Origin of the sequence: Cellulomonas aerilata (assembly GCF_007991755.1) — a bacterium.
Lineage (GTDB): Bacteria > Actinomycetota > Actinomycetes > Actinomycetales > Cellulomonadaceae > Pengzhenrongella > Pengzhenrongella aerilata.
The window spans coordinates 228677-271074 of sequence record NZ_BJYY01000002.1; the positions used below are offsets into that span (position 1 = coordinate 228677).

42 protein-coding genes (1 of these 42 cut by a window edge) are annotated in these 42398 nt (G+C 75.7%); 16 read left to right on the top strand and 26 right to left on the bottom strand.

The annotated features are described in order from the left end of the window. Window positions 1–169 carry the 5' portion of a GGDEF domain-containing protein gene (locus tag CAE01nite_RS04225; protein WP_222595811.1) on the bottom strand. It extends 803 nt beyond the left edge of the window, so the window shows 169 of its 972 coding nt (coding positions 1–169); the start codon lies at window positions 167–169; its stop codon lies beyond the left edge, outside the window. A gap of 300 nt (window positions 170–469) precedes the next feature. Between CAE01nite_RS04225 and CAE01nite_RS04230 the strand changes: the two genes are divergently transcribed. Continuing rightward, window positions 470–943, top strand: coding sequence for a hypothetical protein (locus tag CAE01nite_RS04230; protein ID WP_146900408.1), 474 nt, complete (start codon window positions 470–472; stop codon window positions 941–943). Here CAE01nite_RS04230 and CAE01nite_RS04235 read toward each other — a convergent pair. Both CAE01nite_RS04235 and CAE01nite_RS04240 read right to left on the bottom strand, forming a co-directional pair. Next, window positions 891–1646: an ABC transporter permease gene (locus CAE01nite_RS04235; RefSeq protein WP_146900411.1), complete on the bottom strand. Its 756-nt coding sequence runs from the start codon at window positions 1644–1646 to the stop codon at window positions 891–893. The two genes, CAE01nite_RS04230 and CAE01nite_RS04235, sit on opposite strands and share 53 nt — an antisense overlap. Beyond that, a complete protein-coding gene (locus CAE01nite_RS04240; protein WP_146900414.1) occupies window positions 1643–2716 on the bottom strand; it encodes an ATP-binding cassette domain-containing protein in 1074 nt (357 codons plus the stop codon). The genes CAE01nite_RS04235 and CAE01nite_RS04240 overlap by 4 nt, the downstream gene beginning before the upstream one ends. A gap of 161 nt (window positions 2717–2877) precedes the next feature. Here CAE01nite_RS04240 and CAE01nite_RS04245 point away from each other — a divergent pair, with 161 nt between their 5' ends. Continuing rightward, complete coding sequence (locus tag CAE01nite_RS04245) at window positions 2878–4017, top strand: winged helix DNA-binding domain-containing protein (RefSeq protein ID WP_146900416.1); 1140 nt, start codon at window positions 2878–2880, stop codon at window positions 4015–4017. 34 nt (window positions 4018–4051) lie between these two features. On the opposite strand, the gene CAE01nite_RS04250 is transcribed toward CAE01nite_RS04245, so the two are convergent. Continuing rightward, complete coding sequence (locus tag CAE01nite_RS04250) at window positions 4052–5329, bottom strand: aminotransferase class I/II-fold pyridoxal phosphate-dependent enzyme (RefSeq protein ID WP_146900419.1); 1278 nt, start codon at window positions 5327–5329, stop codon at window positions 4052–4054. A gap of 204 nt (window positions 5330–5533) precedes the next feature. Between CAE01nite_RS04250 and CAE01nite_RS04255 the strand changes: the two genes are divergently transcribed. After that, window positions 5534–6928, top strand: a complete 1395-nt coding sequence (locus CAE01nite_RS04255; protein ID WP_146900422.1) for a UTP--glucose-1-phosphate uridylyltransferase — start codon at window positions 5534–5536, stop codon at window positions 6926–6928. 88 nt (window positions 6929–7016) lie between these two features. On the opposite strand, the gene CAE01nite_RS04260 is transcribed toward CAE01nite_RS04255, so the two are convergent. The 4 genes from CAE01nite_RS04260 to CAE01nite_RS04275 all read right to left on the bottom strand — a co-directional run bounded on the left by CAE01nite_RS04260 (window position 7017) and on the right by CAE01nite_RS04275 (window position 10777). Further along, window positions 7017–8066 (bottom strand): glucose 1-dehydrogenase, encoded by a 1050-nt coding sequence (locus tag CAE01nite_RS04260; protein WP_146900425.1) that lies wholly within the window; start codon window positions 8064–8066, stop codon window positions 7017–7019. A 205-nt stretch (window positions 8067–8271) separates the two neighbouring features. Then, on the bottom strand, window positions 8272–8997 hold the full coding sequence (locus CAE01nite_RS04265; RefSeq protein WP_146900428.1) for a calcium-binding protein: 726 nt from the start codon (window positions 8995–8997) through the stop codon (window positions 8272–8274). A 142-nt stretch (window positions 8998–9139) separates the two neighbouring features. Further along, complete coding sequence (locus CAE01nite_RS04270; protein ID WP_146900430.1) at window positions 9140–10141, bottom strand: glycoside hydrolase family 43 protein; 1002 nt, start codon at window positions 10139–10141, stop codon at window positions 9140–9142. 42 nt (window positions 10142–10183) lie between these two features. Continuing rightward, on the bottom strand, window positions 10184–10777 hold the full coding sequence (locus tag CAE01nite_RS04275; protein ID WP_146900433.1) for a MarR family winged helix-turn-helix transcriptional regulator: 594 nt from the start codon (window positions 10775–10777) through the stop codon (window positions 10184–10186). A gap of 91 nt (window positions 10778–10868) precedes the next feature. Here CAE01nite_RS04275 and CAE01nite_RS04280 point away from each other — a divergent pair, with 91 nt between their 5' ends. The 5 genes from CAE01nite_RS04280 (at window position 10869) to CAE01nite_RS04300 (ending at window position 14504) form a co-directional block, all read left to right on the top strand. Then, complete coding sequence (locus CAE01nite_RS04280; protein WP_146900436.1) at window positions 10869–11444, top strand: NADPH-dependent F420 reductase; 576 nt, start codon at window positions 10869–10871, stop codon at window positions 11442–11444. Window position 11445: 1 nt separating this feature from the next. Continuing rightward, entirely contained in the window at window positions 11446–12309 is an 864-nt protein-coding gene (locus CAE01nite_RS04285; RefSeq protein WP_146900438.1) for a VOC family protein, read from the top strand. Window positions 12310–12505: 196 nt separating this feature from the next. After that, a complete protein-coding gene (larE, locus tag CAE01nite_RS04290) occupies window positions 12506–13420 on the top strand; it encodes an ATP-dependent sacrificial sulfur transferase LarE (protein WP_146900441.1) in 915 nt (304 codons plus the stop codon). Beyond that, window positions 13417–14097 (top strand): nickel pincer cofactor biosynthesis protein LarB, encoded by a 681-nt coding sequence (larB, locus tag CAE01nite_RS04295; protein WP_146900444.1) that lies wholly within the window; start codon window positions 13417–13419, stop codon window positions 14095–14097. Before larE ends, larB begins: the two co-directional genes overlap by 4 nt. Before the next feature lie 191 nt (window positions 14098–14288). Further along, a complete protein-coding gene (locus tag CAE01nite_RS04300) occupies window positions 14289–14504 on the top strand; it encodes a hypothetical protein (protein ID WP_146900447.1) in 216 nt (71 codons plus the stop codon). A 92-nt stretch (window positions 14505–14596) separates the two neighbouring features. Here CAE01nite_RS04300 and CAE01nite_RS04305 read toward each other — a convergent pair whose 3' ends face one another. The 3 genes from CAE01nite_RS04305 to CAE01nite_RS04315 all read right to left on the bottom strand — a co-directional run bounded on the left by CAE01nite_RS04305 (window position 14597) and on the right by CAE01nite_RS04315 (window position 17099). After that, window positions 14597–15205 carry a dihydrofolate reductase family protein gene (locus tag CAE01nite_RS04305; RefSeq protein ID WP_146900450.1) on the bottom strand — a complete coding sequence of 203 codons (609 nt, stop codon included), beginning with the start codon at window positions 15203–15205 and terminating at the stop codon, window positions 14597–14599. 83 nt (window positions 15206–15288) lie between these two features. After that, window positions 15289–16416 (bottom strand): Gfo/Idh/MocA family protein, encoded by a 1128-nt coding sequence (locus tag CAE01nite_RS04310; RefSeq protein ID WP_146900453.1) that lies wholly within the window; start codon window positions 16414–16416, stop codon window positions 15289–15291. After that, a complete protein-coding gene (locus CAE01nite_RS04315) occupies window positions 16401–17099 on the bottom strand; it encodes a ThuA domain-containing protein (protein WP_146900456.1) in 699 nt (232 codons plus the stop codon). Before CAE01nite_RS04315 ends, CAE01nite_RS04310 begins: the two co-directional genes overlap by 16 nt. 233 nt (window positions 17100–17332) lie before the next feature. Between CAE01nite_RS04315 and CAE01nite_RS04320 the strand changes: the two genes are divergently transcribed. Further along, entirely contained in the window at window positions 17333–17956 is a 624-nt protein-coding gene (locus tag CAE01nite_RS04320) for a PadR family transcriptional regulator (RefSeq protein ID WP_146900459.1), read from the top strand. A gap of 63 nt (window positions 17957–18019) precedes the next feature. Here the strand turns inward: CAE01nite_RS04320 and CAE01nite_RS04325 are convergent, their stop codons facing one another. Beyond that, window positions 18020–18952 carry an aldo/keto reductase gene (locus tag CAE01nite_RS04325; protein WP_146900462.1) on the bottom strand — a complete coding sequence of 311 codons (933 nt, stop codon included), beginning with the start codon at window positions 18950–18952 and terminating at the stop codon, window positions 18020–18022. Continuing rightward, window positions 18952–19812: an aldo/keto reductase gene (locus CAE01nite_RS04330; RefSeq protein WP_146900464.1), complete on the bottom strand. Its 861-nt coding sequence runs from the start codon at window positions 19810–19812 to the stop codon at window positions 18952–18954. The genes CAE01nite_RS04325 and CAE01nite_RS04330 overlap by 1 nt, the downstream gene beginning before the upstream one ends. An 83-nt stretch (window positions 19813–19895) precedes the next feature. Here CAE01nite_RS04330 and CAE01nite_RS04335 point away from each other — a divergent pair, with 83 nt between their 5' ends. Then, complete coding sequence (locus tag CAE01nite_RS04335; RefSeq protein ID WP_146900467.1) at window positions 19896–20195, top strand: hypothetical protein; 300 nt, start codon at window positions 19896–19898, stop codon at window positions 20193–20195. 33 nt (window positions 20196–20228) lie between these two features. Here CAE01nite_RS04335 and CAE01nite_RS04340 read toward each other — a convergent pair whose 3' ends face one another. Then, window positions 20229–20435: a helix-turn-helix domain-containing protein gene (locus tag CAE01nite_RS04340; protein WP_146900469.1), complete on the bottom strand. Its 207-nt coding sequence runs from the start codon at window positions 20433–20435 to the stop codon at window positions 20229–20231. Next, complete coding sequence (locus CAE01nite_RS04345) at window positions 20435–20932, bottom strand: DUF2975 domain-containing protein (protein WP_146900472.1); 498 nt, start codon at window positions 20930–20932, stop codon at window positions 20435–20437. The genes CAE01nite_RS04340 and CAE01nite_RS04345 overlap by 1 nt, the downstream gene beginning before the upstream one ends. 99 nt (window positions 20933–21031) lie before the next feature. Here CAE01nite_RS04345 and CAE01nite_RS04350 point away from each other — a divergent pair, with 99 nt between their 5' ends. Next, window positions 21032–21214 carry a hypothetical protein gene (locus CAE01nite_RS04350; RefSeq protein WP_146900475.1) on the top strand — a complete coding sequence of 61 codons (183 nt, stop codon included), beginning with the start codon at window positions 21032–21034 and terminating at the stop codon, window positions 21212–21214. A 72-nt stretch (window positions 21215–21286) separates the two neighbouring features. On the opposite strand, the gene CAE01nite_RS04355 is transcribed toward CAE01nite_RS04350, so the two are convergent. From CAE01nite_RS04355 to CAE01nite_RS04375, 5 genes are all read right to left on the bottom strand, one after another. Next, the gene (locus CAE01nite_RS04355; protein WP_146900478.1) at window positions 21287–22699 is read right to left on the bottom strand and encodes an HNH endonuclease signature motif containing protein; all 1413 of its coding nucleotides are present in this window, start codon (window positions 22697–22699) and stop codon (window positions 21287–21289) included. Window positions 22700–23170: 471 nt separating this feature from the next. Continuing rightward, a complete protein-coding gene (locus CAE01nite_RS04360; RefSeq protein WP_146900481.1) occupies window positions 23171–24259 on the bottom strand; it encodes a Gfo/Idh/MocA family protein in 1089 nt (362 codons plus the stop codon). Beyond that, on the bottom strand, window positions 24256–25437 hold the full coding sequence (locus CAE01nite_RS04365; protein ID WP_146900484.1) for a Gfo/Idh/MocA family protein: 1182 nt from the start codon (window positions 25435–25437) through the stop codon (window positions 24256–24258). The genes CAE01nite_RS04360 and CAE01nite_RS04365 overlap by 4 nt, the downstream gene beginning before the upstream one ends. A 194-nt stretch (window positions 25438–25631) precedes the next feature. Further along, entirely contained in the window at window positions 25632–28925 is a 3294-nt protein-coding gene (locus CAE01nite_RS04370) for an ATP-binding protein (protein WP_146900487.1), read from the bottom strand. 130 nt (window positions 28926–29055) lie between these two features. Beyond that, complete coding sequence (locus tag CAE01nite_RS04375) at window positions 29056–30033, bottom strand: CPBP family intramembrane glutamic endopeptidase (RefSeq protein WP_186816411.1); 978 nt, start codon at window positions 30031–30033, stop codon at window positions 29056–29058. Between the two features lie 142 nt (window positions 30034–30175). On the opposite strand from CAE01nite_RS04375, the gene CAE01nite_RS04380 reads away from it, so the two are divergent. Beyond that, window positions 30176–30571: a hypothetical protein gene (locus tag CAE01nite_RS04380; RefSeq protein ID WP_186816412.1), complete on the top strand. Its 396-nt coding sequence runs from the start codon at window positions 30176–30178 to the stop codon at window positions 30569–30571. A 40-nt stretch (window positions 30572–30611) separates the two neighbouring features. Here CAE01nite_RS04380 and CAE01nite_RS04385 read toward each other — a convergent pair whose 3' ends face one another. Both CAE01nite_RS04385 and larC read right to left on the bottom strand, forming a co-directional pair. Further along, window positions 30612–30830 (bottom strand): hypothetical protein, encoded by a 219-nt coding sequence (locus CAE01nite_RS04385; protein WP_146900496.1) that lies wholly within the window; start codon window positions 30828–30830, stop codon window positions 30612–30614. 166 nt (window positions 30831–30996) lie between these two features. Beyond that, window positions 30997–32298, bottom strand: coding sequence for a nickel pincer cofactor biosynthesis protein LarC (gene larC / locus CAE01nite_RS04390; protein WP_246130995.1), 1302 nt, complete (start codon window positions 32296–32298; stop codon window positions 30997–30999). Between the two features lie 71 nt (window positions 32299–32369). Between larC and CAE01nite_RS04395 the strand changes: the two genes are divergently transcribed. Then, window positions 32370–32627 carry a DUF6191 domain-containing protein gene (locus CAE01nite_RS04395; protein ID WP_146900499.1) on the top strand — a complete coding sequence of 86 codons (258 nt, stop codon included), beginning with the start codon at window positions 32370–32372 and terminating at the stop codon, window positions 32625–32627. Between the two features lie 20 nt (window positions 32628–32647). Here CAE01nite_RS04395 and CAE01nite_RS04400 read toward each other — a convergent pair whose 3' ends face one another. The 4 genes from CAE01nite_RS04400 to CAE01nite_RS04415 all read right to left on the bottom strand — a co-directional run bounded on the left by CAE01nite_RS04400 (window position 32648) and on the right by CAE01nite_RS04415 (window position 37202). Further along, window positions 32648–34627 (bottom strand): heparinase II/III domain-containing protein, encoded by a 1980-nt coding sequence (locus CAE01nite_RS04400; RefSeq protein ID WP_146900502.1) that lies wholly within the window; start codon window positions 34625–34627, stop codon window positions 32648–32650. Window positions 34628–34753: 126 nt separating this feature from the next. Continuing rightward, window positions 34754–35470 (bottom strand): MEDS domain-containing protein, encoded by a 717-nt coding sequence (locus CAE01nite_RS04405; RefSeq protein ID WP_186816413.1) that lies wholly within the window; start codon window positions 35468–35470, stop codon window positions 34754–34756. A 168-nt stretch (window positions 35471–35638) separates the two neighbouring features. Next, window positions 35639–35830 carry a hypothetical protein gene (locus CAE01nite_RS04410; protein ID WP_146900508.1) on the bottom strand — a complete coding sequence of 64 codons (192 nt, stop codon included), beginning with the start codon at window positions 35828–35830 and terminating at the stop codon, window positions 35639–35641. A 67-nt stretch (window positions 35831–35897) separates the two neighbouring features. Beyond that, the gene (locus CAE01nite_RS04415; RefSeq protein ID WP_146900511.1) at window positions 35898–37202 is read right to left on the bottom strand and encodes a cation:proton antiporter; all 1305 of its coding nucleotides are present in this window, start codon (window positions 37200–37202) and stop codon (window positions 35898–35900) included. Between the two features lie 510 nt (window positions 37203–37712). On the opposite strand from CAE01nite_RS04415, the gene CAE01nite_RS04420 reads away from it, so the two are divergent. The 3 genes from CAE01nite_RS04420 (at window position 37713) to CAE01nite_RS18705 (ending at window position 42304) form a co-directional block, all read left to right on the top strand. Next, window positions 37713–38810 carry an NADH:flavin oxidoreductase/NADH oxidase gene (locus CAE01nite_RS04420; RefSeq protein WP_246130996.1) on the top strand — a complete coding sequence of 366 codons (1098 nt, stop codon included), beginning with the start codon at window positions 37713–37715 and terminating at the stop codon, window positions 38808–38810. Between the two features lie 163 nt (window positions 38811–38973). Continuing rightward, on the top strand, window positions 38974–39201 hold the full coding sequence (locus CAE01nite_RS04425) for a hypothetical protein (RefSeq protein WP_146900517.1): 228 nt from the start codon (window positions 38974–38976) through the stop codon (window positions 39199–39201). A gap of 118 nt (window positions 39202–39319) precedes the next feature. After that, entirely contained in the window at window positions 39320–42304 is a 2985-nt protein-coding gene (locus CAE01nite_RS18705; RefSeq protein ID WP_146900520.1) for a helix-turn-helix transcriptional regulator, read from the top strand. Window positions 42305–42398 lie beyond the last annotated feature (94 nt).

Consider the following 42398-nt stretch of genomic DNA (forward strand, 5'->3'; position numbering starts at 1 on the left):
CGACGAGGGTGTCGGTCGCCTGGACCACCGCCCACAGCAGGTCCCGCGGGTCGGCCGGGACGGCGGGGTCGGCCGGGATGACGGGAGCGGCGGGGCCGGTCGACGCGCCGGCGTGGGGGTGCGGGTCGGCGCCCGGCGGCTGGCGCCGTCCCCCCGCTGCGTCTGTCACCCGACCGGTCCCGTCCCCTGGGCAGTGCTGTCCTGAAGGCCTCGTGCTGTCTCGACGGACCACATCGACCACGCACGCCCGGCGGTGAACGGTCCACGGCGACACGTGGCAACGGCTGGCCGTTCGGGTGACGCGGGGCCGCACCGTGAGGCCGCCGATGCCGGGGCCTCGGGGCCGTCGCCGTCCGCCGGCGCAAAAGGCGTGGCCGCGCTCGCGGGTGCGCCGTCACGATGGCCGACGGCGTCGTCCCGACGCCCGCCCCGCCTCGCCCCGCCCCGCCCCGCCCCGCAGGAGGTGTCCGTGATCCCCCCGACCTGGCGTCCCTACCGCCGCCCGTCCGACGGCGAGGTCGTCGGCTACCTCGCGCCGCGGGGACCGGCGCTCGTGGTCCCGACCACGCTGGTCGGCACCCCGCTCGGCCCGCCGCAGGGGCCCGAGGACGCGGCCGAGCTGCTCGACGTCCACGGCCTGGCGGCGCTGGCGCGCCGGTGGTGGTGCCGGCTGCCGGACCCGCTGCCGCGCGGGCTGCTCGCGGCGTCGAGCCCGCAGCCGCACTGGGCCTGGCGACCGGTGGTGCTCGTCGAGGTCGACCCCGCCGAGTGCCGGGTGCGTCCGGAGATGGCGATGCCGGACGAGCGGAGCGCGCTGGCGGTGCTCGACGTGCCGGTGGGCGGCGCGCTGCGCACCGAACCACCGGCACCGGACCGACCGCGCCGAGCAGTCAGGCGTTCTCGCGGCGGAACGTCGAGGTGCCCCACCAGACCGCGAGCGTGAACAGCACGAGCGACCACACGACGCCCCACGTCACCCCGGAGGAGGCGAAGTCGCCGGCGAAGGACGCCCGGACGCCGTCGACCACGTGCCGGATCGGCATGAAGTCGCTCGCCCGCTCCAGCCACGCGGGGCCGATCGTCATCGGCAGCAGGATCCCGGAGAGCAGCAGGACCGGCATCATCACCATGTTGATGACGGGCGCCATGACGTCCTCGGACTTGGTCGTCAGGGCCAGCGCGTTGGAGGCCGCCGCGCACGCGCCGCCGAGCAGCAGCGTCAGCGCGACCCCCAGCAGGAGCCCGACGCCGGATGCCTCCATCCCGAGCAGGTAGCCGAGCCCGATGAGGATGCCGGCCTGCACCAGCAGCTGGAGCAGGTCGCGGTAGAGGCGGCCCACCAGCAGGGCGGTGCGGCTGGCCGGGGTCACCCGCTCGGCCTCGATGACGCCCTCGCGCCACTCGCCGATGAGGCTGAACCCGGCGAAGAAGGCTCCGAAGACGCCGAGCTGCACGAGCATGCCGGGGACGAAGAACGTGTACGCGTTCTGCGCCCCGAACTGGTCGATCAGCGGCTCGAGGAGCGGCCCGAACAGGAGCAGGTAGAGCACCGGCTGCAGCATGCCGATGATCACCCACGCGGGGTTGCGCAGGTTCATCCGCAGCTGGCGGCGGAAGACGATGACGCTGTCGCGGAAGAACCTCACCGGAGGGCTCCTTCGGTCGCGGTCGGGGTGCCGGTCGGCGTCCCGGCGGGGACGGGGGGTGCGGGGACGCCGTCGGGGGAGCCCGGCGTGCCCGCCGGGGCCGTCTCGGCGTCACGGAGCGAGCGCCCGGTGAGGCTGAGGAAGACGTCGTCGAGGGTCGGGCGGTGCACCTCGATGGTCCGCAGCTCGATCCCGGCGGTGTCCAGGTGCCGGATGAGGCCCTGGATGGAGCGGCCGGCCTGCGGGACCCGGGCGCGGACGTGGTGGTCGGTGACGTCGACGCCGCTGCGGTCGGTCACCAGGCGGTCCAGCGCCTGGACCGCGTCGGGGATGCGGGAGCGGTCGACGAGCTCGAGGTCGACGAGGTCCCCGGCGACCCGGTCCTTGAGGTGGTCGGCGGTGTCGGAGGCGACGATGCGGCCGTGGTCGATGATGACGATCCGGTCCGACAGCGCGTCGGCCTCGTCGAGGTAGTGCGTGGTGAGCAGGACCGTGACGCCCAGCCGGTCGCGCAGGTCGCGGATGTGGTCCCACAGGTTCGCCCGCGCCTGCGGGTCCAGGCCCGTGGTGGGCTCGTCGAGGAACATCAGCCGCGGCTCGTGGATGAGTCCCATGACGACGTCGAGACGGCGCTTCTGCCCGCCTGACATGCTGCGCGGCATGCGGGTCCACAGACCCGACAGGTCCATCCGCTCGAACAGCTCCTTGCCGCGCTCCTCGACGGCGCGCCGCGGCAGCCCGTAGAGCATGCCGTGGTCGACCACCTCGTCGCCGGCTCGTGCGCCGCTGAACGCCGCCCCGGTCTGGGACACGTACCCGATGCTGCGCCGGACGTCCTCGGACCGCGTCACGACGTCGTACCCGGCCACGGTGGCGCTCCCCGCCGTGGGGCGCAGGAGCGTGGTCAGCATGCGCAGCGTGGTGGTCTTGCCTGCCCCGTTGGGCCCGAGGAAGCCGACCACCTCGCCCTCGGCGACGTCCAGGTCGACGCCGTCGACGGCCCTGACCTCCGTCCTGGTGCGGCCCTGCCTGGAGTGGAAGGTCTGCACGAGACCTCGTGCGTGGATCACGTCGAACCCCTGTCGTTCGTCGGTACGGACCCAGAGCAGACCGGCGGGACCGCCGGAAGTCGTCGCTCGCGACCGCGTCCCGTGGCTGGGTCGTCGCTCCGACCTTGGCCCGCGTCGCCGCAGAGGAGCAACGCCTTTCCGAGGGGCGGCACAATGCGCGCGTGCGCCTCACCGCCGGCGGGCTCAACCGCGCCACCCTCGCCCGCCAGCTGCTGCTGCGCCGGGAGCCGCTGGACGTCGCCGAGGCGGTCCGCCGGGTGGTGGCGATCCAGGCGCAGCACCCGGCGTCCCCGTACGTGGCGCTGTGGAACCGGGTCGAGCCGTTCGACCCCGCCCAGCTCGACCGGGCGTTCGCCGACGCCCTGGTGGTCAAGGCGTCCCTCATGCGGATCACGCTGCACGCGGTGCACGCCGAGGACCACAACATGCTGCACACCGCGATGCAGCCCACCCTGCGCGGCTCCCGCCTCGTGGCGGCGCGGTTCCGCGCGGGTGGCCTGGACCCCGCCGAGGTGGAGGCGCTCGTCCCCGGGGTCGCGCGGTTCGCCCGCGAGCCCCGCACCAACCCCGAGCTGCGCGCCTGGGTGGGCAGGCACGTTAACGGCGACGGCGAGGCGGCGTGGTGGGCGCTGCGGTGCTTCGCGCCGCTGCGGCACGCCCCGACCGGGGGTCCGTGGTCGTTCGGCCCGCGCCCGTCGTACCTGGCGGCGGGCACGCCCCGGGCCCCCGACGCCCCCGGCACGCCGGAGGCCGCCCTGCCCACGCTGGTCCGTCGCTACCTCGAGGGCTTCGGGCCGGCGTCCGCCGCCGACGTCGCCCGCTTCACGCTGCTGCCGCGGACGGGGCTGCGGGCGGCGCTCGCGGCGATGTCCGGCGAGCTGGTGGAGCTCCGGGCACCGGACGGGACGACGCTGTACGACGTCCCCGGCGGTCCGCTGCCCGACGAGGACACGCCCGCGCCGCCGCGGCTGATGGCGATGTGGGACAGCGTGCTGCTCGCGTACGCAGGCTCCGGCCGCGTGGTGCCCGAGCCCTACCGGCGCCTGGTGACGCGGTCCAACGGCGACGTCCTGCCGACCCTGCTCGTGGACGGCCGCGTCGCCGGGGTGTGGCGGCCGGTCGACGGGGGCGTCGAGGCGGCCGCCTTCCACCCCTTGCCCGACGACGCCTGGGCCGGGCTCGCGGCGGAGGCGCGCGCCCTGGTGCCGCTGCTGGCCGCGCGCGAGCCGCGCGCGTACCGGCGCTACGACCGCTGGTGGGCAGACCTGCCGGCGGCCGCGACCCGGGTCCTGACGGGCTGAGCCCGAACCGCGCGAGGGCCGGCCCGGCGGGCGGTCAGGAGCCGGAGGCCGCCAGCCGGCGGACCGCCTCGGTCACCGTCGCCTCGCTCTTGACGAACGTGAAGCGCACGTACGAGCGCAGGGCGTCGGCCGTCGCGCCACCGGGCCGGCAGAACGCCGTCACGGGGATCGCCACCACCCCCGCCAGCTCCGGCAGCCGTCGGCACAGCTCGGTGGCGTCCTCGTGCCCGGCCGGCGCGGCATCGGCGACGACGAAGTACGTGCCCCGCGCCGGGACCGGTCGCAGGCCCGCCTGCACGAGGCCCTCGGCGAGCAGGTCGCGCCGGCGGGTCAGCGACGCCCGCAGGTCCGCCAGGTAGGCACCGGTGCGCCCGTCGCCGTCGACCAGCGCGTGCGCGACGGCGTGCTGGAAGGGGCCGCTCGCGACGTAGGTGAGGAACTGCTTGACGGTCCGCACCGCTGTCACGAGCTCGGCCGGGCCGTGCACCCAGCCGACCTTCCAGCCGGTCATGGACAGGCTCTTGCCCGCCGAGGAGACCGTCAGCGTCCGCTCCGCCATGCCGGGCAGCGTCGCGAGCGGGACGTGCTCCGCGCCGTCGTAGGTGAGGTGCTCGTAGACCTCGTCGGTCACCACGACGGCGTCGCGGGCGGTCGCCGCCGCCGCGATCCAGCCCAGCTCGGTGCGCGTGAGCACCGTGCCGGTCGGGTTGTGCGGGGTGTTGAGCAGCACGAGCCGGGTGCGCTCGGTGAACGCGGCCTCCACGTCGGCGCGGTCCAGCCGGAAGCCGTCCGGGCCGGGGCGCAGCGGGACGGTGCGGTGGACGCCGCCGGCCAGCCCGATGACCGCGGCGTACGCGTCGTAGTACGGCTCGAGGGTGACGACCTCGTCCCCCGGCGTCACGAGCGCGAGCAGGGTCGCCGCGAGCGCCTCGGTGGCGCCGGCGGTGACCAGGATTTCGGTCTCCGGGTCGACCCGCAGGCCGTAGTGCCGGTGCTGGTGGGCGGCCACGGCCCGGCGCAGGGAGATCAGCCCCGGCCCGGGCGGGTACTGGTTGAGGCCTGCCGGTGCGTCCCCCGCGGCCAGGACGGCGTCGGCGGCGAGCCGCCGCAGGTGCTCGGGCCCGTCCTCGTCCGGGAAGCCCTGCCCGAGGTTGAGCGCGCCCGTGCTCAGCGCGAGCGCCGACATCTCCGCGAAGACGGTCGACCGGACGAGCCCGTCGGCGCCCAGCAGCCCGGAGGCGCGCGCGACGCGGCGCCACGGGAGATCCGGCGCAGCAGCGTCCGGAGTGGGGACGTCCCCGGGGTCGGGCATGGGCGGGCCTCCTACGGCGTGCCACCGACGGGCCGGCGTGCCCGGCGTGTGCGGCGGTGCGGGATGGTCGGTGTCGACCCGAGGGTAGGCGTGGAGGTCGCCGTCGCGCTGCCGCCGGCGCGCGGCCGCCGGCTGCCGCCGGCGCGGTCGCGGCACCGCGGACTCCCCGGGTGCTCGTCATCCCCGCCACCTACCATCGGCGCCATGACAACCGAGGGACTGACCCGCGCCCGGACCAAGATGGAGCAGGCCGACGTCCCGCCGGCCGCGATCGCCGCGTTCGAGCGGTTCTACGGCCTGCTGGAGAGCGGGGCGACCGGCGTCGTCGCCGAGGCGGACGTGACGCCCGTGCAGGACCTGCCGGTGCTGGCCGACCTCGACGTCGACGTGGCGGCGGGCCACGCCGCGCTCGCGCAGACGGTCGTGATCAAGCTCAACGGCGGTCTGGGGACGTCGATGGGCCTGGACCAGGCGAAGTCGCTGCTGCGGGTCCGCGGCGAGGACACGTTCCTCGACGTCATCGCCCGCCAGGTGCTCGCCGCCCGTGACGAGTCCGGCGCGCGGCTCCCGCTCGTGCTCATGGACAGCTTCCGCACCCGCACGGACACCCTCGCCGCGCTCGCGGAGTACCCCGACCTGCCGGTCGACGGCGTCCCGCTGGACTTCCTGCAGAACCGCGAGCCCAAGCTGCGGGCCGACGACCTCACCCCGGTCGAGTGGCCGGCCGACCCGGGCCTGGAGTGGTGCCCGCCGGGGCACGGCGACTTCTACCCCGCGCTGTACGGCTCCGGGACCCTGCGGACGCTGCTCGACGCGGGCTTCCGCTACGCGATGGTCTCCAACTCCGACAACCTCGGGGCCACGCCCGACGCCCGCATCGCCGGCTGGTTCGCCGCCACCGGTGCACCCTTCGCGGCCGAGGTCGTGCGCCGCACGCCGGCGGACCGCAAGGGCGGGCAGCTCGTGCGCCGGACGTCCGACGGGCGCACCATCCTGCGCGAGACGGCGCAGACGCTGCCGCAGGACAAGGCCGTGGCGACCGACGGCGCCGTCCACCCGTTCGTCACGACGAACAACCTGTGGCTGGACCTGCAGGCGCTCATGACCGAGATGGAGCGCACCGGCGGCGTCCTGGAGCTGCCGCTGATCCGCAACGAGAAGACGGTCGACCCGACCGACAAGACGTCGACGAAGGTCATCCAGATCGAGTCGGCGATGGGCGCCGCGATCGAGGTGTTCGAGGGAGCCGTCGCCATCGAGGTGGACCGCTCGCGGTTCGTCCCGGTGAAGACCACCAACGACCTGCTGGTCCTGCGCTCGGACGTGTACCGGTCGGCCGAGGGCCACCGCCTCGTCGCCGTCGTCGCCGAGCCCTTCGTCGACCTGGACCCGGCCCACTACGCGACGATCGACGCCTTCGACCAGCGGATCCCGAACCCGCCGCACCTCACCGGGGCGACGGCGCTGCGCGTGCGCGGCGACTGGACCTTCGGCCGGGACGTCGTCGTGCGCGGCGAGGCCGAGCTCGCCGACGCCGGCACGCCGTCGCAGGTGCCCGACGGCGCCGTCGTCGACGCGAGCGGGGTCAGCGCGGGCTGACGCGGGCCGGCGCAGGACCGGACCGGCGCAGGACCGGCCACGGCCGCTGCCCGTGCACCCGCACCGGGCAGCGGCCGTTCCGGTCACCTCACGTGAGGTCGAGGACCACCTTGACGTCGTCGTCGTGGAGGTCGAACGCTTCCGCGGCGCGCTCGAGCGGGACGGTCCGGGTGATGAGGCGGTGCAGCCACTCCAGGTCCGCCGCCGCCAGCCCGTCGGCCGCGGCCCGGTAGTGCTCGAAGTTCGCGTTGACCGACCCGATCACCACGTCGTTCTCCAGCACGATCCCGCGGTTGAGCGCGCCGGCGTCGACCGGCGTGCGCCGCCCGGACGCGGAGACCCCGGTCAGGCAGGTGATGCCGTACGCCGACGTGCCGCCCAGGGTGGGGACCACGACCTGGGCGGCGCCGGTCGCCTCGATGACGATGTCCGGCTTGAGCCGCTCGAGCACGTCCGCGACCGGGTCGCTGTGGTACTCCCCGCCCAGGGCGCGGACGAGGTCCGGCTTGACGCCCTCGGTGGCGAGGTCGAGCACGTGCACCTCGATCCCGCGCTGGACGCCCAGCATCGCGGCGAGCAGGCCGATCGGTCCGGCGCCCGTGATGAGCACCCGCTGCGGGTCGAACCACGATCGGTTGCCGACCTTCTCGATCTGGTCCCAGGCCTTGGCGACCACGCTGGTGGGCTCCATCAGGACGCCGGCCTGCTCCAGCGACGGGTCGAGCCGGATCGCGTAGTCGCTCTCGACCCGCCACAGCCGGCTGCCGTACCCGTGCAGCTCCTTGATGCCGCGCTCGGTGTACCGGCCGTTGCGGCACATGTCGAACTGCCCGCGCGCGCACGCGCCGCACGGCTCGGGGTCCGGACGGCGCACCACACCGGCCACCAGGTCGCCGGGGGAGAACTCGCTGCCCTCCGGCGCCTCCAGCACGCGCCCCAGCGACTCGTGCCCCAGCACCAGGTGGTCCTCTCCGGGTGGTGCGGCCCCGAACTCGCCGTCGGCGATCTCGCGGTCGGTGCCGCACACCCCCAGGGCGAGGCCCTGGACGAGCAGGTCGCCGTACTCCGGGCCCGGGTCGGCGACGTCCCGCACCTCGAGGGACCCCGCGGAGCCGGGTCGGACGGTCAGTGCCTGCATGCGGTCTCCAGGTGGGTGCGGGTCGGCCGGCCGGTGCGTCGGCCACCCCCGCACCCTCGCCCCGGCACGGCTCCCCGGCAACCGCGCGCCGGCCCCGGGCCGAGGCGGGCGCGCCTCGGGCGACGGCGCAGCCCGGGCGCACGGGCGGGGCACCGGCTCGTGGACCGGTGCCCCGCCCGGGTCGTGCGCTGCCGCGGACGTGCCGTCAGCCCTCGTCCTCCGGCGGCGGGGGCACGAACTCGCCCTCCACGCCAACCTCCGTGTCGCAGTCGAGCGCCGCGTCCGTACCCGGGCCGCCCAGGCAGACGTCACGGGTGGCCGGGGCGGGGACGGGGACGTCGCGGGGCGGCTGGCTCCCGGGCGGCAGCTCACCCAGGAGCACGTCGTCCCCGGCGCCGCCGTCGACGACGTCGTCGTCGGACCCCCCGACGAGCTCGTCGTTGCCCGCGTCACCGGCGACGACGTCACGGCCGAACCCGCCGTTGATCCCGTCGGCGCCCGGGCCGCCGTGCCCGACGTCGTTCCCCACCGCCAGGGCGAGGAAGTCGTCACCGGCCTGGCCGAAGACCGTGTCGTCACCCGGTCCGGGCAGGACGGTGTCGCTGCCCGCGCCGGCGAAGACGGTGTCGCGCCCGCCGGCCGCGCCCACGTCGCCGAAGAACGTCGACGTGTCGCCGAGCACGAGGTCGTCCCCGGCGCCGGCGAAGACGACGTCGTCGCCCAGCAGGCCGCAGATGAAGTCCGGCCCGGCGGTGCCGTGCAGGACCTCCGACCGCTCGCTGCCGATGACGACGTTGAACTGCGTCAGGTCGATCTCCGGCGGTACGGCGCAGTCCTCCGGGACGTCGACCGCCGCGGCGGCGCCGACCGGTCCGGCGAGGACCGAGGCCGCCATGAGTGCCAGCACCGTCGCTCCCACTCGTCTCTTCACGAGAGTCCTCCCTGCTCGAAGAGTGCCCCCCCAAGAAACGGTAGGAGGGGCGGCTCCGGCGCCACAAGGGCGACGGGGGACTGCGGCGGCGGGGAGTGGCGACGGGGTCTGCGGGGGCGACCAGCCGGTCCGACCAGCAGGACTAGCCGGGCGTCACGGTGCGGATGCGCCCCTGGTCGTCGTGCTCGAGCTCGGTCACCTTGACCGTGCGCAGGTGCGTCCGGCCGCCGGACCGGGACGCGTCGTGGAAGAACAGCAGCCACCGGCCCCCGAACTCGACGATCGAGTGCTGCGTCGTCCAGCCGGGGACCGGCGTGAGCACCACCCCGGCGTAGGTGAACGGCCCGTAGGGGCTGTCGCCGGTCGCGTAGCAGATCAGGTGGGTGTCGCCGGTGGACCAGGACAGGTGGTACCGACCGGCGTGCCGGTGCACCCAGGCGCCCTCGAAGAAGCGCCGGTCGTGGTCGCCCGCGCGCAGCGGCACGCCGTCCTCGTCCAGGATGACGACCTCGCGGCTCGGCTCCGCGAGGCTGGTCAGGTCCGCGCCGAGCCGGGCCACGCGCGGTCCGAGCGCCGGCTGGTCGGGCGCCGGCTCGTCGTGCGCCTCGCCGAAGACGTCGTCGCGGTACTTCTGCAGCTGGCCGCCCCAGATGCCGCCGAAGTAGAGGTAGTGCGCGCCGTCGTCGTCGGCCAGCACGGCGGGGTCGATGGAGTAGGCGCCCGCGATCGGCTCCGGCTCGGGGGTGAAGGGCCCGACCGGGCTGTCCGCGACGGCCGCGCCGATCCGGAACAGGCCCTCGGCGGTCTTGGCGGGGAAGTACAGGACGTACCGGTCGCCCGAGCGTGCGGCGTCGGGCGCCCACATCTGGCGGTCGGCCCACGGGACGTCGCGCACGTGGAGCACCGGACCGTGGTCGGTGACCGGCCCGTCCGGGTCCGTCAGGGACAGGACGTGGTAGTCCTCCATCGCGAAGTGCTCGCCGGTGTCGTCCTCGGGGACGCCGGCGTCGATGTCGTGCGACGGGTACACGTACAGGGTCCCGTCGAAGACGCGCGCGGACGGGTCCGCCGTGTAGAGGTGGGTCGCCAGGACGCGCGCGGTCCCGGGTGCGACGGGCGGCGTGGTCTGGGCGTCTGGCGACATGGGACGGCTCCGGCTCTGCTGGGCGAGGGTGACCGCCCGAGGCTACCGACCGCCGGGAGCGCTGCCCGTCGCGGCCGTGCTGCCCGTGCTGCCGGCGCCGTCCGGCTCCCCGGTGCCGTCCGGCTCCCCGGCGCCGTCCGGCTCCCCGGTGCGCGGGGCACGGGCAGGCGGCGTGGCCGACCCCTGCGGGTCCAGCCGGCGCAGCATGGCGTCCGCGATCCCGGCGAGCTCGCGCACCTGGGCGGGGGACAGCGGGTCGATGACGTGCTCGCGGACCGTGGCCACGTGCCCCGGCGCGGCGTCGACGAGCGTGGCCCATCCGGTGTCGGTCAGCGTGACGTTGAAGGCCCGGCGGTCCTGCAGGCACGGGCTGCGCCGCACCAGGTCCCGCTCCTCCATCCGGCTGACGACGTGCGAGAGCCGGGGGAGCGTGGCGTTCGTGCGCGCCGCGAGCGCCGTCATCCGCAGCGTCCGGTCCGGCGCCTCGGACAGCATGGCCAGGACGAAGTACTCGTAGTGCGTGAGGCCGGCGTCCCGTCGCAGCTGGGAGTCCAGGACGCCGGGCAGGCGCTCGACGACGGCGATGAACCGCACCCAGGCGTCCCGCTCGTCGTCGTCCAGCCACCGTGTGCCCACGTCGTCGATCCTAGCGGATAGTTGACGATACAACTATCACCCGCTAGCGTGATGGTTGTCGTCTCAACTACTTCTGCCACGGAGGACCGTCATGACGCACGTCAGCATCATCGGGACCGGCACCATGGGCCAGGCCATCGCGGACGTCGTGACGTCCGGGGGGAGCACCGTCGAGACGCTGGGTCGCGCCGACGCCGGCACCACGCCGAGCGGGGACGTCGTCGTCCTGGCGGTGCCGTACCCGGCGCTCGCGCAGGTGCTCGCGGACCACGGCGACGGCCTCGCCGGCAAGGTCGTCGTCGACATCACCAACCCGCTGGACTTCGAGACGTTCGACTCGCTCGTCGTGCCCGCCGACAGCTCGGCGGCGGCCGCCCTCGCCGCCGCGCTGCCGCAGTCCCACGTGCTCAAGGCGTTCAACACCACCTTCGCCGCGACGCTGGCCGGCCGCACGATCGGCTCGCTGCCCACGACCGTCCTCATCGCCGGGGACGACGCCGACGCCAAGGCGCTCCTCGCGGGCGTCGTCGAGGCCGGAGGCCTGAAGGCCGTCGACGCGGGCGCGCTGTCCCGGGCCCGCGAGCTCGAGGCCCTGGGCTTCCTTCAGCTCACGCTCGCCGTCGGGGGGAAGCTGCCCTGGACCGGCGGCTTCGGGGTCGTCGCCTGACATGCCCGAGATCCTGTCCGCCGCGACGGCGATGGACGCCGTCACCCTGCACGTCGAGGACCTGGCCGGCCTGGCCGCCTACTACCGCCAGGCCCTGGGCCTGACCACCCTGAGCGAGGGTGACGGCGTGACCGTCCTGGGCCGTGGGGCCACCCCGGTGCTCGTGCTGCGGCACACCCCCGGCCTGCCCCGACCGGCCCGCGACCAGGCCGGCCTGTTCCACACGGCGGTCCTGTTCGCCACCCAGGCCGACCTGGCCGCGGCCGTGCTGACCGCGGCGCGGCACCCCCGCTCGCACTTCGTCGGCAGCGCGGACCACCTGGTCAGCGAGGCGTTCTACTTCACCGACCCCGAGGGCAACGGCATCGAGCTGTACGCCGACCGGGACCGCTCCCTGTGGCCGCGGCACAACGGCGAGATTCCGATGCCGTCGCTCGCCCTGGACCCGAACGACTACCTGCGCGAGCACCTGACCGAGCACGCGGTCGACGCCATGACCGGAGCCCGGGCCGGCGTCGGGCACGTGCACCTGCAGGTGGGCGACCTCGACGGCGCCCGTGCGTTCTACGTGGACGCGCTGGGCTTCGAGACGACGTTCAACTACACCGGGGCGCTGTTCGTCAGCGCCGGCGGCTACCACCACCACCTCGCGATGAACATCTGGAACAGCCGCGGCGCAGGACCGCGTGCCTCCTCGCTCGGGCTCGGCGAGGTGGCGATCACGGTGCCGGACCGCGAGGAGCTGGACGCGGTGGTCGCCCGCCTGCGGCACCACGGCGTCGACCACGCCGACGACGGCCGCACGGTCCGCACGCTCGACCCGTGGCGCAACGCCGTGGCCCTGTCGGTGGCCGACGCCGCCTGACGCCGGCAGGTCCCACGCCGACAGGCCTGGCGCCGACAGGCGTGACGCCGACAGGCCCGACGCCGACACCCGCCGCGCCCTGGCCCGGCGGGTGGCGGCCCCCCGCGGCGGCAGGGGTGAGGATGGACCCCGGGTCCGGGCGTCCGCCGCGGACCGCCGGGGCGCTCCTGCCCCACGAGCGGACGGGGACACACGCATGAGCACGCACGCCGCGACGGCGGCCGGCACGTCGGACGCCGTCTGGCTGCAGACCCTGCCGGACGCCGACCGCGCCGCCGTCGACGCCCTGGCCGAGGGGCTGCGCCGCGCCGTCCCGTCCGGCCGGCTCGGGGTCGCCTTCTCCGGCGGGGTCGACTCCTCGGCGCTCGCGGCCCTGGCCGTGCACGCCCTGGGCGTCTCCCGGGTCGTGGCCGTCCTCGGCGTCTCACCGAGCCTCGCCCACGACGAGCGGACCGCCGCGCACGACGTCGCCGCCCACATCGGCGTCCCGGTCGTGGAGGTGACCACGCACGAGGGGGACGACCCGGCGTACCGGCGCAACGGTCCGGACCGCTGCTTCTTCTGCAAGCAGGAGCTGTTCGTCCGCATCGGCCAGGAGGTCGTCGACGCGCACGGTCTGGTCGCCGTGGCCTACGGCGAGAACGCCGACGACGCCCGGCGTCCGGACCGTCCCGGGTCCCGCGCGGCGACCGAGCACCGGGTGCTGCGGCCGCTCGCCGACGCCGGGTTGGACAAGGCCGCCGTGCGCCGGGTGGCCCGCGCGCTCGCGCTGCCGTGCGCCGACAAGCCCGCCGCCCCGTGCCTGGCCTCGCGCATCCCGCACTTCGAGGAGGTCACCCCCGAGAAGCTCGGCCAGGTCGAGACCGCCGAGTCCGGCCTGCGGCGGCTGGGGCTCGGGGACCTGCGCGTCCGGCACCACGGCGACGTCGCCCGCCTGGAGGTCCCCGCCGCGGACCTCGTGCGCGTGGTGACCGAGCCGCTGCGCGACGACGTCGTGCGTGCGGTGCGGTCGGCCGGCTTCCGCTTCGTCGCCCTCGACCTGGCGGGCGTGCAGTCCGGCGCGTTCACGCTGCCGCTCGTCAGCGTGCCGGCCGCGGGCTCGCCGACGTGAGCGAGCCCTGGGTGCCGCCCGCCGCGCTGACCGACTTCCGCCTCGACCACGACCGGGCCGTCCGGCGCGGCTTCCCCGAGGCGGTCCTGTGCGAGGGCAAGACCGTCGAGCAGGTCGTCGCGATCGCCCGCGAGGTCCGCGACCGCGACGCGCGCACGCTCTTCACGCGCGTGCGCCCCGAGCAGCTGGACGCCCTGGTCGCCGAGCTGCCCGGGTCGCTCGCGGACGCCGGCGCCCGGTTGGTCGCGTGGCCGGGGGAGCCGCCGCCGCCGACCGGTGGGCTGGTCGTCGTCGCCGCCGCCGGGACGTCGGACCTGCCGGTCGCCCGCGAGGCGCTGCTCACCGCGCAGCACCTGGGCCGCGACGCCCGGCTCGTCGTGGACGTCGGTGTGGCGGGCCTGCACCGCGTGCTCGGCCAGCTCGAGCTGCTGCGGTCCGCGCGCGCGGTCGTCGTCGTCGCGGGCATGGACGGCGCCCTGCCGGGGGTCGTCGCCGGACTGGTGGCGGCCCCCGTGGTCGCCGTCCCGACGTCGGTGGGCTACGGCGCCGCGTTCGGCGGGCTGGCGCCGCTGCTGACCATGCTCAACGCGTGCGCGCCCGGGGTCGCCGTCGTCAACATCGACAACGGCTACGGCGGCGGGCACCTGGCGGCGCAGATCGCGGCGCCGGTCGACTGACGGGCGCGCGGGCGTCCCCTTGCGACCGCCTCGTCCAGCGGGTGTCCCCTGGTGGACGACGACGGAGGCCTGCGGGGGTCCGACCGGTGCGGCGGGTGGCGGTTGACGGCCGGTTGACGTGGCGGCCCTAGGGTGGAGACCTTGGCGGGCGCAACGGGGTGGCCCGCCTCATCGACCTCGAGGTGACGACGATGTTGCTCTTCCTGGCGTGCTGGCTCGTGCTGTCCGTGGTCGGAGGTGTCTTCGTCGGCACGGCGATCCACCGCGCGGACGTCCTGGAGTCCCGGCGTTCGCCCTACGGCCGCCCGATCCCGCCGCGCACCGCGACCGGCGGCCCGGGTCCTGCGGCGTACGGGCCGGCGTATCCCGTCGGCGCGGTCGCGACGTTCGACGCCTGGGCCGCCTGAGCGCCTCGCCTCGGGCGTCCCACCGGGTCCTGGCGGGCCCCACCCCGGCGTCGCGACCAGCGACGCCGGGGGTGCCGTGGCGGAGGAGCGCGTCAGCCGCCGAACGTCCCCGTGCGCGCCTCACCCTCCGTGGCGTACCGGGACATCACGACGCCGGTGCCGGACACCTGGCTGTCGAGGAGCCGCAGCCCCTGCGGCGCCGTGCCGTCGCCGTACAGCCGCTTGCCCCGGCCGACCAGCACGGGGAAGACCAGCACCCGGTACTCGTCGACGAGGTCCGTGGTGACCAGCGTCTGGATGAGGTCGCTGCTGCCGTGGACCTGCAGCTCGCGTCCCTCTTCCTGCTTGAGGGCGCGGATCGCGGTCACCGCATCGGGCTCGAGCAGCACCGACCGCTCCCACGACAGGTCCGGCGTGCCGCGGGAGGCGACGTACTTGGTCGCCGCGTTCAGGGGGGCAGCGCCCTCCTCCTCGGAGGCGTTCGGCCAGTACGAGGCGAAGATGTCGTACGTCCGGCGGCCGAGCACCAGGTCGAACGGCACTCCCATCGTGGCGTCCATGAAGGCGCCGACCTTCTCGTCGAAGTGCGGGACCGTCCACCCGCCGTGCGTGAAGCCTCCGCTGGTGTCCTCCTCGGGGCCGCCGGGGGCCTGCATGACGCCGTCGAGGGTGACGAACGTGGTGACGATCAGCTTGCGCATGTCGGTGGTGCCCTTCGTGTGATGCGCCGGTGGCCCCGGCGCGCTGCCCATAGGACGGGGGTGGGCCGCCGGACTCATCGGCGTCAGGACGCCGGGCTCGTCCCCGCGGCATCTCCGACGGCCAGGTCGACCGGCTCGGTCAGCGGTTCAGGACGCTCGCACGTCGTGGACACGGTGACCGAGACGGCGCCGTCGGCGGCGGCCTGCACGGACTCCATGACGTCCAGCACGTGCAGCGCGACGTCGGCGCTCGCGCGGTGCGGCCGGCCGGCCTCCATGGCGACGGCCAGGTCGGCCACGCCGTAGCCGCGCCCGGAGGAGACGTACCCGGCCGACACCGGCAGGACGGCCCACTCCGGGGCGTCACGCGTGAACAGCCGCACGTCGCCGTCGAAGTAGTTGGGGTCCGGCAGGGACAGCGACCCGGTGCTCCCGTAGACCTCCAGGCGCGGCAGGTCCGCCGCCCAGGTGTCGAAGCTCATGACCAGCGTGGTGAGCGCACCGTTCTCGTGCTCGAGGATCCCGGTGATGTGGGTGTCGATCTCGACGTCGAACGACGTCCCGGTGCGCGGGCCGCTGCCGATCTCCCGGGTGGTGCGGGGTCGGGACGACGCGCCGACGACGCGCCGGACCGGTCCGAGCAGGTGCACCAGGGAGGTCAGGTAGTACGGGCCCATGTCCAGCAGCGGCCCGCCGCCCGGGCGGTAGTAGAACTCGGGGTCGTGGTGCCAGCGCTCGTGGCCGGGCGTCACCATGAACGCCGTCGCGGAGTGCGGGACGCCGATGGCGCCGGCGTCCACCGCGGCCCGCGCGGTCTGCACCCCGGTGCCCAGCACGGTGTCCGGCGCGCACGCCAGACGCACGCCGGCGTCCTGCGCCGCGCGGACGACCCCGTGGGCGGCCTCGGTCGTGGCGGCCAGCGGCTTCTCCCCGTAGACGTGCTTGCCGGCCGCGACGGCGGCGAGGGCGACCTCGGCGTGGATGGCCGGGATGGTGAGGTTGAGGACGACGTCGACGTCGTCGGCGGCCAGCAGGTCGTCCAGCGACGTGGCCCGCGCCCCGGGGTGCGCGGCGGCCAGTGCCGCGGCGCGTCCGGTGTCCAGGTCGGCCACGGCCGTGACCTGCACCTGCGGCAGCCGGGAGAACGACTCGCTGTACTGCCCGCTGATCTTCCCCGCGCCGACGATCCCGACCCTCAACGCGCCGCCCACAGCAGTCCCCTCTCGATGATCGTCCGGACGTTCGGGTCCGTCAGGACCTCGACGCGGTGCCCGGGCGTGCTGACGAACACCCGCCCGCGGCCCCACTGGCGGGTCCAGATCGCCGGGCACGTGACCGGCCGGTTCCACGGGCCCCAGGGCCGCACAGCCGTCGTGGTGGTCGCCAGGACGTCGTTGTAGTCGTCGGTCAGCACCCAGTACTGCTCCGTGGTCAGCTCGAAGTCGCCGACCCCCGCGGTGATCGGGTGCTCGGCGCCGGCCGGGGTCATCTCGACCCGGTGCGGGACGTAGTTGTCCGACTGCTCACCCGTGCGGCCCTCGGGTGGCGCGGCAGCGGCGTGATGCGCGAACTGCCCGCCGACGAGCTGGAGGTAGTCGGCGCTGGCCCGGTAGGAGTCGGCGATGCCGCCGTGCCACCCGGCGAGGCCGGTCCCCGCCTCGACGGCCGCGACCAGCCCGGCGAGCGGCTCGCGCTCGATGGTGGTCATGGTCATGCACTGCACGACCAGGTCGACGCCGGCCATGGTGGCGGCGTCCGCGTAGACGTCGGGGGACTCCTCGACCCGGACCTCGAACCCGTTCGCGGTCAGGTGCGGGATGAACAGCTCGGTCGCCTCGACGGGCTGGTGCCCGTCCCAGCCGCCCCGCACGACGAGCGCTTGCCTGGTGGACACCGTGACCTCTTCTCCGACGAGGGCAGCGGAGCCGCTGCCTGCGGCGCACCCACGTGGACCGCCACCGCAGCATGCCGCACGCGTCCGACACCGGCCCGTCGGCGTCCCGGCGTGGCGGTGGGTCTCCCGCGACGACGACCGCCGCACCGGGACCGGCGCGTGGAGCCGGTCGCCCTTGTCGGCGACATGCTGACGATATATCGTCGACAACACGACACGAGAGGAGCCCTCCGATGAGGACCCACGACCACCACCAGCACGGCCACGCGCACCAGCGGCCGCACGACGAGCGGCCCGAGGGCCGCAGGTTCCGCTTCGAGGGACCCGGACCGGACGCCGGCTTCGGCTCGCGACGCGGCCCGCACGGCTACGGGCCCGGCCGTCGCGGCGGGCGAGGAGGACCGCGGGCGCGCGGCGACGTGCGTGCCGCCGTCCTGCTCCTGCTCGCCGAGCAGCCTCGACACGGCTACGAGCTCATCCAGGAGATCGGCGAGCGCAGCTCGGGCGCCTGGACGCCGAGCCCGGGATCGGTCTACCCGACGCTGCAGGCGCTCGAGGACGAGGGGCTCGTGGCGATCGAGCGCGTGGAGGGCCGCCGGGTCGCCTCGCTCACCGAGCAGGGCGCCGCGTACGTCGAGGAGCAGCGCGGCGCGCTGGGCGAGCCGTGGACGACGCCCGGGCGCGACCACACCGCCGCGCTCGCCCTGCGGCGGCAGATCCGGGCCCTGATGGAGGCCGTCGGCCAGGTCGCCAAGGTGGGCACGCCCGCGCAGAACGCGGCGGCGTCCGACGTCCTGGACCGCGCGCGGCGGGACCTGTACCGCGTGCTGGCCGACGACGCGGCGTCGGGGGAGTGAGCCCCGCCGCCCCCCGCCCGGTCCGCCGCACCCCGGCGGGTGCGGCGGACGGCGGGCTGAGGGTCAGGGCACCCGGTACCCGGCGGCCCGGAACAGCTCGTACCACTCGGCCCGGGTCAGCGGGAGGTCCGAGCCGAGGGCGGCGCCGGCGACGCGCTCGGGCGTCGTCGTGCCCAGGACGACCTGGATGCCCGCCGGGTGCCGCGTGATCCACGCGGTCGCGATCGCGATCGCCGGGACGTCGTACTGCGCGGCGAGCCGGTCGATCACCGCGTTGAGCTCGGGGTAGGACTCGTTCCCCAGGAACGTGCCGTTGAAGAAGCCGGCCTGGAACGGCGACCACGCCTGGAGCGTGATGTCGTGGAGCCGCGAGTAGTCCAGCAGACCGCCGCCGTCGAGGACGACCGACTGGTCGAGGCCGACCATGTTCGCCGCGACGCCCTGCGCCACCAGCGGCGCATGGGTGATCGACAGCTGCACCTGGTTCGCGACCAGGGGCTGACGGACCGACCGCTTGAGCAGCTCGATCTGCGCCGGCGTGTGGTTGGACACGCCGAAGGCTCGGACCTTGCCGGCCGCCTCCAGCTCGTCGAACGCACGGGCGACCTCGTCCGGCTCGACGAGCGCGTCCGGACGGTGCAGCAGCAGGACGTCGATGCGGTCGGTGCCCAGCGCCTCCAGCGACCCCTCCACCGACTCCACGACGTGCTCGTAGGAGAAGTCGAAGTAGGGCCCGTCCCGGACGATCCCGCACTTGGTCTGGATGGTCCACGCGTCGCGCTCCGACGGGCTGAGCTGCATCGCCTCCGCCCACCGGCGCTCGCACCCGTGCAGGGTGGAGCCGTAGACGTCGGCGTGGTCGACCATGTCGATCCCGGCGTCGCGGCCGGTCCGCACGAGCGTGCGGACCTCGTCGTCGCTCTTGCCGTCGATCCGCATGAGCCCCATGACGACGTTCGAGGCGGAGATGCCCTCCGCGAGGTCGACGGAGCGCATCAGGCGGCCGAGAGGGCGGCGACGTCGTCGGCGGACAGGACGAGGTCCGCCGCCCGGGCCGAGTCCTGGATGCTGGTCGGGCGGGAGGCGCCGGGGATGGGCAGGACGACCGGCGCGAGCGCCAGCTCCCACGCGAGCGTGACCTGGTAGACGCTGACGCCGTGCGCGTCGGCGACCTGCTGGAACGCCGCGTGGCGCGAGGCGAGCTCGCCCGCGTTGGAGATGCCGCCCAAGGGCGACCACGGCAGGAAGGCGATCCCGAGCTCGGCGCAGTGCTGCAGCTCGCCCAGGCTCGAGCGGAACGCCGGGGAGAACTGGTTCTGCACGGACACCAGGCGGCCGCCGAGGACGGACCGGGCCTCGTCGATCTGCGCCACGTCGGCGTTGGAGATGCCGGCCATCTGGATCACGCCCTCGTCGAGCAGCTCGGCGACCGCTCCGACGGAGTCCGCGTAGGGGACCGCCGGGTCGGGGCGGTGGAACTGGTACAGGCCGATGGCGTCGACGCCGAGCCGCTGCGCGGACGCCTTGGCCGCCGTCTTGAGGTACTCCGGGCGACCGTCCTTGGTCCACGAGCCGTCACCGGGGCGCAGGTGCCCGCCCTTCGTGGCGATCAGGACGTCGGAGACGTCGCCGCCCCAGCTGCGCAGCGCCGAGGCGATGAGCTCCTCGTTGTGGCCGACCTCGTCGGCGTGCAGGTGGTAGGCGTCCGCGGTGTCGATCAGCGTGACCCCCGCCTCGAGGGCGGCGTGGATCGTGGCGACCGACCGCTCGGTGTCGGGGCGCCCCTCGATGGACATCGGCATCCCGCCGAGCCCGATCGCGGACACGGTCCGGTGGCCCAGGCTTCGCTGCTGCACGGCTTCCTCCTGCTGGTGGGTGTCCTCACGACAGTAGGTGGGCCGACAGGCGGGCGCTTGCTGGATGCGGCACGGTAGCGACCATGGCAACCAAGCTGACCTTCGAGGGCGTGGACACGACGGTGGAGCTCGAGGACCACGCCGTCACCCTGACCGGCGCCACCACTGCGGCACGCACGGACGACAACGCCGGCGGCCCGCCGGCCGGTGAGGGCCCCGTGGTGATCCCCCGCTGGGAGATCGCGTCGGCCACGGTGAAGTCGGCGACGCTGCTGGGCTACGGCACGCTGACGATCACGACGAACGCCGGGCTCGAGTACGCCGTCCGGTTCAGCCGCGACGCCGAGGACCGGTTCGGCAACCTGGCCGAGATCATCGGCTGACGGCCGGGCGGGGTCCGGCGGCGACCGCCCCCGTCAGTCCTCGACCCACTCCAGGAGGTCGCCGGGCTGGCACTCCAGGACCCGGCACATGGCCTCGAGCGTGCTGAAGCGCACCGCCTTGGCCCGTCCGTTCTTCAGCACGGCGACGTTCGCGGGCGTGAGACCGACCCGCTCGGCGAACTCACCCACGCTCATCTTGCGCCGGGCCAGCTCGACGTCGATGCGCACGACGATCGCCATCAGATCACCGCGTCCATATCGGTCCGCAGGCTGGCGGCCTGCCGCAGCAGCGCCCGCATGACCACCATGAGCAGCACGACGACACCGCCCACCAGGACGAGCCCGGCGAGCAGGATCGGCACCCCCGGGTCCCGCAGCTCCGGGGTCACGTAGATCGTGGCCACGAGCGCGACGCACGCGCCCAGGAGCAGCACCCAGGCGCCGGTGACCGCCCAGACGATCGCGTCGACCCAGGCGAACGCGTCCCGGCTGAAGATCCGGTCGGCCTCGACCATCGTGAGCAGCTTCCAGGTCGCGACGATCACGACCTCCACGGCCAGCAGCACCAGGACGGCCACCGCCGTCAGCGGCCACCGCAGCGCGGCGAGCGCGGGCTCCTCGGACGCCATGTGGGCGAACTGGCCGGGCCAGGACAGCGTCTGCCCGACGACGGCGGCGACGAACAGCAGGACGAGGAGGACGCGGAGGAGCCGCACCGCCTGGTGTGTCAGGTTCATGTGCCGAGTTTCGGCAAGGATCTATCGAATGTCAATCGACTCGACTAGTGTTCGCCGTCGCGGTCCTGTCGGCCCGCGTGAGATCGCGAAGGGCACACCGTGACCATGAAGCTCCTCCTCGTCGTCCTCGGCGTCCTGATCGCCGTCCTCCTCGGGGCCGCCGCCGTCGTGGCGGGAGAGGCGGACGACTCCCCGGGCCTCCAGGGGCTGGGCGTGCTGCTCGCCGGGGGTGCGCTGGTCCTCGGCGTCCGGTCGGTGCGCCGGGGCAGGCAGCGGTCCTGACGCGCGGGGAGCGGGGGCTGCCGGTCGCCGGAGCACCCAGCCGCTGGACCCACCTGATCCGCGCGTGCCGCGTCACGCCGCACCGTCGTCGTCCGGTCGGTGCCCGGAGAGCTCTCGGCCTGCGGCGTCGGTGAACACCCACCGGGCGCCCTGCCGGTGGATCTCGATCCCGCGCGTGTGCACGTAGGTGTGGTGGTGCCAGCACAGCAGGATTCCGTTGCTGACCGAGGTGCTGCCGTGATCGCGTGCCCAATGTCGGACGTGGTGACAATCCGACAACGTCGGTGGTGCGCTGCACCCGGGGAACCGGCAGTGCCGGTCGCGGGCGATGATCGCATTCCGCCTCGCCCGGGTGAACGTCCGTTCCGCCCGGCCCACGTCGAGGACCTCGGACTTCGGACCGAATATCACCCGGTTCAGCTCCCCGTCGCACGCCAGCCGGTCCAGCAGAATGCGCGGAACCGGAGTTCCGTCCTCGAACTGCGGGCCGTGCAGCACGCTCTGCGCCCGCAATAGCGGTGCCGATTGCGCCGTCGTTGCTGGCGCCAGCCCCGGGAGTGGGAGCCCGTTCTGCCGGGCGATCGCTCGCTCGTTGACGGCCTGCAGCGTCTCGTAGGACACCAGCACGTTGAGCCGGGGCCGTGACGCGCGTCCCTCCCCGGCCAGGCCCTTGTCCAGCACCAGGTTCGCCAGCACCCCGACCGCTCGTGCGCGCCGCTGATCGGCGGTGGTGGTGTCGCCCGCGGCGGGGACGGGAGTGACGGCCTCGAGTGCCGTCACTAGCGCCTGCCCGACGTCCACGGTGAGGAACCCTTGCACGTGGTACCCGCCGAGCGTGGGTGAGACCTGCAGGTGCTGACGTTCGTACGCCTGCACGTACCCGCGGTCGTCCGCGTCGGTGTCGGCGGCCGCTGCCCAGTGCCGGACGACGGTGCGCAGGTCGTCGACCGTGTTGAGCTTCGCCTGCCGGACCAGCCACGCCTCGTCGCACTCAACATCTTGGCTGCTCAGCGCCACGCGCCGCCGCTCCGTGGTCGGTGCCAGCGCGGCGAGCACGTGCGCATGCTCCACCCCGATCTCCCCACGCGCGGCCGCGGCAGCGGTCAGCGGAAGGTCGTCACGCAGGGTCCGACCGAGGCGCACCTGCGCCTGGGCGGTGCGGACGCTGACGTCCAGCCGGCGGGCGGCCCACCGGACCAGCGACCGGGACTCGACCGACCAGATCCCGTCCGCTTCGACCACCGCAAGCATCCGGGCCTGCACCACCCCCAGCCGGCTCGTCGCGGCTGCGACCCCCGCGGCGACCACCGCCGCCTCACGACCGTCCACCCGGCCGTCCGACCGAACCAACGAGGCCGCGGCATCGGCCACCGCCTCCAACGCCGCCAACAGCTCCGCGACCTCCGGACGCACCGCCGACAGGTCCGTGCCGGTAACACGCGGCGAGGTGACGACGCCGGGAAGGGCGGACTCGTCGTCGTCCACGACACCCACCCCTTCCCGGCGCCTGCACCGATGCGACTTTCTTGTTCCCCATTCTAGGGGGACCCACTGACATTCCCAGCGGCCGGACAGGGACTGTGGACAAGCCGTCGTCGGGCCACCTGTGGAGACATCAGCACTTGCGGCACGCGCGCCGCGGAGGGGAAAAGCGCAGGAGGCCACCTCTCGGGAGAATCACCGGCACAGGTACGCGCAAAAGTCCGTGGAGGGCACGTGCCGCTGACATGTCCCGCCCATTCGGCGCTCGCCCTGTGGACGATGAGGCGCGCGCGCAGGTCGGCGGTCCGCCGGACGCCGTCGGACACGGAGGCTGCGCGCGCCCCGTTCCCGCCCGGTCGCGTGTCAGCCGTCAATTCCCCGCTTCCTCCCCGCCGCCCCCCCCGGACACACCACGGGGCCCGACGCGGTCGCGGCGCCGGAGCGCGCGACCCCGCCGGGCCCCGGGGAAGAGGACTACGCGGGCTCGCGCTGCGTGAGTTCCCGCGCACCGACCTGCGCCTGGACGGCGAGCTCGATCGACTTGAACGCGTGCTCCTGCGTCATGGCGTCCTCGGTCCGCTGCAGGCAGTCCAGGACCAGCTGGCCGAAGAACGGGTACCCGACCTTGCCCGACACCTGGTAGTGCGTCTCGACCTCGCCGTTGGCGAGGAACAGGTGGCCGGGACCGTCCTGGGTGCCCAGGTTCATGTACTTGCGCTGCTCGATGAAGCCCTCGGTACCGAGGATGAACGTGCGGCCGTCGCCCCAGGTCTGCAGCCCGTCCGGGGTGAACCAGTCGACCCGGAAGTACCCGGTCGCGCCGGTGTTCGTGACGATGTTGGCGTCGCCGAAGTCGTCCAGCCCGGGGTGCTCGGGGTGGGCGTAGTTGGCGATCTGGCTGTTCACGACCTCGCCGTCGGTGGACCCGGTGTAGTGCAGGATCTGCTCGACGTTGTGGCTGCCGATGTCCGTGAGGATGCCGCCGTACTTCTCCTTCTCGAAGAACCACGCCGGACGCCCGCCGGCGTTGAGGCGGTGAGGGCCGAAGCCGACCACCTGCAGCACCCGGCCGATCGCGCCCTGCTCGATGAGCTGGCCGGCGAAGACCGCGGTCTCCACGTGGATCCGCTCGGAGTAGTAGACGGCGTACTTCTGCCCCGTCCGCTGCACCGCCTCGCGTGCCGCGGCGAGCTGCTCGAGCGTCGTCAGCGGGGCCTTGTCGGTGAAGTAGTCCTTGCCGGAGTCCATCACGCGCAGGCCCAGGGCGGCGCGCTCGCTGGTGACGGCCGCCCCGGCGACCAGGCGCACCTCCGGGTCGTCCAGCACCTCGTCCTCGGCCCGGGCGATCCGGACGTCGGGGAAGCGCGCGCGGTAGGCCTCGGCCTTGGCCGGGTCCGGGTCGTAGACCCACTTGGGCGTGGCGCCCGCCCCGACGAGGCCCTCGCTCATCCCGTAGATGTGGCCGTGGTCGAGGCCGATCGCCGCGAAGACGAACTCGCCGGTGCCGACGACCGGGTCGGGCATGGGGGCGGGGGCGTAGCTGCCGCCGTCGGTCGTGCTCATCGGTTGTCCTCCTGGTTGGCCGGGGCCGTGGCCCCCGAGACGCTGATCGGGCCGGACTGGTCCCTGACGGACGCCGTCTTGGCGAAGAACCGGGGCGCGCGCTCGGTGAGGGTGCCCGGCTGGTAGTACGGGTCGTCGGCCGTCAACGGCAGGTCGACGGTGCGGCGCTCGATCCCGGCCTGGTAGATCGCTGTGATCAGCTCGATGGTCCGGCGTCCGTCGTGGCCGTCGATGGCGGGGCGCCGGCCCGTCTCGAGGGCGGTCAGGACGTCGTCGATCTGGCCCTGGTGACCGGTGTGCGGCAGCGGGTCGAGCCCCGCTGCCAGGTCTGTCAGCTGCGCGACGAGCCCGGTGTTGCCGCCGGGCAGCGGGAACCCGTTGGACTGCGTGACCTCGGCGACGACCTCTCCGTCCAGGCTCACGCTCGCCTCGCGCCCCTGGACGACGATCCGCTGCTGCTCCCCGTGGTGGACCACGGAGCTCGTGATGGTCGCCAGGGCGCGCTGGTAGGCCAGGACGGCGACCGACAGGTCCTCGATCTCGGCGTTCTCGTGCGCGGCGTTGGTGAGCACCGCCGTGACGGACTCCGGTGCGCCGAGCAGCCACAGCAGCAGGTCGACGTGGTGCACGGCGTGGTTGAGCGTGCAGCCCCCGCCCTCCTGCTCCCAGGTCCCGCGCCACCACAGGTCGTAGTAGGGGAGCCCCCGCCACCACGCCGAGTCGACGGCGACGTGCGAGACGGCCCCGGCCAGGCCCGAGTCGATCGCGGACTTGAGCCGGACGACGTCGTCCCGGTACCGGTTCTGCGCCACGGAGGAGAAGATCGCGCCGCCGCGGCCCTCGGCGGCGAGGATCGCGTCGCACGCGGCGAGGGACGGGGCCATCGGCTTCTCGCAGAGCACGTTCACGCCGGCCTCGAGGAAGTCGATGCTGATCGCCTCGTGCGTGGACGGCGGGGTGCACACGCTGACGAGGTCGATGTCGCCGCGGGCGATGACCTCCGGGTGCGAGGCGTACACCGTCGCCTCGTCCAGGCCCAGCTCCTGCTGGAGCGCCTCCGCCTTCGCGGGGTTGAGGTCGCACAGCGCCACGATCGTGCATCGATCGCGGAGGGCCTGGTAGGCGCGGATGTGGGACGGGGAGATGTTGCCGGTGCCGACGACGGCGACCTTGATCATGTTCCTCCTGCTGCTCCGTTGCGGCTCTCGGGACGGGACGCCTCGACGTCGTCGTCCTCGAGCGACCCTAGGCGAAGTGCGGCAGGCGGGTCGCGAGGTGTCCAGCGCGAGGCCCGGCACGCAGAAGGGCCGGTCCCGGACCGGGGCGTGTCCGCCGCGGTGCGCCGGGCATGCCGTCGCCCGGTCGCCGCGGGTCAGCCGCCGTGCCCGGCAAGCCGCCGGGCACGCCGCGCGAACGGCCGGAACCCGAACAGGTCGCAGACCTCCACCGCGCGGGCCAGCTCCGCCTCCGCGGCAGGGTCGCCGAGCAGCGCCAGCACGCCTCCGCGGTACAGCGACACCGGACCGAGGATCGTCGTCCCGGCCCACAGGACCACCACCGTGTCCCCGTACGACCTCAGTGCGGGCAGCATCCCGGCGGCCCGCTCGGCGTCCCCCAGCTCGAGGTACACGTCGGTCAGGAGGACGGTGCGGACCGGCTCGCGGACGCCCGCACCCGGCTGCTCGAGCAGCCGGTCCGCGGCCGCGAGCGCCGCCTCGCGGCGCCCGGCCTGGGCGTGCGCCTGCGCGAGCACGCCGAGCCAGCCCGGGTCCACGGTCGCCGCCAGGTCGACGACGTCGGGGACGACCTCCGGCAGCCGCCGCTCGTGCCAGGCGATGATCCCCTCCACCGTCTGGCGGGACATGCGCGTGACGTCGGCCGCGGCCGGCGAGACGGTGGGGGCGGTGGCGACGGCGTCGTCGGCGAGCCGGCGGGCCTCCCCGTACGAGCCCTGGGCGAGCGCCGTGCCGGAACGGACCCACAGGTCCAGGAGCAGCAGGTCGCCGTCCCCGCGCCGTGCCGCCAGGTCCGTGAACCGCCGGGAGACGGCGGCGGCCTCGTCGGGACGGACGGTCTCCGTCAGCGCGCAGCGCAGCAGGTGCAGCGCCGTCGCCGCGGTGACGTCGTCGTCGGCGTCGGCGAGCAGGGCGCGGGCCAGGTCGACCCGGCGCTGAGCGTGCGCGGGCGTCCACGTGCTGACGAACCGGGCGACCGTCGCGCGCGCCCGGGCCGACGGGCGCTGCCCTGCGGCCGCCTCGGCTGCGAGCGCCGGCTGCTCGCCGTCGGGATGGCCCTCCGTGGAGCGGTGCACCGACCAGGCGGCCAGGACCTGGGCGCGCAGGTCGGGGTCGAGGCGGTCCGCTCGTGCCGCGGCCTCCGCGAGGAGGTGGCGGTCCACCGCGGCGGGTGCCCCCACCGACGCCCAGTAGCCGCCCAGCCCCCCTCCCGCCGAGGCGAGCGCGGCGCGCGCGAGGCGCTCGTCGTCGCCGGCGGCGCGGGCGGCGTCGGCCGCCGAGGCCAGCGCCGCCGAGCTGTCCTCGAGCAGCCCCAGCCGCCGCAGGGCCCGGCCGCGCGTCAGGTCGAGGTCGGCGACCAGGGGCAGGTCGGCGCCCGGCACGTGCCGCAGCCCCCGCGCCGCCAGGTCCGCGGCGTCCGCGTCGCCCGCGCGGTCCAGCGCCTCCTGCGCCGCCCGCAGGCAGGCGCGCGCCGCGTCGGCGTCGACCGCGCCCAGGGCCGCCTCGCTGCGGTGCACGGCGATGGCGGCCGCCGACGTGGCCGCCGCCGCACCGGCGCCGAGCGCGTCGGCGAGCCCGCGGTGCAGGGCGGCCCGGCGCCCGGGGTCCAGCTCGCCCAGCGTCACGTCGCGGACGAGGTCGTGCGCGGGCCGCAGCCGCCCCGGCGCCGGCTCCACGAGCAGGCCGGCGCGGACGGCGGCGCTCGCCGCCGTGCCCACCGACGCGGCGGGCTCACCGAGCGCGCCGGCCACGATCCCCACGGCCGTGTCGCCCGCGACGGCGACGGCTTCCAGGACCGCCCGGGCGTCCGCCGGGAGCGCCCTGAGGCGCAGGCGCAGCACGTCCCGCACGCCGGCCGGCACGACCGCCCGTGCCTGGGGTGTGCCGGAGGCGGACCGGGCCACCTCCGGCGTCGTGCCGGCCAGCGCCGCGAGCTCGGCGACGAAGAAGGGGTGCCCCGCCGAGCGTCGTGCCAGGTCCCGGGCGTCGGCGGCGTCCGGCGTGCGTCCGGTCACGACCGCGGACAGCTGCCCGACCTCGGCCTCGTCCAGCCCGCCGAGGAGGAGCCGCCGGGCCCCCGGGCGGCGCGCCGCCAGGGCGAGCACGCCGCCGACCGCGGGGTCACCGGTGGCCTCCTCGCGGCAGGTGAGCGCGAGCAGCACGGGTGCGTCGCGCAGCTCCGTCAGGACGATCTCCAGCACCCGCAACGAGTCGGGGTCGGCCCACTGCAGGTCGTCGAGGGCGACGAGCAGCGGGCCGTCCGCCGCCCGGGCGGCCAGCCGGCGGGTGATCTCGACGCCGACGGCGAACCGGCCGCCGGCGTCGCCGCCCTCCAGCGGGGGCAGCCCGCCGAGCACCTGCTGCCACGGCCAGTACGGCGGCGCGCCGCCGACCTGCGAGCAGCGGCCCCAGCGCACGCCCAGCCCGCGCCGGGCGGCGAAGGCGTCGACGAGACGAGTCTTGCCGATGCCCGGCTCCCCGGTGACCACGACGGCGGTCGTCGCACCGGCGGCGGCATGGCGCCAGGCGGAGTCCAGGGCCGACAGCTCGGCGGCGCGGCCGACGAACCCGTCCGCCGGGAGGTCGGCATTGCCGCCGACGTCGTCCTCGCGGTCACGCCTCCCCGGGTCGTCGGCTGCGGGCGTCCGAGCACCCGAGGTCCGCGGACGCAGCGCCGGGTCCTGGCGCAGCAGCGCGCGCTCGAGGTCGCGCAGGTCCGGCGACGGGTCCACGCCGAGCTCGTCGGCGAGGCGCTCCCGCGTCGCCCGCAGCACGGCGAGGGCGTCACCCTGGCGACCACCCTGGTGCAGGGCCCGGGCGAGCAGGGCCTGGGTGCGCTCGCGCAGCGGGTGCTCGGCGGCGACGGCGAGCAGGTCCGGCACGAGCGCCGGGCCGTCGCCCGTCGCTAGCACGACCTGCGCGAGCTCCTCGACGGCCAGCAGCCGCAGCTCCTCGAGCCGGGCGACCAGCGGCTCGACGGCGGGGACGTCGGCCACGTCTGCGAAGGGGCGTCCGGACCACTGCGTGAGCACGTCCCGCAGTCGCCCGGCGACCTCGGGGGCGGCGCCGGTCGCGAGGTCCGCCAAGGCGTCCCGCAGGCGGTCCTCCAGCCGGTGCACGTCCACCGCGTGCCGGGGCAGCACCAGGGCGTACCCGCCGCCCCGGCTCACCACGACGGCCGCGTCGCGCGCCGGCGTGCCGGGTTCGAGCCTGCGGCGCAGCCGGGCCACGTGCCCCTGCAGCGTGGTCGGCGCCGTCGGTGGCGGGTCGCCCCGCCACAGCTGCTCGGCCAGGGCCCCCGCCGGGACGACCCGTCCGTCCGCCGCCGCGAGCAGCGCCAGCAGCTCGGTGGGGCGAGGTCCGCCCAGGTCCACGGGGACGCCGTCGCGCAGCGCCTGGGTCGTCCCCAGCAGGCGGAGCTCCACGGCCACGACGGGAGCGTACGGGCGCTTCCGGGACGCGCCCGGGGTGGCGCGCCGCGGGGCCGCGGGCCGGCGGGCACCTCACCGGACCTCGACGGGCGCGAACCGGGGGCACCGGGGACCGCGGACCGCGACCCGGTCAGCCGAGGCGGTCGGAGCGCCGGTCACCCGCGACGGTCCGGCCGTCCGGCGTCCGGACCAGCGGGTGGAGCCGCCACCACACCACGACGCCGACCACACCGGCGAGCACGGCCATCAGCCCGGTCTCGGAGGCGAACCAGCCGGTGAGGGGACGCTCCTGGGTGAGCGGGGCGACGACGTGGTACGCGGTGGCGTTCACGACGGCGTGGGCGAGCACACCGGGCCAGATGCCCCACCGGAGCTGCATGCTCGCCAGCACCGCGCCCAGCAGGGTGCCGCCGGCCGTGAACGTGAGGATGCCGAACCAGATCGGCACGCCGTCGGGTGCACCGCCGAGGACGAGCATGAGCGGCCAGTGGAAGGCCGACCACGCGAGCCCGCCCACCAGGACGACGGTCCGGGGCCCGGCGATCTCGGCCAGCCGGGTGACCAGCAGCCCTCGCCAGCCGACGTCCTCGGCGAGCGCCAGCAGCAGGTACGGCACCACCAGGACGGTCAGCCCCAGCAGCACCTGCGGCCCCAGCGCGCCGGAGGCGAAGCCGGCCAGCCCGGTCGCCCAGACGAGCCCCGCGGCCCCGAGGACGGTCGCGACGGCGTACAGCCAGGCCCGGCCGAGGGCGCGCAGGGGCGGTCGGCGGAACCCGAGCCCGGCACCGCGGGAGCGTCCGCGGGTCACCCGGCGGGCGACCAGGGCGGCGATCCCGGGGACGGCGGCCTGTCCGTACATCGCCGCCTGCCCGAGCGCGCCGGCCTCGTCGATGCGGCTGACGTCCACGCCCTCCGCGAGGCCGATGGCCGTCGTCCCCGTCACCAGCACGGCGACCGTGCCGAGGAAGACGGCGATCTCCGTCCGGGCGGCCGGACGGTCGCCGCGCCGCGGGGGACCGGCGTCGACGCGCTCCGCGTCCGGCGTGGTGGACGGGTCGGGGGCGGGGTCCGAGCGGGAGTTCGAGCGGGGGTTCGAGAGCGTGGTCACGGTGCCTCCAGGGCGGGTCGGTGCGTCCCCACCACGCTGCTCGCCGCCGCTGGTCGGCCGCTGGTCGGCGGCTGGTCGGCCCGAGGGAGCCGGGCACGTCGCTGACCAGCGCACGGCCAGCGAGGTCCGCGACCCTGGCGGCATGGAGACGGAACGGTCCCCGGCGTGCGGACTGGTCGTGCTGGAGGTCCCGGCCGGCATGACCGGTCGCCGCGTGCGCGCGCCGGGCGCCGACGTGGTGCTGGCGGTCCTGAGCGGCGGCATCCGCGTCGCCCTCGGCCAGGACACGGCACGACCCGTCACGGCGCCCGGCTGGGTCGTCTGCCCGCGGGGCGACCCGTGGCGGCTGGCCGCCGACGGCGCGGCCGCGCGGGTGCTGGTCGTGGCCTGCCCGGCCGGACCGGAGGCGCTCGTGGAGGCGCTGGCGCAGGGCCTGCTCGACGACGCGCTGCTGGTCGCCGTCGCGCACGACGCGGGGGTGGAGCTGCTGCTCGACGCCACCTCGCCGGAGTGCCGGGCCGGCGTCCGGGGGGAGTGACCGCGGACCGTCGTCCCGCGCGGCCCGGCTTTCGGTCGCGTCAGCCGGCCCCGACGGCGTGGGCGGCCTCGAGGGGCCTCGACGCCGCCGTCCGCGACCGGCCCGCGGGACCGGTCAGGGACGACATCCGGTCGCGCGAGGTGGAGAGGATCGGTGCGGGGCCGCCGAAGAAGCACTGGCACGGTCCGTCGACGTGGACGAAGTCGGTGCTGGGGCGGGCCGCGCACGCCACGGTGCGCAGGTGCGACGTGGTGAGCATGAGGTCGTTTCCTCCCGGTCGCAGGGCGTCGGGCGGGGTCGGCCGACGGCGACCGTAGTGTCGCGGGACCCGCCCCGGGTCGCGCAGCAGGTGACGCGCGACACGCGGCACGTCGCCCACTCCCCGGGTGACGGCGCGCGTCGGCACGTCGGCCCGGCCGGGCTGGTCAGGCGGGCGCCGGGCCGCCGTCCACCGGATCCCAGGGCGCCCCCTGCACGACGCCCGCGGCAGTGGCGGCGGCCTGCGCCTGGGCCAGGACCTGCCGGACCGGCACCCCGCGGTCGGCGGCGAGCGCCGCGACGTCGCCGAACTCGGGCGTCGCCTGCACCACGCGCCCGGCCCGGTGGCCGACCTTGACCCGGACGGTGCCGCCGTCGACCTCCACCGCGACCCAGGCCCGGTCCAGCACGTCCCGCACGACGGACGTGACCCGCAGCCCCAGGGTCGAGGTGTGGGCGAGCACGACGGCGCCCAGGGCGGTGGCCTGCTCGGGTCCGCACAGCACGTGCAGGGTGTGCGCCGGCCGGCCCTTCTTCATGACGATCGGGGTCAGCCAGGCGTCCCAGGCGCCCGCCGCGAGCAGTCGCTCCAGGACGTCGGGCCACACCCGGGGGTCGAGGTCGTCGACGTTCGTCTCCAGCACGACGGCCCGCTCCGGGGTCCCGCCGGGCCCGGCGTCGGCCGGGACCACGACGGGCGCGTCCGTCGTGCCGCGGGTCGGCGTGCCGAGGACGACCCGCACGACGTTGGCCCGCCCGGGGGTGTCCCGGGTTCCGGCGCCGATCCCGGTGCGGTCGGGCCGCAGCGCGGGCAGCGGGCCGCAGGCGCCGGCCAGGGACGTCGCCAGGGCCAGCCCGGTCGGGGTCGCCAGCTCGCCCCGGCCGCCGGCCAGCACGTCCCACCCGCGGGACAGCTCCAGCGCGGCGGGAGCCGGCACCGGCAGCACACCGTGGTGCGCGGTGACCGTCCCGGAGCCGAGCGCGATCGGGGACACCACGGCGTCGGTCACGCCGAGCGCCTCCACCCCGGCGCAGGAGCCGACGACGTCGGCGATCGCGTCCAGCGCGCCGACCTCGTGGAAGTGCACGTCCTCGGGTGGGATGCCGTGCACGCGTCCCTCGGCCTCCGCGAGGCGGGCGAACGCCGCGAGCGCACGGGCGCGGACGGGCTCGGCGAGGTCCGCGGCGACGAGCAGGTCGCGGATGGTCGTCCACGTGCGGTGCGGCGGGTCGTCGACGAGCACCTCGACCTCGACCTTGGTCGCCCGCAGCCCCGCACGCGTGACGCCGTGCGCGGCGAGCCGCACCGAGCCGGGGATCACCGCGTCGACCGCGGACTGCAGGTCGTCGAGCGCGGCGCCGGCGTCGACGAGCGCGCCGAGGAGCATGTCACCGGCGATGCCGGCGGACGCGTCGATCCACAGCAGGGTGGGGGTGGGCGCGGAGGTCGCGGGGGAGGGCGGGGTCACCCGCGCGAACCTACCGGGAGTGCTCGGAGTCCCCGGGCGCCGTCCTCGCCGGCCGGGCGGATACTCGGTCCGTGGGGTGGTGGCGGAGGTCGACCGACCCCCGCGGCGGCGGCGCCGGCGGGGTCCTCGGCGACCTGCTCGAGGTCTTCGGGCCCAGCCGCCGGCATGTCGTCGAGGAGCAGGAGCGCCGACGCCACGACATCCAGCTGCCCGGGACGGCCGCGCCACCGGGGTCAGGGGTGGACGTCGACCTCGACGCCGGCGTCGCCCACCTGCACGTGCCGCCGACCGACGGGTGCGCCGCCGACGGCCGGCCCACCGAGGGCTGAGCGCCGACCCCGCGCCGGCGTCAGGCGCCGGCCCGCCGCCACGCCAGCGGTCCGTCCCCCCGGACCGGCCCAGCCGCGGCGCCGTCGTCGCGCGCGTCCCGGGCGTCTCGATCGTCCCCGTCCCCGTCCCCGGCCCCGCGGCCGTCCGGGCCGACCACGGGGAGCGTCAGCTCGTCCGTCGCCGTACCGGACGGGCCCGCCCCGGTCAGCCGCACCCGCAGGACGTCGCCCCCGTCCCGTCCGCCGTCCTCCAGGTGCAGGTGCGGTGGCGGCGGGGCGTCGTCGGGCAGCGGCCACAGGACCGTGACCAGGCAGGCTCGTGGGACGGAGTGGCTGGTCACCACCGCGACCGGCACGTGCTCCCGGGCGCCGGAGCCTCCCGCCACCCAGCCGGGCGCGAGCGTCGGGGCCGACCCGGCCGGGTAGAGCAGCGCGACCCCCGGTGCGGTGACCAGGACGTCCTCGGCGCGCGGGTGCACGGTGGTGGCGTGCCAGGCGCCTGCCGGCAGGTGGAAGCGCTGGGCGTACTCGTGGCTGCTGCCGGTCGGCGCGGTCAGCGTGTCCACGACGACCCAGTACTCGCCGGCGACGAACGCCACCTGCCGGGTGTGCCGGACGTCGTCCGCGGGGCTGGTGACCTCGACGGTCAGGAGGTCCACGCCGTCGGACCGCCGCCGTGCCGGCGGTCCCGGCGTCGCCGGCGGGGCCGCGGCCGGCGGGGCCGCGGCCGACGGGGCCGCGGCCGGCGGGGCCGCGGCCGACGTGCCAGGTTGGTCCGGGCTCGGGTCCGCGCCGTCCACGACCACGGTGTTGTGCGCGCCGGTCGTCGTGGACCGGTGCTCACCGGGGGGCAGGGCCTCGGGGCCGCCGTGCCAGCCGGAGTCGACGACCAGCGGCCGCCCACGCCCGTACGCCTCCATGCCGAGGGCGTCGCCCCGCCCGGTGCCGCCGTCCGCGGGCCGGCCGGCGGCGAGGACGAGGAAGCGCTCGTCGGCGAAGTCGCCGGGCCCGTGCCCCCACCCGCTGCGCTGGACCGACAGTCCGCCCTGCGGGAAGTCCGGACCACGCTCCGTGGGCGGCCGGCCCACGGCGCCACGGGTCGCGGCCCACGCCATCCCCGGCACGTCGACCAGGGTCGAGGCGAGCGCCAGCACGTCGGCGAGGTCGCCCGTGCCCGGACCCGACAGCGCCGGGACGGCGCCGTCCGGCCGGGTGAGGTGCATCCCGAACCGGCACGCGAGCGCCAGCCGCTCGTCGTACCCCGCCGGGACCGTCAGCCCGAAGCGACGGGCGTTCTCCCGGGCGCCGACGAAGGCGCGCAGCGCGACGAGGTGGGCATGCGGGGAGTGCGCGCGGTGCACGCCGTCGGGCCCCACGGCGTCGAGCAGGTCGCGGTGCAGCGCGGCCCACGCCTCGCCGGCCAGCCGACCCCCCGGGTCCAGAGCAGGCAGGGCGAGGGCCACCACGAGCACCGCGTACAGCTCCGGCGTCCGGTGACCCGGTGCGACCGCGAGGTCCCCGACGAGCTGCGCGAGCTGGTCGCCCATGCTCCACATCAGCAGCTCGACGGTGGACTCGGACGGCGGGGCGCCCGCGGCGGCGAACGCCTGCCACGCGTAGACCCAGTTCTGCAGCCGGCGGCCGGTCACCTCGCCGGGGTCCGTGCCGACCTCGACCTGGTCGGTCCAGGACGCGACGAGCCGCTCCCACGCCGCGAGGTAGCGGCGGTCCCCGGTCTCGCTCAGCGCGGCGGCCAGGTCGAGCCCGACGGTGAAGGTGCTCCACCCGAGGCGCCACTTCACGTCCTGCGTCGGGCCGTCGCCGCGCCAGTCGGGGTCGAGGCCGATCTCCAGGGTCCGGCCGTCGCTGGTGTAGCGCCCCTCGAGGGCGTCGTCGGCCGACTGCCGCGGCCGGTGCGCGCGTTCGGCGACGCAGAACACGGGCGGCCGCGCCCGCGGGTGGGGTGATCCGGCGTCGTCAGGCCCGGGCTGCGTCGGCATGGTCGGGAGCGCCCCTTCGTCCGGTCCTCTGGTGGTCCCTACGGGAGCATCCACCGAAAGGTTCACGACGGGCGGGCGAGGTCGGACGACCTGCCGGCACAGCCGCGGCACGGCCCGCGGGGGCGGTCAGGCGGTCACGTGGTCGTGCACGCGCGCGATCTCGACGCGGTCGTCCTCGTCGACGTGGGACTCCGCGTAGGCGCACAGCAGGGCGAACGGCACCTCGTCCTGCAGGCCCGACCACAGCCGCTCCAGCTCCAGCGCACCGACCGCGTTGCCGCCGGCCCACAGGAGGTCGACCATCTCGCCGAACCCCCGCAGGGTGCGGTCCGCCGCGTGGTCGCGCACGAGCGAGCCCACCGTCGTGGCGAACCGCTCGGGGTCCGGGACGCCGTCGTCGCCCATGAACTGCTCGAGCGTCGCGGCGGCGTCGAGCTCCACGTAGCGCCCCTGCCCGAGCGAGTCCAGCACGCCGTGGGCGGCGAGCCGGTCCCGCAGCGCCGTGCGGTGCTGCGGGGTGGCGATGACCAGCCCCACACCGCCGGCCTCCCACCCGGCGACCAGGTAGTCCTCCACGGCGCCCATCAGGTGGTCGTCCCCGGCATGGAACAGGACACGGTGCGACCAGTCGGTCCCGGCGTCCGCCCTGGACGACGCACCGCCGGTGCCCGGAGCTGGGCGGCGCGGCCCACCCCGGATGGCGTGCCAGCCGCAGAACTTGCAGGCGATCACCCACGACCCGGACGGGATCCGGGACCCGCTCAGCGCCCACAGGCGGCGGCAGCAGGGGCAGGCGTGCGCGGCGACCCGGCGGCGGGCGGCGTTCGTCGGGGTGCGCAGCATGCGGCCCAGTGTGACCGACAACGCAGTCAGGGCCAAGGGCATTGTGACTCGAAGTGACGACCAGTTCGCCCACTTGTCACAATACGGGTCGGTCCGGGACACCGCACGCCGAGACGTCGTCGGGCTCCCGGGCCTCGCGGTCGCCGGTCAGGCGCCGGTCAAGCTCCCTCAGGCGGAGATCGCGAGCTCCCGGACCAGACGCTCGGCGGTCTCGGGTGCTGCCCCGTCGTCGTGCAGCATCACCAGGACCGGCTCGTGGCCGTCGTCCTCCACGAGGAACATCGCGCGACTGCCGCAGGAGCACGTGTGGTGGACGCCGTCGTCGAAGTAGATGCACGAGTGGATGCGCGTGGTGCTCATGCCTCCGACGGTAGAGCGGGCTACCGACACGACGGTGGCGACATGCCGAGGAGCCCCCCGGCTGCTGTCACACCGGAGTGGTGGCGACCGTCGCGTCGGTGGCGTCCGGGGTCCACGCCAGCCGCCGGCGGTGCGCGTCCAGCGCGTGCATGACCGGTGTCGCCGCGACGCCGTGCACGACGATCGATGCCACGACCACCAGCCCCACGATCGACCACAGGCGCTCGGCCCCGGGGAAGTCGCCGTGCCCGAGCGCGTAGGCGACGTAGAACAGCGAGCCGACGCCCCGGACGCCGAAGAACGCGATGACCGCACGCTCGCGCGGGCCGGTCTTGCCGGGTGTCAGCCCGATCCAGCCGGCCAGCGGCCGGACGACCAGCAGCACGACCAGCGCGACGGCGACCTCGCGCCACCCCACGCCGGCCAGCAGGCCACGGGCGATCGCGCCGCCGAGCAGCACGACCACGGCGACGGTCAGCAGCCGCTCGATCTGCTCGACGAACTTGTGCATCACGCGGTGGTAGCCGTGCTCGCGCTCCTGCTGGCGGATGGTGCACGCGCACACGAACACGGCGACGAAGCCGTACCCCTCGGCGAGCTCGGCCGCGCCGTACGCGAGGAACGTCGCCGCCAGCGCGACGAAGCCCTCCGCCTCCTCGGTGAGCCGCAGTCGCTCGGAGACCGTGGAGAAGAACAGCTTGCCGAGCAGCCAGCCGACGACGACGCCGGCCACCACGCCGACCACGAGCCGCCAGCCGACGTCGACCAGCGCCCACCGGCCGAACCAGTCGCCCAGCGCGGGACCGGACAGGCTGACCGCGATCGCGGCGTAGGTGAACGGGAACGCGAGGCCGTCGTTGAGGCCCGCCTCGGACGTCAGCGCGAACCGCGCCTCGTCGTCGGCCGCGTCCGGGTCGGCGACCGGCTCGCTCACCTGCACCTCGGTGGCCAGCACCGGGTCGGTGGGGGCCAGCGCTGCGGCGAGGAGGATCGCGCTCGCCGCTCCGAGCCCGAGCACCGCCCACCCCAGGACGCCGACGGCGAGCATGGACAGCGGCATGGTGATCGCCAGCAGCCGCCAGGTCGAGGACCACATGTGCCGGCTGATCGGCCGGTTGAGCGCCAGCCCGGCGCCCATCAGGGAGACCAGGACGCAGATCTCCGTGAGGTGCAGCGTGACCGCCTCGTGCTCCAGCGGACTGGGGTCGGGGAGCCCGGGCAGCACGGTGAACACCAGCATGCCGGCGGCCAGGAAGACCATCGGCATCGAGACCGGCGCGCGTCCGAGCACGCGCGGCAGGAGTGCCGCCGCGAGCGTCGCGAGCCCCACCGCGGCGAACAGCGCCGCAGCCCCGCCTTCGAACTCGACCATCGTCCCGCTCCTGTCGCCGCCGCCGGGCGTGTCCCGACACTCTCGCGGCGCCCTGATCCGCCCGACCACTGTGCCTCGGCGGCGGCGCCCCCGCGCGCCGGGAAAACTCGTGGAGCCCGTTCGCCCGGATCCCTCACACTGCGGGTGTGCCCGTCGATGGGCAGGGTGTCGCGGCGAGAGCCGCGGTACACAACCGAAGAGCAGTTCCCCGGTCCGGGTGGTGGTGCCAGCATCGCGCCGCGACGGACCGGCCTGGTCGTGGGACGCACCTCTGATGAGGGGTGGACGGACACGGACCGGGTGGCACGTCATCGACAGCCTCCAAACGGCCGGGGGCGGTTCAAGCCGCGCGAGACAAGGACAAGCGGGCGCGGTGGGTGGTGACGCATCCGATGCTGGTCGGCATCCGGCGACGGCCCGGTGACCTCAGGACGAGGTCACCGGGCCGTCGTCCGTCCCGCCCCGGCCTGGCCCTGGGGACCTCGGCGCGACCCGGGAATGACCCGGGACGTGACCGGCGTTGCGCGGCACGTGACCCCCCACCTCTTCACGCCCCTGACCCTGCGCGGCACCACCTTCGCGAACCGGGTGTGGCTGGCGCCGATGTGCCAGTACTCCGCCGTCGACGGCCTGCCGGACGACTGGCACCTGGTGCACCTGGGCGCCCGCGCCGCCGGCGGCTTCGGCCTCGTCATCGCGGAGGCGACCGCCGTCGTCCCCGAGGGACGGATCACCCCGCAGGACACCGGCCTGTGGGACGACGCCCAGGTGAGCGCCTGGCGCCGCGTCACCGACGCGATCCACGCGAACGGCTCGCTCGCCGGGGTGCAGCTCGCGCACGCGGGCCGCAAGGCGTCGACCTACCGTCCCTGGGGCGCCGGCCGCGGCACCGTGCCGGTCGAGGACGGCGGCTGGACCACCGTCGCGCCGTCGGCCATGGCCTACCCGGGCCTGGCGACGCCCGCCGAGCTGACCGCGCAGGCGGTCCAGGACGTGCCGCGGCAGTTCGCCGCTGCCGCCGCTCGCGCCCTGGACGCCGGGTTCGACGTCGTCGAGATCCACGCCGCCCACGGCTACCTCCTGCACCAGTTCCTGTCGCCGCTGTCCAACCAGCGTGGCGACGAGTACGGGGGACCGCTGGAGAACCGTGCGCGCCTGCTCGTCGAGGTGGTCGACGCCGTGCGCGGGGTCTGGCCCGAGGACCGGCCGCTGCTGGTCCGCTTCTCCGCGACGGACTGGGCCGACGACGGCCTGACGGTCGAGGAGGTCACGGCGGTCGCCAAGGACCTCGGCGGGCACGGCGTCGACCTCGTCGACGTGTCGACCGGGGGCAACGTCCCCGCCGACATCCCCGTCGGTCCCGGGTACCAGGTGCCCGCGGCGCGCGCGGTGCGCGCCGGGTCCGGCCTGCCGGTCGCCGCGGTCGGGCTCCTGGAGTCGCCGCAGCAGGCGGAGCAGGTCCTCGTCGACGGCGCCGCCGACGTCGTGCTGATCGGCCGGGCCGCGCTGCGCGAGCCTTCGTGGCCGCTGCGGGCGGCGCACGAGCTCGGCGTCCCGGAGGAGCAGGCGCCGTGGCCCGCGCAGTACCGCCGGGGGACCTGGGCCTGAGCCCGTCGCCGGGCCCGCGACGGCGCCTGAGGTACCTCAGGCACCGTCGCCCGGCAGTCGCCCCGCAGATCTCGGTCATCCGGCCGATCCGTCCACCCCGCCCTCATCGGCACCGTGAGGGTCGTGCGAGCAGGTCGCTCGCCGACAGGTGGAGGTGGGGACCGTGGACATGCTGCTCTGGGGACCAGGGCTCGACGCCGAGCTGGAGTTCCGCCGCGAGCGGGTGGCGTCGATGTGGGGTCGCCCGGCGTGGGCCGACCGCGTCGCCGGGACGCTGCCGGCCCACCGCCGGGCGCCGCGCCACGTGCGGGCGCCGCACGGGGCGGCGCGGCACGGCGTGGTGCGAGCCGCGGCCGGTGAGGTGACGCCGGGGCCGGTCGCGGTCCGGTGATGCCGGCCCTCGTCCGTCGGGTCGTCCGTCGGGTCGGGCTCCCGTCCGGCCTGCCGTGAGCAGCGCGACGGACGGCGACGTTGCGGGCGTGTGGGTGGGCGCTGCCAGGATCGGGGGCATGGGCCGCAGCGCGAGCACCACCCCCTTCGTCGCCCGCGACGACGAGGTCCGGGTCATGCTCGCCGCCCTCGACCGGGCGGCCGCGGGCGACCCGGGCCTGGTGCTGGTCGGCGGCGACGCGGGGGTCGGCAAGAGCCGGCTCATCGACCGCGTGGCCGAGCTCGGCGAGGAGTCCGGCGCGACCGTGGTGACCACCCACTGCGTCGACCTCGGGGAGGTCGGCCTGCCCTACCTCCCGTTCGCGGAGGCGCTGGCCCGCCTGCGCCGGCCCGGCGGCCCGGTCGACCGGGTGGTGGAGGAGCGCCCGGCGCTCGGCCGGCTCCTGCCGTCCGGGGCGGCCGCCGGCCCGACCACCGAGGACCACGCCAACCGGCTCCAGCTGTTCGACGGGCTCGCCGAGGTGCTGGGGGCGTGCGGGCAGCCGGGTGCCCCGCTCGTGCTGGTCGTCGAGGACCTGCACTGGGCCGACTCCTCCAGCCGCGACGTGCTCCGCTTCCTCGTCGCCCGCATGCGCGCCGAGCACCTCCTGCTGGTGGGCAGCTACCGCACGGACGACCTGCACCGGCGTCACCCTCTGCGCGCCGTCCTCGCCGAGCTGGCCCGTCACCCCCGGGTGGAGCGCCTGGAGCTCGCGCCGTTCGACCGCGACGAGCTGCGCGCGTTCCGCACCGCCCTGACCGGCACCCCGCCGGCCGAGCACGAGCTGCGCCGGCTCGCCGAGCGGTCCGAGGGCAACGCCTACTACGCGCAGGAGCTCATCGAGGCCGGCGCCGGCACGGGGGACCTGCCCGGATCGCTCGCCGACGTGCTCCGGGCGCGAGTGGAGGACCTGGACCCCACCGTGCAGGCTCTCGCCCGGGCCGCGAGCGTGGCCGGTCGGCGGGTCTCGGAGCCGCTGCTGCGCGCGGTCACGGCGCGCGCGGCTCCCACCGACCCGCAGTGGTTCGACGTCGCCCTGCGGGAGGCGGTCGCGCGGAACGTCCTGGGGGGCGAGGAGGGGCAGATCGCGTTCCGGCACGCCCTGCTGGCCGAGGCCGTCTACGGCGACCTCCTGCCCGGGGAGCAGGTGGCGCTGCACGGCGCGTACTGCGACGTGCTCTCCGCGCGCCCGGAGCTCGGCTCCCCGGCCCAGCTCGCCCACCACGCCCTGCACTGCAACGACCCGACCACGGCACTGCGCGCGTCCCGCGACGCGGCGCGGCAGGCGCGCGGCGTGCTGGCGCCCGCGGAGGAGCTGCGCCACCTGGAGACGGTCCTGCGGCTGTGGGACGCCGTGCCCGGCGCCGAGGACGTCGCGGGGGAGGACCGGATCGCGGTGACCGTCGCGGCGGCGTCGGCCGCCGGGCGCGCAGGCCTGAGCGAGCGCGGGACGGCGCTGTGCCGCCAGGCCGTCCAGGCCGCGGACGGGGACCCCGGGCGTCAGGCGCCGATCCGGGCGCAGCTCGCGCGCTTCCTCCTCGCCGTGGACCACGACGAGGAGGCCTTCGACGAGGCCACCCGGGCGCTCGCCGACGTGCCCGAGACGCCCGGTGATGCGTCCCGCGCGTGGGCCCTGGCGGTGCACGCGTTCTGCGCGCTGGCGGTCGACCGCGACGAGGAGTCCCGGCGCAGCGCGCTGGCCGCGGTGCAGGAGGCCCGGCGGGTCGACGCGCCCGGGGCCGAGGCCGACGCCCTGGCCACGCTGGCCGTGCTCGTGGTCGACGACCCGGAGCAGGCGGCCGCGCTCCTCGCGCAGGCGCAGGAGCGCGCCCGGGCCGCCGGCGACCTGGAGACCGAGCTGCGCTGCCACTTCAACCTCACGGCCAACCAGTACTACGCCGGGCTGCTCGACGAGGCGGCGGACCTCGTCCGCACCGGCCTGGACCGAGCCCGGTCCAGCGGCCTGCTCTGGAACGTGCACGGCGTCCAGCTGCTGCTGTTCGACGAGCTCGTCCGCTACGCCCGCGGCAACCTGTCGCCCGCGCCCGCCTCGGGGGACGCGCCGCCCCCTGCGGCGGCCGCGGCGCTCGCCGCGGTGCAGCTCTACGCCGCCGTCGCCCGCGGCGACGCCGACGCGGCCGCTCGTGGTCTCGCGCTGCGTCCGGAGTGGGAGCGCGACGGGCAGGTCGCGCTCATCTCCGGCGGCTGCACGATCGACGCCCTCACGTGGGCGGGACGCCTGGACGAGGCGGTGGGGCTCGCCACGACGCTCATCGAGCACATGGGCCGGGTGTGGGACGACGTGTTCCTCGGGGGGATCTGGATCGCCGCACTGGGGCTGGCGGCGCTGGCCGACGGCGCCGCGGCCGACCGGCTCGCCGGGACCGACCCCGGACCGCGGCTCCGGCTCGGCGCCGACCTGCTGGCCCGCGCGGTGACGACAGCCGAACGGGGTCGCCCGCGCGGCGGGCGGCTGGGCCCCGAGGGACGTGCGTGGCTGGCCCGCGCGCATGCCGAGCACGCACGGCTCGCCGGGGCCGCCGACCCGACGAGCTGGGAGGTCGCCACCGGGGAGTTCGCCTACGGCTACCGCTACGAGGAGGCCCGCAGCCGGCGGCGCTGGGCCGAGGCCCTGCTCGAGGCGGGCGACCGGACCGCGGCCGGGGCGCAGCTGCGGCAGGCGTGGTCGCAGGCCCGGGCGATGGGCGCCACACCGCTCGTCGACGCGCTCGAGACGCTCGCCCGGCGCGGCCGGCTCGACCTGCCCGGCGTGCGTGCAGCGTCGACCGAGCTGCTGACCAGCCGCGAGACCGAGGTGCTCGAGCTGGTCGCCGCCGGGCTGAGCAACCGGCAGATCGGGGACCGGCTGTTCATCAGCGCCAAGACGGTGAGCGTGCACGTCTCGAACCTGCTCGCCAAGCTCGGGGCGTCCGGACGGGCGGAGGCCGTGACCCTCGCGCACCGGCGGGGTCTGCTGGGGACGAGCGGGGGGAGCACGAGCGGGAGCGGCGCGGGCGCCGGCAGCGGCGACGCCCCACCCGGCCGGCAGCCCGCGCGACGGTGACCGTCGCGCGAGCTGCCGGCTCGGAGTCGCCGGGAGCTGCCGGCCCGCGAGCCCGCGGGCTCGCGGCTCAGGCGCCGGCGTGCGGCCGGTCGCC

Coding starts and splice junctions, on each gene's coding strand:
- CAE01nite_RS04250 (WP_146900419.1), bottom strand. CDS start 5,329: ATGCCCGACCCCGGGGACGTCCCCACTCCGGACGCTGCTGCGCCGGAT.
- CAE01nite_RS04255 (WP_146900422.1), top strand. CDS start 5,534: ATGACAACCGAGGGACTGACCCGCGCCCGGACCAAGATGGAGCAGGCC.
- CAE01nite_RS04260 (WP_146900425.1), bottom strand. CDS start 8,066: ATGCAGGCACTGACCGTCCGACCCGGCTCCGCGGGGTCCCTCGAGGTG.
- CAE01nite_RS04270 (WP_146900430.1), bottom strand. CDS start 10,141: ATGTCGCCAGACGCCCAGACCACGCCGCCCGTCGCACCCGGGACCGCG.
- CAE01nite_RS04280 (WP_146900436.1), top strand. CDS start 10,869: ATGACGCACGTCAGCATCATCGGGACCGGCACCATGGGCCAGGCCATC.
- CAE01nite_RS04285 (WP_146900438.1), top strand. CDS start 11,446: ATGCCCGAGATCCTGTCCGCCGCGACGGCGATGGACGCCGTCACCCTG.
- larE (WP_146900441.1), top strand. CDS start 12,506: ATGAGCACGCACGCCGCGACGGCGGCCGGCACGTCGGACGCCGTCTGG.
- CAE01nite_RS04300 (WP_146900447.1), top strand. CDS start 14,289: ATGTTGCTCTTCCTGGCGTGCTGGCTCGTGCTGTCCGTGGTCGGAGGT.
- CAE01nite_RS04305 (WP_146900450.1), bottom strand. CDS start 15,205: ATGCGCAAGCTGATCGTCACCACGTTCGTCACCCTCGACGGCGTCATG.
- CAE01nite_RS04320 (WP_146900459.1), top strand. CDS start 17,333: ATGAGGACCCACGACCACCACCAGCACGGCCACGCGCACCAGCGGCCG.
- CAE01nite_RS04325 (WP_146900462.1), bottom strand. CDS start 18,952: ATGCGCTCCGTCGACCTCGCGGAGGGCATCTCCGCCTCGAACGTCGTC.
- CAE01nite_RS04335 (WP_146900467.1), top strand. CDS start 19,896: ATGGCAACCAAGCTGACCTTCGAGGGCGTGGACACGACGGTGGAGCTC.
- CAE01nite_RS04340 (WP_146900469.1), bottom strand. CDS start 20,435: ATGGCGATCGTCGTGCGCATCGACGTCGAGCTGGCCCGGCGCAAGATG.
- CAE01nite_RS04345 (WP_146900472.1), bottom strand. CDS start 20,932: ATGAACCTGACACACCAGGCGGTGCGGCTCCTCCGCGTCCTCCTCGTC.
- CAE01nite_RS04360 (WP_146900481.1), bottom strand. CDS start 24,259: ATGAGCACGACCGACGGCGGCAGCTACGCCCCCGCCCCCATGCCCGAC.
- CAE01nite_RS04365 (WP_146900484.1), bottom strand. CDS start 25,437: ATGATCAAGGTCGCCGTCGTCGGCACCGGCAACATCTCCCCGTCCCAC.
- CAE01nite_RS04380 (WP_186816412.1), top strand. CDS start 30,176: ATGGAGACGGAACGGTCCCCGGCGTGCGGACTGGTCGTGCTGGAGGTC.
- CAE01nite_RS04385 (WP_146900496.1), bottom strand. CDS start 30,830: ATGCTCACCACGTCGCACCTGCGCACCGTGGCGTGCGCGGCCCGCCCC.
- CAE01nite_RS04400 (WP_146900502.1), bottom strand. CDS start 34,627: ATGCCGACGCAGCCCGGGCCTGACGACGCCGGATCACCCCACCCGCGG.
- CAE01nite_RS04405 (WP_186816413.1), bottom strand. CDS start 35,470: ATGCTGCGCACCCCGACGAACGCCGCCCGCCGCCGGGTCGCCGCGCAC.
- CAE01nite_RS04410 (WP_146900508.1), bottom strand. CDS start 35,830: ATGAGCACCACGCGCATCCACTCGTGCATCTACTTCGACGACGGCGTC.
- CAE01nite_RS04415 (WP_146900511.1), bottom strand. CDS start 37,202: ATGGTCGAGTTCGAAGGCGGGGCTGCGGCGCTGTTCGCCGCGGTGGGG.
- CAE01nite_RS18705 (WP_146900520.1), top strand. CDS start 39,320: ATGGGCCGCAGCGCGAGCACCACCCCCTTCGTCGCCCGCGACGACGAG.